Origin of the sequence: Chryseobacterium jejuense, from assembly GCF_017877355.1 — a bacterium.
In the GTDB taxonomy this organism is placed as follows: domain Bacteria; phylum Bacteroidota; class Bacteroidia; order Flavobacteriales; family Weeksellaceae; genus Chryseobacterium; species Chryseobacterium jejuense_A.
In genome coordinates, this window is sequence record NZ_JAGIPR010000017.1 from 1 (window position 1) to 57671 (window position 57671).

General features: G+C 36.3%; 53 protein-coding genes. 31 read left to right on the forward strand and 22 right to left on the reverse strand.

The window, feature by feature from the left end; translation table 11 throughout:
• From J2772_RS24445 to J2772_RS22840, 7 genes are all read right to left on the reverse strand, one after another.
• On the reverse strand, positions 1-167 hold a 167-nt coding region (locus tag J2772_RS24445; protein WP_209921166.1), incomplete at its 3' end, for a helix-turn-helix domain-containing protein.
• Between the two features lie 56 nt (positions 168-223).
• Positions 224-427: a hypothetical protein gene (locus tag J2772_RS22820; protein ID WP_209920983.1), complete on the reverse strand. Its 204-nt coding sequence runs from the start codon at positions 425-427 to the stop codon at positions 224-226.
• Positions 428-557: 130 nt separating this feature from the next.
• Entirely contained in the window at positions 558-1061 is a 504-nt protein-coding gene (locus J2772_RS22825) for a hypothetical protein (RefSeq protein WP_209920986.1), read from the reverse strand.
• A 34-nt stretch (positions 1062-1095) separates the two neighbouring features.
• On the reverse strand, positions 1096-1368 hold the full coding sequence (locus J2772_RS24245) for a helix-turn-helix domain-containing protein (protein ID WP_245365308.1): 273 nt from the start codon (positions 1366-1368) through the stop codon (positions 1096-1098).
• 3 nt (positions 1369-1371) lie between these two features.
• Positions 1372-1887 carry a hypothetical protein gene (locus J2772_RS22830; protein WP_245365309.1) on the reverse strand — a complete coding sequence of 172 codons (516 nt, stop codon included), beginning with the start codon at positions 1885-1887 and terminating at the stop codon, positions 1372-1374.
• Between the two features lie 28 nt (positions 1888-1915).
• Complete coding sequence (locus J2772_RS22835) at positions 1916-2317, reverse strand: GlcG/HbpS family heme-binding protein (RefSeq protein WP_209920989.1); 402 nt, start codon at positions 2315-2317, stop codon at positions 1916-1918.
• An 83-nt stretch (positions 2318-2400) separates the two neighbouring features.
• The gene (locus J2772_RS22840; protein WP_209920993.1) at positions 2401-3192 is read right to left on the reverse strand and encodes an SDR family oxidoreductase; all 792 of its coding nucleotides are present in this window, start codon (positions 3190-3192) and stop codon (positions 2401-2403) included.
• A gap of 917 nt (positions 3193-4109) precedes the next feature.
• Here J2772_RS22840 and J2772_RS22845 point away from each other — a divergent pair.
• Positions 4110-5720, forward strand: coding sequence for a helix-turn-helix transcriptional regulator (locus tag J2772_RS22845; RefSeq protein WP_209920996.1), 1611 nt, complete (start codon positions 4110-4112; stop codon positions 5718-5720).
• Positions 5721-5921: 201 nt separating this feature from the next.
• Here J2772_RS22845 and J2772_RS22850 read toward each other — a convergent pair whose 3' ends face one another.
• The 3 genes from J2772_RS22850 to J2772_RS22860 all read right to left on the reverse strand — a co-directional run bounded on the left by J2772_RS22850 (position 5922) and on the right by J2772_RS22860 (position 12904).
• Positions 5922-6269, reverse strand: coding sequence for a helix-turn-helix domain-containing protein (locus J2772_RS22850; protein ID WP_209920998.1), 348 nt, complete (start codon positions 6267-6269; stop codon positions 5922-5924).
• 350 nt (positions 6270-6619) lie between these two features.
• Positions 6620-7144 carry a hypothetical protein gene (locus J2772_RS22855; protein ID WP_209921001.1) on the reverse strand — a complete coding sequence of 175 codons (525 nt, stop codon included), beginning with the start codon at positions 7142-7144 and terminating at the stop codon, positions 6620-6622.
• A 78-nt stretch (positions 7145-7222) separates the two neighbouring features.
• Positions 7223-12904: a GEVED domain-containing protein gene (locus J2772_RS22860; protein WP_209921004.1), complete on the reverse strand. Its 5682-nt coding sequence runs from the start codon at positions 12902-12904 to the stop codon at positions 7223-7225.
• Positions 12905-13936: 1032 nt separating this feature from the next.
• On the opposite strand from J2772_RS22860, the gene J2772_RS22865 reads away from it, so the two are divergent.
• The 7 genes from J2772_RS22865 to J2772_RS22895 all read left to right on the forward strand — a co-directional run bounded on the left by J2772_RS22865 (position 13937) and on the right by J2772_RS22895 (position 21569).
• Positions 13937-14953 carry a terpene synthase family protein gene (locus J2772_RS22865; RefSeq protein WP_209921007.1) on the forward strand — a complete coding sequence of 339 codons (1017 nt, stop codon included), beginning with the start codon at positions 13937-13939 and terminating at the stop codon, positions 14951-14953.
• Positions 14954-14994: 41 nt separating this feature from the next.
• Positions 14995-15975 carry a terpene synthase family protein gene (locus J2772_RS22870; protein WP_209921010.1) on the forward strand — a complete coding sequence of 327 codons (981 nt, stop codon included), beginning with the start codon at positions 14995-14997 and terminating at the stop codon, positions 15973-15975.
• Between the two features lie 348 nt (positions 15976-16323).
• On the forward strand, positions 16324-17346 hold the full coding sequence (locus J2772_RS22875) for a terpene synthase family protein (protein WP_209921012.1): 1023 nt from the start codon (positions 16324-16326) through the stop codon (positions 17344-17346).
• Between the two features lie 66 nt (positions 17347-17412).
• Positions 17413-18438 carry a terpene synthase family protein gene (locus J2772_RS22880; RefSeq protein ID WP_209921013.1) on the forward strand — a complete coding sequence of 342 codons (1026 nt, stop codon included), beginning with the start codon at positions 17413-17415 and terminating at the stop codon, positions 18436-18438.
• A 240-nt stretch (positions 18439-18678) separates the two neighbouring features.
• Positions 18679-19686: a terpene synthase family protein gene (locus tag J2772_RS22885; RefSeq protein WP_209921015.1), complete on the forward strand. Its 1008-nt coding sequence runs from the start codon at positions 18679-18681 to the stop codon at positions 19684-19686.
• A gap of 160 nt (positions 19687-19846) precedes the next feature.
• Complete coding sequence (locus J2772_RS22890; protein ID WP_209921017.1) at positions 19847-20875, forward strand: terpene synthase family protein; 1029 nt, start codon at positions 19847-19849, stop codon at positions 20873-20875.
• A 148-nt stretch (positions 20876-21023) separates the two neighbouring features.
• Complete coding sequence (locus tag J2772_RS22895; protein ID WP_209921022.1) at positions 21024-21569, forward strand: terpene synthase family protein; 546 nt, start codon at positions 21024-21026, stop codon at positions 21567-21569.
• A 268-nt stretch (positions 21570-21837) separates the two neighbouring features.
• On the opposite strand, the gene J2772_RS22900 is transcribed toward J2772_RS22895, so the two are convergent.
• The 5 genes from J2772_RS22900 to J2772_RS22920 all read right to left on the reverse strand — a co-directional run bounded on the left by J2772_RS22900 (position 21838) and on the right by J2772_RS22920 (position 25419).
• A complete protein-coding gene (locus tag J2772_RS22900; protein WP_209921024.1) occupies positions 21838-22749 on the reverse strand; it encodes a hypothetical protein in 912 nt (303 codons plus the stop codon).
• A gap of 11 nt (positions 22750-22760) precedes the next feature.
• Entirely contained in the window at positions 22761-23609 is an 849-nt protein-coding gene (locus tag J2772_RS22905) for a hypothetical protein (protein WP_209921027.1), read from the reverse strand.
• Between the two features lie 10 nt (positions 23610-23619).
• Positions 23620-24489: a hypothetical protein gene (locus tag J2772_RS22910; protein WP_245365310.1), complete on the reverse strand. Its 870-nt coding sequence runs from the start codon at positions 24487-24489 to the stop codon at positions 23620-23622.
• A 162-nt stretch (positions 24490-24651) separates the two neighbouring features.
• On the reverse strand, positions 24652-24969 hold the full coding sequence (locus J2772_RS22915; RefSeq protein ID WP_209921031.1) for a helix-turn-helix domain-containing protein: 318 nt from the start codon (positions 24967-24969) through the stop codon (positions 24652-24654).
• Between the two features lie 42 nt (positions 24970-25011).
• A complete protein-coding gene (locus tag J2772_RS22920) occupies positions 25012-25419 on the reverse strand; it encodes a transposase (RefSeq protein ID WP_209921034.1) in 408 nt (135 codons plus the stop codon).
• 1466 nt (positions 25420-26885) lie between these two features.
• Between J2772_RS22920 and J2772_RS22925 the strand changes: the two genes are divergently transcribed.
• The 20 genes from J2772_RS22925 (at position 26886) to J2772_RS23020 (ending at position 45242) form a co-directional block, all read left to right on the forward strand.
• Positions 26886-28460 (forward strand): AMP-binding protein, encoded by a 1575-nt coding sequence (locus J2772_RS22925; RefSeq protein WP_209921037.1) that lies wholly within the window; start codon positions 26886-26888, stop codon positions 28458-28460.
• Between the two features lie 22 nt (positions 28461-28482).
• The gene (locus tag J2772_RS22930; protein WP_209921040.1) at positions 28483-29355 is read left to right on the forward strand and encodes a hypothetical protein; all 873 of its coding nucleotides are present in this window, start codon (positions 28483-28485) and stop codon (positions 29353-29355) included.
• Positions 29342-30376: a 3-oxoacyl-ACP synthase III family protein gene (locus tag J2772_RS22935; protein ID WP_209921043.1), complete on the forward strand. Its 1035-nt coding sequence runs from the start codon at positions 29342-29344 to the stop codon at positions 30374-30376. Before J2772_RS22930 ends, J2772_RS22935 begins: the two co-directional genes overlap by 14 nt.
• Positions 30377-30389: 13 nt before the next feature.
• Positions 30390-30635 carry an acyl carrier protein gene (locus J2772_RS22940; RefSeq protein WP_045495542.1) on the forward strand — a complete coding sequence of 82 codons (246 nt, stop codon included), beginning with the start codon at positions 30390-30392 and terminating at the stop codon, positions 30633-30635.
• A 192-nt stretch (positions 30636-30827) separates the two neighbouring features.
• Complete coding sequence (locus J2772_RS22945; RefSeq protein WP_209921044.1) at positions 30828-32321, forward strand: phytoene desaturase family protein; 1494 nt, start codon at positions 30828-30830, stop codon at positions 32319-32321.
• Entirely contained in the window at positions 32318-33343 is a 1026-nt protein-coding gene (locus J2772_RS22950; RefSeq protein ID WP_209921047.1) for a diiron oxygenase, read from the forward strand. Before J2772_RS22945 ends, J2772_RS22950 begins: the two co-directional genes overlap by 4 nt.
• Positions 33343-34335, forward strand: coding sequence for a 3-oxoacyl-ACP synthase III family protein (locus J2772_RS22955; RefSeq protein WP_209921049.1), 993 nt, complete (start codon positions 33343-33345; stop codon positions 34333-34335). Before J2772_RS22950 ends, J2772_RS22955 begins: the two co-directional genes overlap by 1 nt.
• Before the next feature lie 11 nt (positions 34336-34346).
• Positions 34347-35225: an MBL fold metallo-hydrolase gene (locus J2772_RS22960; protein ID WP_209921051.1), complete on the forward strand. Its 879-nt coding sequence runs from the start codon at positions 34347-34349 to the stop codon at positions 35223-35225.
• Complete coding sequence (locus J2772_RS22965; protein ID WP_209921054.1) at positions 35222-36376, forward strand: FAD-dependent monooxygenase; 1155 nt, start codon at positions 35222-35224, stop codon at positions 36374-36376. The genes J2772_RS22960 and J2772_RS22965 overlap by 4 nt, the downstream gene beginning before the upstream one ends.
• 8 nt (positions 36377-36384) lie before the next feature.
• A complete protein-coding gene (fabG, locus tag J2772_RS22970) occupies positions 36385-37140 on the forward strand; it encodes a 3-oxoacyl-ACP reductase FabG (RefSeq protein ID WP_209921057.1) in 756 nt (251 codons plus the stop codon).
• A gap of 14 nt (positions 37141-37154) precedes the next feature.
• The gene (locus tag J2772_RS22975; protein ID WP_209921060.1) at positions 37155-38396 is read left to right on the forward strand and encodes a beta-ketoacyl-[acyl-carrier-protein] synthase family protein; all 1242 of its coding nucleotides are present in this window, start codon (positions 37155-37157) and stop codon (positions 38394-38396) included.
• The gene (locus tag J2772_RS22980) at positions 38383-39429 is read left to right on the forward strand and encodes a beta-ketoacyl synthase N-terminal-like domain-containing protein (RefSeq protein ID WP_209921062.1); all 1047 of its coding nucleotides are present in this window, start codon (positions 38383-38385) and stop codon (positions 39427-39429) included. The genes J2772_RS22975 and J2772_RS22980 overlap by 14 nt, the downstream gene beginning before the upstream one ends.
• A complete protein-coding gene (locus J2772_RS22985) occupies positions 39430-39912 on the forward strand; it encodes a 3-hydroxyacyl-ACP dehydratase FabZ family protein (RefSeq protein WP_209921065.1) in 483 nt (160 codons plus the stop codon).
• Positions 39913-40641, forward strand: coding sequence for a thioesterase II family protein (locus J2772_RS22990; protein WP_209921068.1), 729 nt, complete (start codon positions 39913-39915; stop codon positions 40639-40641). It abuts the gene before it with no gap.
• A 4-nt stretch (positions 40642-40645) separates the two neighbouring features.
• The gene (locus tag J2772_RS22995) at positions 40646-42061 is read left to right on the forward strand and encodes an anthranilate synthase component I family protein (RefSeq protein ID WP_209921072.1); all 1416 of its coding nucleotides are present in this window, start codon (positions 40646-40648) and stop codon (positions 42059-42061) included.
• Positions 42058-42627, forward strand: coding sequence for an anthranilate synthase component II (locus tag J2772_RS23000; protein ID WP_045495521.1), 570 nt, complete (start codon positions 42058-42060; stop codon positions 42625-42627). Before J2772_RS22995 ends, J2772_RS23000 begins: the two co-directional genes overlap by 4 nt.
• A gap of 19 nt (positions 42628-42646) precedes the next feature.
• A complete protein-coding gene (locus J2772_RS24450; protein ID WP_209921076.1) occupies positions 42647-43042 on the forward strand; it encodes a DUF3995 domain-containing protein in 396 nt (131 codons plus the stop codon).
• Positions 43043-43052: 10 nt separating this feature from the next.
• Positions 43053-44282, forward strand: coding sequence for a cytochrome-c peroxidase (locus tag J2772_RS23010; RefSeq protein ID WP_245365312.1), 1230 nt, complete (start codon positions 43053-43055; stop codon positions 44280-44282).
• A 629-nt stretch (positions 44283-44911) separates the two neighbouring features.
• Positions 44912-45106, forward strand: coding sequence for a hypothetical protein (locus tag J2772_RS23015; protein ID WP_209921172.1), 195 nt, complete (start codon positions 44912-44914; stop codon positions 45104-45106).
• 40 nt (positions 45107-45146) lie between these two features.
• The gene (locus J2772_RS23020) at positions 45147-45242 is read left to right on the forward strand and encodes a hypothetical protein (RefSeq protein WP_410494462.1); all 96 of its coding nucleotides are present in this window, start codon (positions 45147-45149) and stop codon (positions 45240-45242) included.
• Positions 45243-46110: 868 nt separating this feature from the next.
• Here the strand turns inward: J2772_RS23020 and J2772_RS23025 are convergent.
• The 5 genes from J2772_RS23025 to J2772_RS23045 all read right to left on the reverse strand — a co-directional run bounded on the left by J2772_RS23025 (position 46111) and on the right by J2772_RS23045 (position 50640).
• The gene (locus J2772_RS23025) at positions 46111-47634 is read right to left on the reverse strand and encodes a recombinase family protein (protein ID WP_209921079.1); all 1524 of its coding nucleotides are present in this window, start codon (positions 47632-47634) and stop codon (positions 46111-46113) included.
• Positions 47603-47794, reverse strand: coding sequence for a hypothetical protein (locus tag J2772_RS23030; RefSeq protein ID WP_209921175.1), 192 nt, complete (start codon positions 47792-47794; stop codon positions 47603-47605). The genes J2772_RS23025 and J2772_RS23030 overlap by 32 nt, the downstream gene beginning before the upstream one ends.
• A gap of 136 nt (positions 47795-47930) precedes the next feature.
• Positions 47931-48248, reverse strand: a complete 318-nt coding sequence (locus J2772_RS23035; protein WP_209921081.1) for a DUF6922 domain-containing protein — start codon at positions 48246-48248, stop codon at positions 47931-47933.
• A 38-nt stretch (positions 48249-48286) separates the two neighbouring features.
• On the reverse strand, positions 48287-48952 hold the full coding sequence (locus J2772_RS23040) for a nucleotidyl transferase AbiEii/AbiGii toxin family protein (protein WP_209921084.1): 666 nt from the start codon (positions 48950-48952) through the stop codon (positions 48287-48289).
• 1007 nt (positions 48953-49959) lie between these two features.
• Complete coding sequence (locus tag J2772_RS23045) at positions 49960-50640, reverse strand: hypothetical protein (protein ID WP_209921087.1); 681 nt, start codon at positions 50638-50640, stop codon at positions 49960-49962.
• A 610-nt stretch (positions 50641-51250) separates the two neighbouring features.
• On the opposite strand from J2772_RS23045, the gene J2772_RS23050 reads away from it, so the two are divergent.
• On the forward strand, positions 51251-52279 hold the full coding sequence (locus J2772_RS23050; protein WP_209921090.1) for a toprim domain-containing protein: 1029 nt from the start codon (positions 51251-51253) through the stop codon (positions 52277-52279).
• Between the two features lie 219 nt (positions 52280-52498).
• Positions 52499-53671 (forward strand): hypothetical protein, encoded by a 1173-nt coding sequence (locus tag J2772_RS23055; RefSeq protein WP_209921093.1) that lies wholly within the window; start codon positions 52499-52501, stop codon positions 53669-53671.
• Positions 53672-54110: 439 nt separating this feature from the next.
• On the opposite strand, the gene J2772_RS23060 is transcribed toward J2772_RS23055, so the two are convergent.
• Together J2772_RS23060 and J2772_RS23065 are read right to left on the reverse strand one after the other, a co-directional pair.
• Complete coding sequence (locus J2772_RS23060) at positions 54111-55205, reverse strand: hypothetical protein (protein WP_209921095.1); 1095 nt, start codon at positions 55203-55205, stop codon at positions 54111-54113.
• Between the two features lies 1 nt (position 55206).
• A complete protein-coding gene (locus tag J2772_RS23065; RefSeq protein WP_209921097.1) occupies positions 55207-56022 on the reverse strand; it encodes an RNA polymerase sigma factor in 816 nt (271 codons plus the stop codon).
• A gap of 858 nt (positions 56023-56880) precedes the next feature.
• Here J2772_RS23065 and J2772_RS23070 point away from each other — a divergent pair.
• Positions 56881-57108: a helix-turn-helix domain-containing protein gene (locus J2772_RS23070; RefSeq protein WP_209921100.1), complete on the forward strand. Its 228-nt coding sequence runs from the start codon at positions 56881-56883 to the stop codon at positions 57106-57108.
• The last annotated feature ends 563 nt before the right edge of the window (positions 57109-57671 follow it).

The following is a 57671-nucleotide window of genomic DNA, read 5'->3' on the forward strand; positions in this document are numbered from 1 at the left end:
TCAACCAATTCATCCTTACTTTTAAAATGTAAATACATTGTTCCTACGGCAACTCCCGACTCTTTTGAAAGTTGTGCCATTGAAGTCTGTTGCAGGCCCTGTTCTGAAAATAACCGTAATGCTGCCTTTACAATCTGAGTTTTTTTATCTACTTTTTCCCCTTGCATAATTTAGCTAACTGAATGTTCATTCATGAACAAATATAACAATCTTGCTTGAATGCTCAAAGATATTTATTTATTTTAAAATTAGGCTGAAAGACTATAGCCTTAATATTATCGGTAGGACTATAGCCTCCGTATAGCAGCAGTTTATTATTTTTCGGAATATTCACACTTATGCCAGCTACCAAAAATGAGCTTTTCGCAACAATATCCTGAGCAGTTAAGTGGGTGCTCATATAAGACATTCCCATAATTAATATCATAAATTTAAGGACCGTCTTGGAATATAGACCGATTTCTGATTGGGAGTTTTTTTATGATATGTGTTTTTTTCGTTAGCAGGTTTAATCTTAACGCTAATAGCTGAGGGAATCATTTTTTTTCATTTGTGTGTTAGTTGTCTAGAGTGGCTTTCTGAAGAAAAGAGTAATAAACCTTTAAACGGGAGTGAAAATGGGTATCAACAACCAACAGACCGAAAAACATCAGGATAAAACCAAGTGACAACCCTTTCAGGTAATCTTTGCCGGATAGAAAATACAATACAACCGAAATGATAACAAAAGAAGCCCAGATACGGGTAAAAACAAGGTAGCTTTTATCGTCTTTTTCTTTGTCGTGAAACTCCTTTTCCAGCGTTTGTTGGGCATTTTTATCATATAATCTTTGGGTCTCCTGAACATTTTTTGCTCTTGTTAACAGCAGGTAACCTCCATAGGCCAGGTTGAGCACCAACAAAAGGCTTAAGGGGATAAGCATTCCTTTTAAAAGGACATTATGACTCCGGATAGAAAGAATAATTACAGGAAATAAAAAAAACATTACAAACCCTATCATTATTTGCCCTTGAGCGATATCCCCTTTTGCCCAGTTATTTGATTGCTGAATAAAATCCATTGTTATTGAAACTTAAAATTTGATTAATTGCCGATTAGACTTCGGAAGTCGTAATACCATATTTCTGTTTAAAAGAATAATAAAAATGGGATAGGTTTTCAAATCCCAGGTTCATGTAAATGTCAACCGGCTTTCTATTTTTATATTTGATAAGATAATACGCTTCTTTAAGCCTTCTGTCGCGAAGCCATTGTGTAGGTTTCACATTGAAAATTTTGCTAAAATCATGTTTAAAACCGGAAAGACTTCGCCCGGTAAGTGTAGCAAAAGATTTCAGAGGTACATTAAACATAAAATGATGATCCATAAACTATTCTAAATCAATTTTATAGGGTTTTAAAAAATCAAAAAGCAGGTTTTTAAAATCCGGATTACTTTGCAGCAAAAGTTCTATTGATTCTCTGATCTTCAGGTCTTCAAGCCAGGCAGGAACAGTTTTTCTTTTGTCAATATAGGGCTTAAGTGAAACAAAATAAGAAGAGAAAAAATCATCCGACTTAAAGAAAAGTTTTCGTTGATCAGTAAATGGCCCGTCTGGCGCAATCACATTTTCTAAAGCATGTTTCTTTAATATTTCACTGTCTAAAGTAATGGAAATAAACTGATATTTTTCTTTTTTGGAGGGATACCTGATCGTTCTGACCAATTGATTCTTCCGGACGAATACCATTGTATTTTCTTTGATGACTGTCGTATCCCGATCATGAAACAGATGGGTCTCTCCTGACACCTGAAAACCTAAAACGTGATCAGAAATAAATTCTTCATCAATTCTCTTTTTCTCAAATGTCCATAAGTATACCAGCTTATCAAATATTATTTCCATAAACTTTCCTTATTTAAATCTCTTCAATCTAAGAAATCACACTTGCCCCTGTACCGGCAATTTCTTTATCCTGATCGGTTGTTCCTCCGGAAGAGGCTATGGCTCCGATGATGTTTCCTTCCTGATTTCTGATCACCACTCCACCAGCAATAGTCAGCAGTCCTTCATTCGAATTCAGCATTCCGTATCCATGCACATCTGCACCGGAAATAATGGTTCCTATAATATCACTGTCTATTCCGAACATTACTGCTGTTCTTGCTTTTTTAATCGCAAAATCTATTACTCCATAAACACTGTCTAAACGGGCAAAAGCCACCAGATGACCTCCTGTATCTACTACAGCAAGGCTGACAGGGATATTTAATGCTTTTGCTTTTTCAATGGAAGCCTGTAAGGCCTTTGTGGCCTCATTATATGTGATATTCATTTTATTTTTTTATTTAATTTTCAGTAAAAAGAAATGCGCAAAAATTACTTTAATAATTGCGCATCTCTGTAGTATTTAATATCTTAACTTTTAGCAACCCAAGCTTCTGCCTGCAATTGTTTTACAAAATCTTCCGTTTCTTTTGGATGTACATTTCTGAAGTTAGGATTATCATCTAATGTTACATCTACAATACAGTCTGCCATTGACTGCGGATCCAGCTGATGAGCTAATGATTCTGCAGTACCATCGAAAACTGAAGGTGGTGTAAAATTAGTTTCAGGGTTGTACCAACGGGAAATAGTATCTACCCCACGGTCGTTAAATCCTGTTCCAAAAACACCCGGATTACAGGTCGCAATTTTAATATTAAACTGAGCCAATTCTGTTCTTAAACCTTCAGCTATAGATCCCATAGCATGCTTTGATGCACAATAAGCAGCTACATAAGGAACAGTCCATAGTTCCCCCATAGAAGTTGTAAATACAATTTTCCCCGGTTTCTTTTGGTCTATCCATTTTTTGATGAATCCCTGCGCCAATTCCAACCCGCCAAAGACGTTTACATCAAACATAGAACGGATTAAATCGATTGGCTGCTCGGCAATAGGCCCGCCTTCCATTATTCCTGCATTGCTGATTAAAATATCGATATCATATTTTCCATGAATATAAGCGATATCACGAGGATTGGTAACATCCAGTTTGTCTACTGTAAGTTCTACTCCCTGTTCTTTTGCTTCTCTTATAAGGTCGCTCATCTGTGGGTAAACCTGTGCAGTAGCAATTACCTTGTGTCCTTTTTTCGCTAAATCAAATGCTGCGATTTTTCCAAATCCGCTTGCTGCACCTGTAATCAAAATTGTCTTACTCATTTTTTGTTTTTTTAAATGTGATTACTATTGTTGTAAAGTTCAAGTATCTTCAATTACTATATATTGGTAGAAAGTCCAATATCGCATTGTTCAAAAGGCCATAACATCAATCTATAGATTGAAACATTCGATCTTTATACTATTTATACTAGAAAATTATTTCTCAATTTTACCAAAGTATTTCTGTCGGATTTGGCGTATTAATCCCAACATTTCCAGATTGAGCCGATGTAGCAACAGATAATGAAACCGCAAAAGCAGACAACCTTTTTTTTCATAATTTATGTTTTTTTATTAAGACATCAGTCTTTATTGGACTATGTGGTTACAATATTATATCTTTATTGGGGTACTAAAAAAAATATACTGTAATAATTTCCGAAATAATTAACTTTTTAAATACTTATTTATAATTTTTTATTCTCAATAGACAATAAAATATAAAATATAAAATACTAATATACAGTTAATTAAATACAGGAAAGATGATAAGAAATACCCTATTTTTAAAGATGATAAAATAAGTTCTACACATTATGGGATAGAATTTAGCATAATAAAAAACAAAGCATTAAATTGTAATTTACAATTTTCCAATGATTCTAGTGAAGACAAAAAATTCCTTCTTTTAAAATGTAACATTTTACAAATAAACAATACTGATAATCAAATTATTAATCATTATTTAAAGTTATCAAATTTGGAAATAATTAATAATAAATATCAGAAAATATGAACTCAAGTTTATAAACATATATATTTGCATCGAAAATAATGAAAAATTTTTGTTATACTTCTAAGTTTCCACTAACAAAAAGGATCAAAGCTAACTAAATAAAATTTTAGGATTTATCTTCCGAAATCTCTCAAAAAGGAATTTTAAAATAATCATCCACTATAATTATAAAAACACAACAATGAAAAAACTATTATTATTTTCATTTTGTCTGATTTTTTTTACCTGCAAACAGCAAACCTCAGAAGCAAAAAAAAAAGAAATCGACAAGATGATCATCCTGGCCACAAAATTGTCTTCACCAGCCAACCCGGCCATGGATTTGGATAAGGGAATAGCTCTTTATACAGAAGCTGAAAAAAGATCAGAAGCCATAGGATATAAAGAGGGATTGATGGCCAGTTGTAAATATCTGATGAAAAAGCTTATTGATGGCAATGGAGATAATGAAAAATCCCTTACCTACGGAGAAAAAACAGAAAAACTGGCTCAGGAACTTAATGATGATGAGGTTCTTGCAGAGGTTCATGAATTTAGAGGTTCAGCTTATCGGAATTTAGGGCTGAATAGCGAAGCTTATAATGAATTTCAAATAGCGCTTTCCTATTACAAAAAAAATCATCAGTATTTCAGATCATCAAATACTTATTTAAAGCTAGCAAGCTATGCCGAGGCTACCAAAGCCCCGCAGGATACACTTCTGTCATATTTCAAGAAGAGCTTATACGAAATAGAACAGCTACCTGATAATGATAAAAATATTCTTAGTATGGATGAAAAATATTATATGCTTTCTTTTATCCATATCCAGATAGGTATGTTTTATACTGGCATTTATAAACCACAGCAGCCTGAATTGGCAGAAAAATACCTTCTGGAAGCTTTACATATTCTGGAAACGAAAAAAATTAAAACAGTACCCAGCAAAATAATTCTCCTAAATGCATTAGGAAGATTTTATGAGTATACACAACAGCCCCAAAAAGCAATCTCCTATTCCACTGAGGTACTGAAGCTGGAAAAGAAAAGTAAGCATGTCAATGAAAGGCTAACTGCCTATATGGTACTGGCCAACTCCTATGATGCCCTTAAGAGTAAAGATTCTACTTTACAATATACCCAGCTGTATTCCGACCTTTCAGACAGTATTTCGGTCACCCAGAAAAAAATAACAGACAACACTCTCAAAGATATCAATACACAAAAGGACATTTCTTACAATAACAGCATTTTCAAAATTCTTACCAGCGCCATACTAGCAATTATTGCAGTCATTTTTATCGGGGGATTATATCTGAGGCAAAAAAACAGAAAGGTCAGGAAGAATTATGAAAAGCTGGTTGAAAAGCTCAATGTAAATACATCTAATACTGAGAACACTAGTAAAGTAGAGAAAAAATCACCTGCATTTACACCTATTTCAGACGAAACTCTTGCTTCTATACTTTCCAAACTGAATAAGTTTGAAAGTTCTGACAAATACCTAAAGAAAAATATAAATCTCAGCTCCCTCGCCCATTCATTGAATACCAATCAGAGATACCTTACCGAAATCATCAAAATTCAAAAAGGGAAATCATTCAGTAATTATATTAACGGATTGAAAATTGAATATATAACCCAAAAACTGTATGATGATCCTCAATACCTGGAATATAAAATAAGCTATCTTGCAGAAGAATGCGGTTTTGCATCCCACCAAGTATTTATAACTGTATTCAAGAAAGAAACCGGGGTCACTCCCTCCTATTTTATAGAAAATCTAAAAAAGAACAAACAAACTCAATTATAAAATTCAGAAAGCCTTCAGAAAGCAATATCCATAAAACTTAAACTCTTATTTACAATGAGTTTTTGACAGTTAAAATAAAAACCAGAACCGAAAATTTCGATTCTGGTTTTATTGATGTTTTTATTTTTTGTAGTTTTTAGGACTTGTTTGTGTTTATGTTGAATGATAAGGAAATGATAGAACGAGTACAGATGAAAAATCTTAAGTCATCTTATCCTTTTGATTCATATTAAACATCTTCTTCCACTTTGTTACCGAATTTCTGCTCAGCATAAAGTAATTTGCCAGTTCTGTATTATTTAGATTATTTTTTATTTGATAATCTAAGATTTCCTGGATTGTAGATGTGTCGTAAGAACGATGCTTTTGATTGAAAGTATTTTTTTCTTTGTTTTCCTTTTCAAATAATAGTTTATTTAATTTTATAATATCGAACGTTGATAACTTTTCTTTTCCTAAAATGTTTTGGCATAATTCTTTTTTGTGAGGAAATTGTTTGGTAATGATATCAGTGAAGATCATTTTGTAATCAGGGCTTGTTTCTTCCATATTGTATCAATTTTATAAATTGTGTTTTTCAAACTAGATTATGGTAATTATTTTTCTTCTAATTCCCAATATTTAGTGATCCATTCATAGAGGGTTATCTTATGAATTCTATATTCCATTATGATCTGTTGCTTCATTTTTCTACTGTTTTTTTTCTAATTCTAATATAAAATCAAAAATTTTTGTGTAAGTTTTTTTCTAAAAACAAATAGAGAAGCTGTATTTTATTTTTTACTTTTTCCAACAATCCTGTTATATTTTTTTCATGGCATAAAACTTCGGCCAAAGCAGAGTTGTAGATAAATATTTCCTATCCAAACTACCTGACCGAAGATGGTATCAATTAAAATCTATGGTTTCCAAAATGTCCATACTTTACCATTATAAACCGCCAATTGTTTTTTAACAGTATCATAAGCCATCATTCCCGCGCTTGGGTTGATAATATTCAGATGAGGGCTGGCAACTTTGGGCAATATCATTGCCTTATCTGTATCACCTAGCACAAGAATTCCCTGCAAAGCATCATCTGCACTTGCTGTGGAATAAATAGTTACTTTAGCCCCTGGCTGTTCTATTTTATCACTTCCCTGGATGCTTAGATCAGCCGTTCCCGTGGGATCCACGCTTAAGTCAAACCAGGTGTTGGTGTCTTTCAGGTATTTAATTTTAAAATCTGAAGCATCATAAATTATTGTCCCGTTTTCTGTAATCCCGCTTTTGGAGGTAACATAAGGAAGAATTATTCCCTTGTTCTCCGTATCACCAAACTCGAGAGAAACAGAACCATTCGTTACATTTGCTTTATCTATGGCAATCTGTGACTGTACAGCTATCGTGGTGAATAAAATGATTGTTGTTATTATTTTTTTCATTGTTTTTTTTTAATCATTAAAATCTATTCCAGAGAACCATCCCATTTCTTGTCCTCTGGAAAAAACATTTATTACTAATTAATCCGGACAGGTCTGTGTACTGATGCAATACCATCCTAATGGCCCTCCGTCTTTTGAGGTATACATTTTCAGACACTTGTTGGTTATATCGTACACCATCATTCCTTCTGCAAAATTAGCGGGAGGTATGCCTGCAGGATTTCCTGAGACATCAAAGACCAGCCTATTGGGAACAAAGCCTTTTGTTTTAGCTTCTAATACAAGCCATGCTCCGTTATGGACTGCCGGCCAGTTATCCGCTTGTGCAGTCGATCTGTCCAGTGAAGTAATACCAATCCTACTGATTAATGTTGCACCGCCTGTCGTAGCACCAGGTTTATAACAAGCCGTATTACAGCCTACTGTAATTGCTACACTAGAGGAATAACCAATAGGACAAGATATTGAATTCTGTAAAACAGCCCGGAACTGCTGGTTATTCACCGGATTAGGATAAGTGATCGTAATTGCAGTACTAGCAATAGCAACCCATGTTATTCCCCCATCTGTACTGGTTTCCCAACGAATTACATTGGCACCATTCCCTTCAAGTTTAATGATAGCATCAGTATTACAAAGGGGTAGCACCTGTTCTGTATAAACAGTACCTTCAGGATATAATGGAGAAGGAGCTATATCATTAATTATTTCATTAATAGCCCATGTCCATAAGTTGGCCCACGCTCTGTCTGTATCATTGTTTATAGTATATCCCGTAGTCATCAGCCCAAGAGGTGCTGGAAAAGAACTATTGGTAAAAAAGTCAGTATCCCCCACGAGAATATCCCTATATTCAGTATTGAATAATACTGTAGCAAAATTGTTGGCATTTTTTGCCAGAGCAATACCAGTACACCCAGGATTAAAATATCCCTGGCTACTTCCCCATTGGCTAATACCGGCTGAATGACCAAACACTCCTGAGAATATATGAGTGCCATATGTAGCATCTGCTGGTAAGGCTGTCGTAGGATCTAAATTACCATTGATAATTGAGTAGCCCATAGCTGTCGAAATAGGAGAGGAAACCATTTGTTCCTGGACCATAAGTACTTTCCCCGGTTGTTTACTCCATTGTAATAAGTAATTGATTTCAGCAGGTGTAAATGCACCATTATTACTGTAGGTACCAATATATATTATATCATAAGCATTTAATGTGGCAACATTTGGAATTGATCCGACAGTGCCATAATCATCCGTAATGTCAATAGAATAAGGAACGATACCATTTGTACCAAAATTGGCTGAATTAAGGAGCTTCGCTCTTGCATTTATCATAATTCCCTGACTATTGCCAGCTAAATTATATCCTTTATCGGCTGTAGGATTTCTTGGATTAAAACCAGAACCATCAATAATGTTAAGAACATTCACAACCTTAGGTGCAATATCAGCTACAGGAAACATATAGTCTTCCACCTCACCTATATTGGGAGTTGTATATACTCCACTATTGGCTCCATCCCCTATAGCACGCTCATCTATACTTGTGGTAGTATTATCTGCTCCCGCATTTGTAGTTAGCCTGATGCGTACACGGAGATTACTGATTCCTGTAGGAATAAGGTTGGTCTGAGTTTCTTTAAACCAAAATGTCAACTTTGACGTTCCTTGTGCAACAGTCTGGTAAGCATTAGTTCCTCCCGTGAAATTGCTATAAGCTGCTTCTTCTGGCTGAAATTTTCCATCATTGTTAAAATCAATCCATGCTATAATTTGCGATGTGACAGGAACAGTTACAGGAATAAAAAAGTTAAATATTTTATTTCTTACAACAGTAGGAAGGGTGCCTGTAATTCCATCTTCATCTGCTCCGTCTCCGTTAAGCCCATTGTTATCTGCCCCTGCAGCCACATTATGTGGAGTATCCTCACTGTCTACAGTACTTCCAATAGTGTATGCTGAATTTGAAACCTGTCTGGCAGGAACAGCTACCCCGGTATTATTTACCTCAAAGGTAGCAGGAACATCCCCATATTCATAGGCATTGTTTATCTGAAACTGGTAATCTTCAACCTCTCCTTCGCCGATACCTTGCCCAAAGCTTCGTGTATCTATCAATGTAGTATTAGCACTGTTGCTATTGGTAAGCGAACTTCCTGAAAGACGTAGTCTCACATAGGTTTTTCCTGCTGAAATTACAGAAGGTGATGCATTCGTGGAATTCCAGGTTAGAGTAAAGTTACTAGTGGTACCCGCAGTTACTGATGCAGAAACTACTGAAGCTTCATTTCCGTTAAATACACCATCTCCGTTAAAATCAATCCATGCATACAGATTCTTCGTCCCGGTAACGGTTGTATTAACGGGTACAGTAAGGGTAAAAAGAGCACCATTTGTAATGGTTTGAGGAGTACTTACTCCATCCTCGTCAGCACCGTCTCCATTGGTTCCGTTATTATCAGCTCCTGAAGCTACTGCATTGCTAGTAAGCTCGTAGTCTATTGTGCTTCCAATGGTAAGTTCTGGTATTAGGCTATTGGTCTGTGATGCAGGAGATCCATTTTCATAGCTTCCCGGTACATCTCCAAAGTCTTTTGTGATGGTCAGCTGATAATCTTCCACTTCTCCTAGAGAGGCAGAAGTATACAGCCCAGTACTCAGTCCATCTGCAATAGCTCTTTCATCAACGACTGTGGAATTGGTTCCTGAAATAAGATCTCCCATCACTACTTCGGTGTTAGGTTGTATTAATCTTAATCTCATGTATACTTTTCCCACACCGGCTGTAATCGTATTCACCTGTGCTGCAGTGAAGCTGATATTTGCAGATACAGCACTATTGGCAACCGGCGCTGTAGCAAACTCATTTGCCTCAAATCTTCCATTGTTATTAAAATCAATCCAGGCATACAATGTAGCCGCAACTCCTGTAGTATTATGAACCCCTATATTATATGTATTTATAGCATTGGTACGGATGTGAAGCTGATCTTGAGAAAGCCCGTCATCAGAAATTCCATCACCATTAGATCCATTATTGTCCGCTGCCGGAGCAACAGAATAAGGACCTTGCTCTACGGTATAAAGCGTGCCTAAAAACAAAGCATCTGTTGCAGAATTTCTTGCTGGTTTAAAATTGGCAGGATTTCCAAAGCCATCTTTATCCATTTCATAACTTTCCGGAGCATCTCCAAAATCTAAATCCCGGATTACTGCAAAGCGGTAATCTTCTATTTCACCTATACCAGGAATTGTATATACCCCTGTATTGGCTCCGTCAGCTATAGACCGCTCATCCATACCTGCCGTAACTGTATTATCAGAACCGGCAGCTTGAGTAAGTCTAATTCTTACGTAAAGCGTATTGATCCCATTCGGGATTAAATTCGTTTGTGATCCTCTAAACCAAAATGTCTTTGTAGAAGAACCTACGGCAACCGTCTGATATCCTGACGCAGCACCCGTAGCTGCTGTATAAGCTGCTTCTCCGATCTGGAATTTTCCATCATTATTAAAATCTACCCACGCTATAATGTTAGATGCAGTAACAACGGTTACCGGAACTGAAAAACTGAAAGGGGCAGCTTTAGTAATAACAGGTAAAGTTCCGGTAATACCATCTTCATCAATTCCATCGCCATTACTTCCATTATTATCACTGTTAGCTGCTACGCTTTGTACAGATTGTTCATCATCCACAATATTTCCTATTCTATATCCAGAATTGGAAATTTGTCTTGCAGGATTAGAAACATTTGAATTATTCAATTCATATAAACTCGGAACATCTCCGAAATCATATAAATCCACAGGCAGCTGATAGTCTTCCACTTCTCCAAAAGCAGTAATAAGAGCATTAGCAGCATTATTACTGGCCGTAGCTCCATTTCCTATACTTCTTTCATCAATGACAGCACTATTACTCCCTGAATTAAAGTCAAGAAGCGACAAATTGGAAAGTCTCAGCCTTGCGTATACTTTGGAAGTTCCTGCTGGAATCAAAGCTGTTTGAGCCGCTGTCCATGTTAGTGTGGCATTTGTAGCACCCGTTACAGCTATGGTAGTAGTGGTAAATTCTCCTATCTGGAATCGTCCGTCTCCGTTTATATCCAACCATCCATATACGTATTTGGTTCCTGTCAGGGTTCCCGGAACATTCACAGGAACAATGATACTGTAAGCCACATTACGGCTTACACTCATTAACGAAGTAATACCATCTTCATCTGCTCCGTCTCCATTGGTTCCATTATTATCAGCTCCTGCAACAACACTGTTTGGAGAAATTTCTGTATCCAGAAGAGTTCCCATAGTAAATCCTGAAAGCGGAGCATGCAATGCCGGCAAAGGATTTCCATCCTTATCATTCTCAAAGGCAGCAGGTACATCTCCGTAGTCGAACGCATTGGTTACTTCTATCTGATAGTCTTCCACTTCTCCTCCGGCTACTATACCGTTGTCCGCTGCATTACCTGTGGAAACAGCACCGTTTCCAATACTTCTCTCATCAATAACAGCACCCCCACTCGCCGCTGTCGTAAAATCCTGTAATACCCTGTCAGAAGTTCGAAGCCTCATATAAAGCTTAGTAGCTCCTGCTGCAATGGTAGAGGTCTGTGCCGGAAGCCAGGTAAGAACCTGGGTACTGCTTCCTGTAGTACTGAAAGCAACTGTTGCAAATTCTCCGGCTTCAAATTTTCCATTGTTGTTGAAATCGATCCAGCCATATAGATATTTTGTTCCGGATGCATTACTAACCGGTACGTTTAAAGTATAAGGTATCCCTTTCCTGATTTGATTGGTTGCAATATTGATCGCATCCTCATCGGCACCATCTCCGTTTGCTCCATTATTATCTGCCCCTGAGGAAACACTGTTAGGAGTCAGCTCAGAATCCGGAAGCACACTTCCTAATGAAAAATTAGGAACAAGGGCATGTGCGGCAGGTGCATAAACTCCGTCCTTGGTGAAATCATAAGAGGAAGGAACATCACCATAATCATAAATAGCTGAAGTAACACTTGCCCATGTTGTACCTACTGTGATCCCATCAACTTCAAGGATCGGAGCATTAGCCGCCGTTCCCTGCATTAACGCAATATATGAAGCTGAGGTCATATCTGCAGCTGTCCCGGTGTGGGAAATATCAGCTGTAGAAGGTTCTGTTCCTGATGCGGGATCTGCATATAGCTTAACGATATCATTGGCTGCTCCTGTTACCTGCTCATACTTTAAAACCACCCTGATATTAGTATTGAAAGGTCTTACAGTTGATTCATAAGCAACAGTTCCGGAGGATCTCATCACTCCAAAACTGAACCCTGTGCCATTTGACCGGATATATAACCGGGCAATATCATTCAGGGAGATCACATAATCTCCGGTAGCCTGTGCGGCAGATACATTCACCACAGCACTGGCATATACCGCCGGTGTTGTGGTATTAAGTGCTACTGCTGTAAAGCTACGGTACACATCCTGCCCGCTGCTTGCCAAAGATACTTTATTCCCAAAATTATTGACAATAGTACCTGTGCTGGGGAGGTTTCCATTGGATACGGCTATCGTAGGTGTTCCTGCCGCAAACTGTAACCAATTGGCATTCGTAAGCAATGTACCGGAAACATAATTGAAACTCTCCGTCAGCAAATTTTGAGACTTTACAGCAGTAAAACTACTGAAAGTCATCAAAATAATCCATGCCGACCGAAAAGTATATTTTCGGACATCATAATAGGTTGGTTTTAATTTCATAGAAAATAAATATTAAATATTTTTTTTTAGTCTGAATTTCAAACAAAGACCACCAAGAAACAACTTGCTAATAATAAGCGTTTTACAAGCTGAAATCTGATTTTGTTATTTTGAAATTTAGATCTGCGTTTTTCAATCATTATATAATCAAATCCGGAAATGTCTGTATATTGAATAGACCTCCATTTTTGAGATATACATTTTGCAGGCACTTGTTCTTTGTAGGCCTGTAGTTGATTTTATAGACTTTTGTATGAATGCTGTCTATCCGGATGTTAGTTGAGAAATTACAATAGGTATATTTTCATTTTCTTTTGTGTTTTTGTATTTTTTAATATGTCTAAAAATTCCAGAAAGATATCTCAGAATTATCAGTAGTAGTGATAGGCGAAAATGTGATCATATCAATATATTCAAAACTACACTTGGATTGTAAAGGGATGATCAGGGATATTCGAAACAATAATTTTTGGCGAAGGTACATTGAGCAATACTAAAATCATAAATCTATACTGAATGATTTCTGAAATAATAACATACTCATTTTATTACAACAGACTGATTATATTTACGAATATGCTATTAATTTCTTTCCCTCTTATTACATCAACTCAGCTTTTATATAATTACTTTTAACACTTGATTGTAATAAATAATGGCCAAGTAAAATTGATTTACAAAATATATTTATTCAAAGATCAGATCTCATTAAAGACAAAAAATATTGGAGGCATTCCAAAATATCATCAACATTTTCCAGATTCTACCCTATTTCCTTTTTCAATTTTATATTATCAGGGTTTTCTTGTGTTAAAATGGCATCATAAAAAGTATTAAATGGATTAATACAATTTAAGATATTCCGAATTTCTTACTCTATTTAATGATTTTTTTGTATTTAAAATTTCCGCATCAATATTGATATTTAAAGAAATATTAATATTAAATTTCAACTTTTTGTGAAATGAAATACAATTATAACACAATATGATTGTATATTAGTATGAAAACAAAACCAATAATCATCACAATATGAATACTGAAAATTTTAGTACCCTTGAACTGCTTCGAAAACAGTTCAGGTATCCGTTCCCTACCTTAAAAAACCCTAATGCCGAGCAATTACAACAGCTCACTGAAAATCAGTGGATCGATGGAGAATATCTCTGGCTGTATGAACAGAACCCCGATCTTCGAAAAAAGTATAAAAAGACCAAAACAGCACATATTGCGGCACAATGGTTTCCAACAGCATCCCCCGAACGATTCAAGCCCGTCTGCAGACTGATGCTCTGGACCCTATACAATGATGATCTGTATGAAGAAAGTGAACCTGAAGATATAGGATATGTACACGCCCAATCTATTGCCATACTGAATGGAGAGATCAATGCCGAGGACTCAGGAATCCCCTTAGGCCCCATGCTGGCTTCATTAAGAGCAGAACTATTGGAGTTTATCCCGCAGGAGTCAGTAGCCCGTTTCACCCAAATGATCAGCAGATATTTTACAGGATTAGAAACGGAATTAAGATACAAGAAAAACAAAGCTTATCCCAGTGTGAGCGAATGCATTGCTTTGCGTGAAAATTCTATCTGTCTTTATCCTTTTCTACAGCTTACGGAATTAGAAACAGGAATCGTACTCCCACAAGAGATCCACGAGCATCCCGTGATCATCCGTTTACAGACACTGGCATGCCACCTTGTTACTTTTTTCAATGAAGTACAATCTGTATTGAAAGATGAAGCAACCGACAGTATTTATTACAATATTGTAAAGGTGATTCAGCATGAACGCCAGATGTCCCTAAAGGAGGCCTGTCTTGAGGATTTGCGTCTTCACAACGAAGACCTGAAAGAATTTGTAGAATTACAAACCTCTCTCCCTGATTTTGGAATATGGCAGGATGCAGTGGTCAACTGGGTTCATTATATGAGCATGGTACTTAGTGGATGGAAAAATGTATCTACAAAGCTGGACCGCTACAATGCCATGGAATTTCCAGAAGCAAGAGAGCTAAAAGAAAAGTTGAACCAGGTTCGATAGCATTTTAAGCAAGAATATTTTTTAATCTAAAATACACAATAATGAAACAATTGGACATACCAGTTTTACAATATTCCTGGGCTTATAAAGTTGCACCTTTTGCAGAATCATTCTATGAAGAACAGAATGACTGGATTGATAGAGACTACCAATTCATGCCTGAAGCAACGAGAATTAAATACAAAAGAAATAATCTGGTACAAGCAGCCTCATATATGTTTCCTGCCACCAAAACAATGGAACAGATGAGACCCATTGCAAGATTTATGGTTTGGCTAACACTGTATGAGGATTATTATGAGCTTTGTCCTGTAAAAGAGTTAGCTTCCGTCAGAGATGACATTATGAATGTAATGCTGGGCGATAATCCCAGACCAGGTGGCATCGGGCTACTGAGACAGGTTGCATTGAGCAGGGATGAGTTCCGTCCTTACGTTAATGATAATTGGTTTCAGCGTTGGGCAGAGTCTTTCCATGACTACACCACTTACGGAATTATGGAGGAAACCCCCTACAAATTAAAACAGGAATTTCCAACATTAAGCCACCTGCTCCTCATGCGAGAGTATTCAATCTCTATGTATCCTTATGCTGATCCGGTTGAACCATCTATGGGCTTTATTGCACCTGATTCTGTTTCAAAACACCCTGTTATTAAACGACTGAAGACACTGATGTCCCGTATTATGGTCATCCAGAATAGCTTTGCATCCATAGAAAAGAAATTGGTAATGAGCCCGGATGTGCTCAATATTATATTTGTGATGAAACATCAATACAAAATTTCATTGGAAGAAGCCTTTATGGAAGCTATGCAGATGCATAATGACTATGTAAGAGAATTTATGGAATTAAAGGTTAATCTCCCTGAATTTGGTCCTCTCCAAAAGGATGTAGAAAACTTTGTACATCATATGACGTTGATGATTTCAGGATTGGGTGCCTGGTATCATTTGGGGAAATCACCTCATTACGAAGTTCCGGGAGCATATCCCAGACCGGAATATGCTCAACAGGGATAACTCCAGAAAAATACATCAACAATACCAGAATACTATACCAGCACTGAATTGAATAAAAACCAGAATCAGGTTTGATAAGATACTCAACAGGAATAAATTTTTAATTATAATAAATATGAAACAATCAGATGTTCCTTTTTTATAATACCCATGGGACTATAAAATTGCTCCTTTTGCAGAATCATTTTATGAGGAGCAGAATGACTGGATTGATAAAGACTACCTGTTTATGTCCGAAATACTATACCAATGCTGAGGTGAAGGATAAACGAGAAAAATATAATAACCTCATTAATATGATCAATAATTAATCAAATAATAAAAATTTAAAACCGAAAGAACTCAATCATGCAAAACATCATTCACATCCCGAAGCCTTCTTATCCCTGGCCTACAGTATACAGTCCGATCAGTGAAACTTTTTATAAAGAAGAAAGCACCTGGTATGACACGGATTATGGTTTCATGACCCCGGAATCTATAAAAAGATACAAAAAACAAAGACTTGTTCAGGTAGGGGCTTTTATGTCCCCTACCACTTCCGACCGGGATATTTTTCGCCCCATTGGCAGATTTGCAGTCTATGTAACTACTTTCGATGATTATGTTGAACTTATGCCGCTGGAAGAGTTAAAAGTTTTCAGAGACCGGATTTTTGAAGTAATGACCAGGGAAGATCCCCACCCTGAAGAAAGGGGGATACTCCGCCAGATGGCAGCAGCAAGAAAGGAATTTATGGACAACGGAATGCCACAGTTCTGGATCGACCGGATTGCCACCAATTTTCATCGTTTCATTACGTATGGTATCATGGAAGAAACTCCTTTTAAATTCAACAAAACCGATCCATCACTTGCCCGCTATCTGATGATCCGTGCCTATTCTATAGGTATGGTAACCTATGGTGACCTGATAGAGCCGGCTACCGGATTTGCACTCCCTGTCGACATTTATAATCATCCGGTTATTCAGCGCCTGGTAATGCTTCTTGCCACTATTATTGCCATTCAGAATGATTACGCGTCGATAAGAAAGGAAATGACTATAGAATCGGAAAGATTCAATATCATATTTATCTTACAAAATGAACAGAACATATCATTTGAAGAAGCCTGCATCGAGGGGCTGAGAATACATGATGAATCTGTAAAGGAAATGGAGTCTTTATCTATATGCCTACCCGATTTCAGCCCTTATCAGAAAGAAGTGGAAAATTATGTCTATCACATGAAGCTGATGGTAACTGGTTGCAATGCCTGGTACTATGAAGGAGGGACACAAAGGTACTTCCCGGATGGCTTTGCAGTAACCCCTGACGGGCAAAACCCAATACCTTTGGATTTTGAGGTAAAACATATCTCCAGAGAATAGAAATGCCATAAAATTTCTTGGAACAAATAATGACAACTAAGTTTTTAATAATGTAATATAATAACTATGAAAGGAGAATTGATACTTCCACAATGCCGTTATCCGTGGCCAACTATTCCCAGCCCAATTGCCAATGCTTTTGATGAAGAAGAAAAAGCATGGTACGATAATGACTATACCTTTATTTCTGAAGAGGGAATAAAAAGATGTAAACCTCAGTTTCTATCGAGAGTCGCTACTTATATGAACCCAACATGCGACAGCATGGAGCGCATGCGTCCCTGTGCCAGATTAATGATCTATATCACAATATTTGATGATTTTTTTGGAATGACCCCTGCAAATGAATTGAAAATAATAGCAGACCGTGTATATGAAGTGATGATGGGTCAAGATCCACATGAAGACGAGATTGGTATTTTGCGCCAGATGGCACAAGCCAGAAAAGAATGGGAAATATTTATGCCTCGTTTTTGGATAGACCGTGTCTCGATTAACTTTTATGAATTTATCATGTATGGTATGATGGAAGAAATCCCCTTCAAACAAGCTGAAAATAGAACCTATCCCTTACTTGCCCACTATCTTAGTTTCCGAAAATATTCTATAGGGATGTGGCCTTATGGAGACCTGATAGATCCTGCAGTTAATTATGCATTACCTGTTCATATTTACAATCATCCTATTATACAGCGTTGCAGAGAACTATTATCTCTGATTATTGTAATCCAGAATGACTTTGCCTCTCTTAAAAAAGAGCTTGAAATAGAAAATGAATCTTTGAATATTATTTTTATTCTAAGACATCAATATAAAATTTCTTATCAGGAAGCCTGTACAGAGGCTATGAAACTACATGACGCATATGCTCAGGAGCTCGATGATTTGCATCAATCCCTTCCTGACTTTGGTTCCTTTCAAGAAGAAGCATACAATCATGTTTACCATATTAAATTGCAAATAAGTGGCTGTGCAGACTGGTATTATAATTCAGGGACCAGCAGATATGAGCATAAGGCATTTATTGTACCTCAATATGGTAGAGAAGGTGATGATATTGTTATTCCACACAGTATTTTTATAAAGGAATAGCAAAAAATGATTTTCTTATACAATCCGTTAAATTGATGGCAGGAAGCTGTGGTTAATTGGGTACATTATTATGTATATGATGCTAAGTGATTGGAAGAATATTTTTACCAAACTTGATCATTATAATACCAAGTTTCCCAACCTTTCAGAATTAAAAGAAACTTTCGGGCACAATCACCCTTGATAACCAAGGAAATACGATTATTAATAATAGAATAACTAAAAATAAAACTAATTAAAATGGAACCTGAAGTTAAACATTTCGAACAACCTTACGCATTAATTTTTGAATATCCATGGCCAGATTTGGTAAATCCTCATTTTGATCAAATGAAGGAAGATTTAGAAAGCTGGTTGGATACTGACTTTACCTTTTTATCTGCGAAAACCCGTGAAAATTATAAACGCATGGGCCTACACGGGGCCACCGCAAGGATGCTTGCTATAGCACCAACTTATGAGCATGCAAGTGCCTGCAATCGCTTCATGATCTGGATTACCACTTTTGATGATTATTGCGGATTATGTACTGTTGAAGAGGTAGATGATATACATAAAAGAATAATTGGTATCCTCAAAGGTAATCAGCCACTGCCTGATGCGCATCCTCATGATAAAATAATGGCACAGATCAGGGATGAATATCTTGCAGTTACATCTCCCGAATGGCTGGAAACATTCACCTTTTTTATGGATCGTTATATAAAATACGGAATGCGTGCTGAAGCCCCTTATAAGACAACAGGAACATTTCCTCCGCGGAACTATTATATGATATTCCGGGAATATAGCATTGCCATGTATGCCTATGAACCCTGGGCTGAACTTGGGCTTGGATTTGTTTTGCCTAAAGAGATTTCTGCTCATCCTGTAATCCAGCGAATTCAGGCATTAACGAGTAGAATAATGAGCTGGCAAAATGATGTGTATTCATTGAAAAAAGAAATTGCTAGAAAAGGAGAGGTGATTAATTTGGTACTTATTATACAGCGTGAAGAAAATATCTCATTGGAGGAGGCGACACAAAAAGTAGTATCCATTCATAATGAAGATGTAGCTGAATTTGTTGCTCTGCATGAAAACCTGCCAGATTTTGGAGATTGGAACGACAAAGTATATCAATATGTACTTTATCAGGGAATGATGATTCAAGGATTGAATACCTGGTACATAAAGGATACTTTGCGTTATCATTCTAGTGATCAATATGCTGAAAAGGAATACACTCGGCTGAACAAATATTCTTAAGGAAGTACTAACAGGCAAGACACAATACCTTTGGATTTTGATGTAAAATTGAGGTAAAACATATTTCCAGGGAATAGAAATGTCATAAAATCTCTTGGAACAAATAATTAAAACACACGATCTACTATAATTTAATTTTTAATAATATAATACGATAACCATGAGAGAAGAATTAATTGTTCCTAAATGCCATTACCCCTGGCCTACAGTGAATAGCCCTATTGCCAATGCTTTTGATGATGAAGAAAAAGACTGGTATGATAATGATTATACTTTTATTTCCGAAGAAGGGATAAGAAGATGTAAACCTCAGTTTCTATCGAGAGTTGCCACCTATATGAATCCTACCTGCGACAGCATAGAACGTATGCGTCCCTGTGCCAGAATGATGATCTATATCACCCTTTTTGATGACTATTTCGGGATGACTCCTGCAAAAGAACTGGAAGTCATTGCAGATCGGGTGTATGAAGTGATGATGGGTGAAGATCCTCGTGAAGATGAAATCGGTATTTTGCGCCAAATGGCAGCGGCAAGAAAGGAATGGCTTGCTAATGGCATGCCACAGTTTTGGATAGAGCGTATTTCCATCAATTTTTATGAATTCATCATGTATGGTATAGCAGAAGAAATACCTTTTAAGCAAGCTGAAAACAGGACATATCCTTTACTTGCCCACTATCTAAGTTTCCGAAGATACTCAATCGGCATGATGCCTTATGGTGACCTGACAGATCCTGCTATTAATTACGCACTACCCGTTCATGTTTATAATCATCCCATTATGCAGCGTTGCAGGGAACTTCTATGTTTGCTTATTGCCGTTCAGAACGACTTTGTCTCTCTGAAAAAAGAAATTGAAATAGATCATGAATGTCTGAATATTATCTTCGTTCTAAGAAATCAGTATAAACTTTCTTACCAGGAAGCCTGTACAGAAGCAATGAGAATACATAACGCCCATGCTCAGGAACTCGATCACCTGCATAATAATCTTCCTGATTTTGGTGAATTTCAAGAGGCGGCATACGATCATGTTTATCATATTAAACTGCATGTTAGCGGCTGTGCCAACTGGTATTATAACTCGGGAACCAGCCGATATGAACATAAAGCATTTATTATCCCGCAATATGGTAAAGAGGGTGATGATCTTATTATTCCACACAGCATTTTTGTAAAGGAATAATAAAACACTTCAACCGGTTATACAATACAGGATACAGGAAGCTGTAGAACCTATTGTGAGCAACGAGGATCTGCAGGCTTTATTCAATATATACACCATGATAACCCGTTTGACAAATTTATTTTAAAAAAATCTATTCATCAAACCTATGAAAACAGAGAGAAAATTAACAATTAACCCCAAGGATTTTTTCCCTCCGGGATACTATCCCTGGGCCGATGGTATTTCAGCCCCTACAGAGCTTATGAAAAAAGCTGCTGATGACTGGTATGATAACGCTTACACTTTTTTGACTGAAGAGGTAAGAGCAAAATACAAACTGCAGATGCTGCATATGGCTGCTGCAAGAATGACTCCTGAAGCATTATCAATTCCCGACGAACATATTATACCCTGCAACCGCTGGATGATATGGATCGCCGTCTTTAATGATACCTATGGACTTTGTCCAATAAAAGAGTTGGAAAAAATAAGAATACAAATGCTTTCTGTACTGCAGGGAAGAAATCCGTCTGCCCATGAGAACGGACTGTTTCATGAGACGGCTATTATGCGGAATGAATTTATGTCTTTTCTTCCTGATGAATGGATACAACGATTCGTAGAGCGTATGAGTACTTACATGAAGTATGGCCTTATGGAGGAATGCCAGTATTCAAGACTCGGGAAAACACCTCCTCCTTACTTATTTTAATTTCATTCGCACAATATCTATTATAGTATGTATATGAGCACGATTCACAGAATAGCTTTATTTAGAAAATTTTGAGAATCAAACAGCTTAAGGCTTTGTATCAGAAATAAAATCCAATACAAGATATTTTAGTAATATTTTTATGTCTGCAATAAATTAAGAATGATGAAAACTAAAAGGTGCCATTTTAGTAATGGTACCTTTATTTTCTAACTTGTAACAAATATCTATCTTTGTTACCATAAGATATATTATATTTTGCTATACTTTATTGCTCAACTATGGTGAGCGCATTATAACCTCCACTTCCTGAAATATCAAACTGGCTTATTGTTCCATCAAACCCTACCGTAATCCAAGTAAAAGGTCTTAATTTATCTCCTTTATTCAGATATACACTTACCGTACATGCCGAACCTACAGGTACAACATTAGGACTGGCACCAGTATCCGAAGCATAGCCGTTATTTGTTTTTACCCTTTGAGTAATTATCCCTGCGGGGCTTCTAACTTCCCAGATAGCCTCCGTCTGGTTATTACCACCCGTATTTACCTGGCTGGGTTGTAATGCAAATGTAAAGGTTGCAAAATACACACCATCACGTGGGGCGATGAACTCACCTGTTGCTGGTGTAAAGTTCGTAGTTGGAACCCCAGAATCAGAGTCCAATACTTCTGTCCAATTAGTCAAATAGGATGAACGTCGTTGAACAATCCCTGATTTAGTTCCTATTTCAGAGGGTGTGGCACTTTCAAATACATAGGTATCCTGTGTTGTTTTCTTAGCCATTACCACAATGCGAGGTTTACCTTTAGGATAAAAACTAACCCAATTGGTACCATCTGAAAATTCTAAATAGCCCTTCACACCAATTGCCGGGCTTGCAACATAACGAAGGGCACCCGCACCTGCCTGACTTGCTGTTTTATCGGTATTTCCTATCGCTATCGAACCATTGGAGCCGCCACGCAGGTCTATAGCTACCTTTGGATTGGCAAGCAACACACCTACCTTTCCTGTTTTATCAATGATTACTTTGCCTGCATCAGTTTTAATTTCGACAGGATTGGTGGGATTTTGTACCCCTAATCCAATTTGGGCATTAGCCTGTGTTACAATGAATAGCAGAGGTATGAAAGCGGTTACTACGCTTTTAATTTTATAGTGTCTTATGATCATTGGTATACTTTTTACAATTCGCTAATGCTTAAATTATTTAATTTACCATCATTTAGAGTATTTCTTGCACTACCTAAAGTATGTTTAATACTAAACTTTACAGTATCATTCTTTTTAAGATTAAAAATGGCATTGCAATTACCACTTATATAATTACTTACCGCACCCGCCTGAAATGCCGGATAAGAATTGACTGTTTTAAATATGGGAATATTATCTGTGCTCTGGCTGCTTTCTATTGCTGTTTCTAAAAATGTATTTTTAGGGATATTGCCATTGGCTAAAGTAATATTGAAAGAAACCAAATAAAACCCATCCCGCGGCGCCTTAAAAATACCATTGACGGGATCAAAATCTCCATCCGGTCCAGTACCTAAATCTACCGTTTCCACCCATCCATCGATATAGGTAACAGCATTGCTCTGTATATTTTTTGCAGAACTTTTATTGGCATTCACAAGCGCCTTAGTCGGCGCTGTCAGTGGCAAGGCAATCCATTGTTCACCATCAGAATATTCTAAAAAACCACCTGTGTTATAGCGTATAGCACCACCTCCAGCTTCGGAAGAAGTTTGTATGTTAGTTCCAACACCGATAAGTCCTTTATTATCTACCGACCTCAGATCTACTTTAGTTATGGGATGTAAAACCCCAATTCCTAATTTACCTTCTGATGTCATAATTACATCATTAGATTGCGTTGCTGCATCTGGTGCTGTACCATTGTCTTTTGCAGCATCTATCTGCAAAGAATGTACCGGGTTCTGAGTAAAAAAACCTACCTGTGCCGTCATTTTACTTGCTGAAAGAATTAAAATACAAGGCAGAAAATTATATACAATATTAAATTTCTTTTTCATAATCAATCTTTTAATGTTCTATAATGGTTAAATTATTAAATCCATCATCAGGATTTGCAGGATCTGAAGAATTACTGGTGACCCTAAGCGAAACAGCACTTGAGGTAAGGTTATGGTATAATCTAGCCACCACTTTTGTACCAGCAGTTAAGGTAAGCGTAACCGTACTTGAACCTCCGGCTTGTGTTGAACGAACAGAATTTGCATCGTCGGGAGCCCCCGTCATCGATTGACCGAAAGTTTTATAAACACTAGCCAGGATTGTATTGCTTACAGGATTATAAAACTGAGACTCAACTCTGGATCCATCATTAATAACAACTCCATTAAAATTAAAGGTTAATAAAAAAGTATAAGTGCCATTACGCGGAGCTGTAAATTCACCTGTAACCGGAATAAAGCTGTTACTCATATCCCGTACCACATTCCAATTGCCAATAGTAGTAGCTATTCCCTGTGGTATTGACTGACTTGTAATTTTACGCACAACTACCACCGCTTTTTGAGGAGCTACATAGGCTTTATTCCATACAGATCCATCCGAAACTTCGATTTTTGCTCCTACAGGTATATCAGCAACATCATATCGCACAGCACCTGCACCCGCTTCGTTCGCTGTCATGGTAGTAGTACCCAGCCCTAAAGCATTTTCAGTACCTACCGACCTCACATCTAACTTTACCTGAGGATTGAGAGTGCCTACTCCAATAAATGCGGTTGTTTTATTAATTACAATATCATTAATAACCTGTGTATCAGTCGGACTACCTGTAGTAACATTATCCTTAGCCCCATCTACATGTAAAATTCCTTGCGGATTTTCGGTTCCTATCCCAATTTGTGCAAAAGTAAAGCTGATATTCCAATAGAGTATTGCCATTAATAACACTTTATACATTATCTTACTTATTTCTCTCATTTTAGTTGTTTTTAGATTATTCTAGAGGGTTTCTTTATGCCATCATTTGTACAATAAAATAGGGGGAAGATCCTATAAAATAGTTGGGTTAAATACAGTATATAAAATCATTGAAACTCCTTATTAAAAATGACTTTTCCATTTTGTCACTGTATTTCTGCTTAATTTAAAGTGTTTGGCAAGTTGAGAATTATTCAATTTATTCTTTTTCTGATATTCTAATATGTGGATAATGGTTGAAAGATCATAGGAACGATGTCTTTGATTAAATCTTGCACTTTCTTCAAAACCTCTGCTAAAAAGTACTTTGTTGATTTCAATAATGTCAAGTGCTGAAAAATCAGATTTAGATAATAATTGTTGAAATCCTTCTTTTCTTTCTGGGTATTTTATAATTAACATATCATTGTAATTTTTTTTATAATCAGGTGTGTTTTTCATATTTTCTTACTTTTCTTTTTTTAAGTTATTATATTTGTTAATCTATTTATACAAAGTACTTTTCGGTATCCTATATTCTTCTATAATTTGTAATTTTGTCTTAATGCCATTTTCTAACTGCTCTAAGATAAAATCTACCATTTCCTTTGTATAAATATTTTTTCTGTAATAGAGTAATGAGGACTTTGTATCTACGGCTTTATTATAGTTTGCACCCTGAGGAGCGTATAAAATCAGATACTGAGAATAAAGCCTAAAAAAATCATACTCAAGCAATGTGCTTAATCTTAAAAGAATATTGGTATCCAAAGACTTTTGGGATTGTATTACTTCCCATTCCTTGTCAGTACATTTTAAAAAATTACAGACACGGACTGAATCAAATGCCTTTTCCTCAACACGTTTGCTTATTAAATCTTCAATATGAATATTTTTAAAATCGAAAATCATGAATGTTGTTTGTATGTTAGAATTTGTGTTTTTTATGAGAATTATAGAATTGGATTTACTATTATATATGTACAGCATATTCTATTGTATACTCAATATAATTATCCATTTTAGAACACATATTTGTCATTGAATCAGGCTTTTTTTTCTGTGTGTTAATTTAAGATTACTGAATGGTCATTTATATTTTTAGAATTTTATGAGGGATATTAACTCATTTCAACGACAATTAATATTCTGATTACAAGGTTACATACTTTAATCAGATATCCAAAGTATTATAAGTAATGTTTTCGGAAATATTAACAAAAAAAGAGGGAGGAAATCACTTTATTATCAGTAAATTCGACAATAAATAAAATTCTTTTAATTCTTCAGTTTTATGGAAACCAAAGGGTTAATAACTTCCGATTTAATGAAAATATTTCAAAAATAACATACCTCCTTATTCCCTAGTTAAAACAAATACAGCACTACATTTATAATTTTATCATATATTATTGATGTGAGTATCCTATATGTAAAACTAACAATGATGACAACAAAAAAAGAAGTTGTTTTTAAAAGAGCTTTCCTTACATTGTTTTTCTGTAAGTAATTCATATCAATAATTATGGTAGAAGCTGCGGTCAATTGTTGACTGACTTTTGTTATCTCTGTATATCAATCTGTTTAAGATATTTTTTCCAAATCATCAGTATAAATTGAATTCGATTGCAATAGTACTAAAGCATAGGTAAGGTAAGCATTAGTTTTAATATTAGTATTTATAGAAAAATAGTTTTTTTGATCATTAAGATACATGAAATATTATCATTATCATGTAGCTAATATTTTCTTTGACAAACCTATACACATAAAAAATCCACTTTCATTTATTAAAAAATGAAAGTTATATATTCAGAAAAAGACACCATAAAAAAGACAGCCTCTTCTCCTATACCTACTTCAATATACTTACAGAAATACACAGTAAGGTATATCCCATTTACAACAATTCAAAACTTTAACACTTATATATTACACAAAGTTAAATATCAACATATTTCAAAAAATAGAATCAATAATACAACATTAATAACATATTATTATTCTCTACATCACTCCTACACCATACTGTCTTATGATTCAAAAATTCTAAAATAAGCACCAAAGAAAAATTACTTTTTTTCAGAAATTATAACACAATACCCATAAAGCTATAGCAGTAAATTTATAATTTCGCAAAGATCTTACCACAGATAATCAACTTTCGATGATGTATTAAAATAAAATTTAATTCCAAATAACAATCCCTCTTTAAAACACAAACAAATGACAAAAATTAACCCACTTATTCTCCAATACTTCCTGGTAGATAAATCAGGAGATATAGTAATCTTTTCTAGATAGAAAAATCAAAATCAGATTAATCATTCACATACTCTGACTTTAAAATTAAGGTCAGGAGTGATAATATATACTCTATGAATACATCAAGGAATATCATTAAAAATTTATTGTTATATAATAATGAAAACCAAATCCTCTATGATCTTAACAGCCTATCGGGAAAAGAAATAGCCGAAAAAATAATAACCGTTGCCACCAGCCTAAGATCTACAGGAAAATTTGGTTGCGGAGATAGGGTGATTCTGATTATGAATGATTCACCGGAATTTATTTATTCATTCTTATCTTTAATATCAATCGGGTGCATTCCCGTTCCCCTTAACCCTTTAATTCAGGATTCGGAATTAGAATATATCTTACTGGACTCTAAAGCAACAGGGGTTATTATAGATAATCACCAATATCTTAGGCTTTATCATACTATACATAGCTCATACCACATTATAAATGATTGCATCATAGTAAATAATCCTTCAGTAAAAGAATATGGTTCAATAAATTATTTACAGAAATTTTTATCTCCTCAAAATTCCCCTGCCGTTTCTTTGGAATTGGAGTTTGAATATGCAGAAAATAATCCGGTTGCTTTCTGGCAATATACTTCCGGAACTACCGGTAATCCAAAGGCAGTACAGCACAGGCATCATACTATGCTTACAAATACAGATCTATTTGCACAAAAGACATTGGAAATTACTAAAGAAGACATCATATTATCCGTTTCCAAGATGTTTTTCGGTTACGGATTAGGAAACAGTCTGTTTTTTCCGTTGCTCACAGGAGCTTCTGTGATAATTGATGAAAAATGGTTCACAGTTGATTATCTGAAAAAAAACATAAGGCTTTATAAACCCACCATTTTATTTGGGACCCCAAAAGTATATGCGGAAATTCTTCATCAGCACGAGAACTTTTCAAAAAATGAGTTCAATAGCATAAGATTATTTATATCCGCAGGATCTTCCCTTCCGGAATCTATCATCAGAGAATGGGAGACTGTATTTGATAAAACGATTATCAACGGAATTGGTTCTACAGAAATAGGACATATTTTCATGTGCAACCACCAATTACAAGAACAAAGTAAAAATTCATCACTAGGTGTTCCCGTTCCCGGCTACCATATAAAAATAAGCAGGATCGACACGCCCGATGAAACAATAGAAAACTATGGAGAGATAGGTGAACTGTGCATTTATCCTCCAAAAAGCACACTCAGTTCATATTGGGAAAAAGAAGAAACCAATAAAATAAAATATAAAGAAGGTTGGTATTTTTCAGGAGACCTGTGTTCTCAAAATGAAGATGGCTCCTACATCTATCACGGCAGAAAAGACGATCTGTTTAAGGTAAATGGACGCTGGGTAAATCCTATTGAAATAGAAAATTATGTATTACAGAACTTCAGGCAGGTAAATGAATGTGCCATCAGCTATTACCTGGATGATGATGATCTTGCCAGGTCAGTATTATATCTGGTGGAAAAAAACGGAATTGCCACTGATGTTCTTTCTGAAGAAATTCAAAAAAAACTGTCAGAAAACTTCCCCTCCTATAAACGTCCTTCCAGAATTTATTTCATAAAAGAATTAACCAGAAATAGCAATGGAAAAGTAATCAGAAAAAGACTGGAAAACAATTTAACATAACACAAATTATTAATATTAAAATATGCAGATAATAGATGCAGTAAGCGAAGTTCCCGGAATGAATATCATTGGTATCCGTGGTAAAATGCAGAATGGCTTTCAATGCCAGATTTACGAAATCGAAAAAGAAAAATCCTTATCCGCCTGGGCTTCAGAATTAAGCAGACAGCTATTGGATAAAAATGCTGTTTCGCAAGATGAGCTGGGCATAATTATCAATGCTTCTATTTCGCTATATGATACTACTGCTCTGAGAAATACCTCAGCTCCCGGCGTAGGGCATGAAGTACAAAAGCATTTGGATGCAAAAAATGCATTCGTTTTCGAAATGTTTCATAATGACTTGGGAAATATGATTAAAATCGCATCTGATTTTTTATCAAACTCTGAGCATAAATATGCATTGATCATTCAATCAAATAAATTCTCGGATTTCCTTAAGGATGATAAAAACGGATTCTGTATTCCTGACGGGGTAAATGCATTGCTCCTTAAATCAAGCAGCAACAAAATAGAATTGGAAAATATCCATATTCTTTCCTCAGAAATATCAAAAGCGGGTTTAAGCTTCAATGCAGGAAATGAAGAAGCCCTGAAAAAAGAGAATATTTTCAGATTGAACTGGAATTACAGTTCATCCTTTGTAAAAGCCATCAACTCTGAATTGAAAAATATATTCTTAAAACTAAAAGAACAACAGACCCCGGTGATCACAGAAAAATGGTTTTCAGAACACCTCTCATCCCATGAAACTGAAAATACACTAGCCATGAATACTATTCCGTGGCATTTACAAGAAAACAAACAACTAAAAAAACACCCCCTCACCATAGTATCATACAATCCGTTTCTTGCCCAATATTCGGTTCTAAAAATTACAAATGATGAAATATAACTCCTCCATAAAAAGTGTAGCCATAGGACTTCCAGAGACATATTACACCAATGATATGCCTCCATTTTCCGAAATTCCCAATCTTCCAAAAAACTGGTGGAGAAATTGGGGAATGGAAGGAAGATATATGGTAAACAAAGAAAAAGGAGAATCCTGCTCTCAACTTGCCAGAAAAGCATCTTTGGGAGCCATAGAAAAAGCAGGTCTTTCTACACAGGACATAGATCTTATCATAGGAACCACATGCACCATTACAGGTTGGTCTGATAAAGAAGACGACAGAATTTTCCCGGGAATTTCAGAATATTTAAAAACAGAACTGAACTGTAAACACTCAGCGATGACTATGGAAGTCAACCAGGCATGCATATCATTCCTGGTAGCCCTGCAAATAGCATCTGATTACATAAAAACAGGAATGTACAAAAACGTTCTAATCTGTTCCGCAGAAACATTTACGCAAATTGCAGACTTCTCCTTACCCTCTTCTACCCTTTTTGGAGATGGTGCGGCAGCAATAGTCATTGGAAGATCAGAAAAAGAAGGAAAATTGGTTTCTTCTCACTATAAAAGCATTCCCACCTATAATGATATTGCAACATTACAATGGAAAACCCCGGCAGATAAGCCCGGGAAAGAATTTATCCGTCCTTACTTTACATTAGGAGAAGATGCCCCCACTCAAATGCAGACATTTGTGCCTCAAAATGTTCCTGAGGTTGTCTTTAAAGCTTTAGAAAAGGCAGACGCATCTCTTGAAGATATACATCATTTTGTCTTTCATCAGCCATCAAAAATGCTTATCAGAATGTGGGCAATGGGAATAGGAATAAAGAAAGAAAAATATACAACCACCGTAGAAAAATACAGTTGCCTGAGCTCTGCCTCAATCCCCATGACCCTCTACTTTGCATTAAAAAACGGGAAAATAAAACCCAATAATACAGTCGTACTTGCCGGAGCAGGAATCGGATGGGGTTTTGGAGCACAGGTATGGAATACAGAAAATATTAACTATTAAAAATTACAATAGAATGGAAAACCAAGAATTATTCAACAAAGTGTATGCTATTTTAGCAGATATTGCAGAATGCGATATTAATATGATTAAACCTGATACAGACCTGTTAAATGAAATAGGAGTTACTTCTCTTATGGGATTGGAAGTTTTGGTTGAGCTGGAAAGAGAATTCGACATCAGCTTAGATGAAGGAATCCTGATCAAAATGAAGACGCCGAAAGATATCGTAGACGTTCTGGAAGAAGAATTGGCCGTTTAAGAATACAAAACATAATCTTTGGGTTTTTACCAGCGTGTCGGGCCCAAAGATTTTAATAGATTTTGACTTTTCACCAATATTAATACAGCCCATTAATGTTGGTTTATAACAGACATCCGTAATTAAAAATACTCACTTAAAAAAAGTGAGGGTTATTTCTTTTGGAAAAAATAAAACAAAATAATCTAAATAATGATTGAAAATTTAGAAGTCGATGAATTAGTAATAGGTGCAGGACTTTGTGGCCTTATGTATGGTATTTCTGCAGTTACCGAAGGAAGCTCGGTTGCCATCAGCGAAGCCCATCATAAAGTAGGAGGTTATGCTACCAATTTTTATCGGAACAAAAGAAAATTTGTTTTTGACTGCAGCCAACATAAAGTAAGCGGACTCAAAGAAAATGTTGGGAACCTATGGAATACCCTTAAAAGACTCGAACTACAGTCATTACTGGACGAATTCGAATTGCATGAAGAAATTGGAACAGTAGTGTATAAAAACCAATTCATCAAACTTCCCTCTGAGCCGGAAGACATAAAAAAAACACTCATTACCCATTTCCCGGATGAATTGGCAGGAATAGAAAAACTATTTCAGGATATAGAATCTCACGGATATCAGCATTATATGTTTTTTAGAAAACTGATGAATGAATATACCATAAACAGAGATATTTTGAGAGAAAGCAGAGGCTTATCAAAAATTACAGCCCGTGATTACTTTCAATCCATTTTCAAAGGACCGGACATTGTAGAAGTACTCAGTCCCATTGCTATTTATTCAGGTTCTATTTCCAATGAAGTCAATGCATTTTATTTTCTTCATTGCCTTTATGCCATGTTCTATGGCGGCCCCGCATTTATGAAAGGAACCGGACAGCGTATTTCGGATCTGCTGTTAAAAGAATTTGTAGACCGCGGCGGAATTCTTCTGAAGAAAAACCAGGTGCACGAGATGGAAGATATGGGCGACCATATGCTGGTAACCACCCGGAAAAATATAGTAAAGACCAAAAGGGTCATCGCGACCTGCCCTCCCGAAGATGTAGTAAGAATGCTGAAAAAAGATGAAAAGTCTCAGGAATTTAAAGAAGTTCTCGAAAACTTTACCGTTGGATGGGGACATTTTTGTGTATTTGCTGTACTTTCTGTTCCACCCGATGAACTGGGAATTAGCTCACCAGAATACCTTTTGGTGTCCGACACAGGTGATGACTTTACAGAAGAAGATTTTGAGAACGACCGGTATTATGACCTTTTTACCCTGAGTGTCAGCAATTATCACCGGGTAGACCCGGAAGGCGGCTATATTCTCCAGTTTATAGTTCTGGATCATGGAGACCGCTGGTTCCACCTGTCCGAAGAAGAATATAATCAGAGAAAAGATAAAATTCAGGAAAAACTGATCAAAAGAGTTCTTAAAACCTTTCCTCAGATAGAAGACAAGCTGATCTATACAGAATCTTCAACTCCGAAGACCAATTACAAATTTACACTGGCTACCAAAGGTTCGGCTTTCGCCTACAAAATGCTTCCAAAAACCAATTTAGGGCTATTGAGCAACTTCCCAAATGACAAAGTAAAACTGGTAAGCACATGGTCCGGAGGTCCCGGCTATGAAACCGCAATGTGTTTCGGATTTACACAAGGAAAACTATTAAATATGGAAAAAACACAAAATATATGAGCAATCTAAAGAAAAAAACACTAAGCCCAAAGTTTACCCTCTTATTAGAAAAACTGAATAAAGCTTCCGAAAAAAAACAGATGAGCCTCCTTCTGGATCATCCTTGGGACGAACCTGTAGAAAGCGCCTGGTTGAAAAAAAGAGAAAATATTGCGATCTACGGAACACCTTATTATGACCTTGCTACAGAAGAAGAAAGAAGACTTTTATCCGTCTATGAAACAGGTTCATGGTGGTACACTTTCATCGTATTCGAAAACCTTGTGTCAGAATACTATATGAAAATCGTCAATCATGGCTCCCTTAAAAAATTTCCCGAAGTCGTAAAATACATACATCATTTCTGCAAAGAAGAAATAGTGCATGCAATGGTCTTCAAAAAGGCAATGGCCCATTTTCAGATTACCCCCTTCCCCAGCCCTTTAAACCTTAGAGAAATATACAGCCACAATGCCTCAATGTCCGAATTTCCCCTAAAGGCCATCTACCTTACCATTCTTATTGAATGGCTGGCAGAAAACAATGCAATGGAAGACTGCAACAGCAAGGAAATTTCCCCCTTATCAAGAGCTGTAGCGGTAGAACATCATAAAGAAGAAGCAAGACATATAGAATGGGGCAAAAATATGATCCGTGAGTTTATAGATATGGTTCCTGAATTTTTGAAAGAAGCACAGGAAAGTACAGCTCCAATGCTCAGAAGCATGCTTGATATGTCGGTCTGTAGTATTGTGGTGTATTCCCGCGTCGGCTTTCAGAATCCTGCATTCAGAGATTATAAAAAACTAATTCCTGCCGTGTTGGAAAGTGAAAACCGTCAGAAAATCAATTCCAGAATTATGGCTCCCTTGATGAGATACTTCCTGGAACTTGGAATCTGCGATCCTAATGATGATGAAAACATGAAAGTATGGAGAGACAACAGATTTGAAAAAGAGGTGGAAGATGCTGTGGAATATTTCAGAAAAAAATCTGCCGCAACAGAGGATATAGATAATGTAATGAACAAAAACTACGACTAATGAATACTGTCATATCCGGATTTGGTCATGCTCTGCCCTCTGTAACCATAGACAACAAAACAATTGTTGAATGGATGAATACCACGGAAGAATTCATAGAAACCCGTACAGGCGTGCTCACCAGACAACATATTTCTGAAAATGAAAGCACAGGCGTATTAATGGTGGAAGCCTGCAAAAAAGCAATTGAAAAAGCCAATCTCTTACCGGAAGATATCGATATGCTGATTGTAAATACATTGAGTCCTGATTACCATGATCCATCTCAGGCCTGCCTGATTCAGCCAATGCTTTCTCTGAAAAATACAATTCCCGTATTTGATATCCGGGCGCAGTGTAGTGGGCTTATTTATGGAATGGACATCGCAAAACAATTTATAGCAACCGGAACTCATCAGAACATATTAGTATGCTGCGGAGAAGCTTTATCAAAAAGAATGGACTATTCTGATGACGGCAGAAACCTCTCCATATTACTTGGTGACGGTGCCGGAGCTGTTGTGCTAAGTGCTTCAGAGGATCAGAACAAAGGAATTCTGGATGCTGCAATACACGCTGATGGAAGTTATTTTGAACTGCTTTGGACAGAAAGTCCCGGTACATCAGGCAAAACCTTCAGCGGAGATGAAAGCAAATGTTCCTATTTCCGGATGAACGGCAAAGCCATGTTTAAACATGCGGTAGAGAAATTCACAGAAGTAACGGTACAGACATTGAAAAAGCACAATCTTTCCATGGAAGATATAGATGTTATTATTCCCCATCAGCCCAATATGAGAATTTTGGATGCAGTGATAAATAATCTGGGAATTCCAAGAAATAAGGTACAGATCAATATACATAAATATGGAAATATTGCTTCCGGTTCTTTGCCCATCACACTGAGTGAATATATGGAGAATACTCCTCCGGAAGAAAGAGAAGGAAAGCTGGGACTTATAGTGGGATATGGCTCCGGAGCAACATGGGGAAGTGTTTTATATAAATTCTAATCCATAATACCATGTGGATCAATAAAACAGGAAATATAAACAACTCTTTAGCCATCTTGGGAACAATCTCCAACCCGGTTTATCTGGTAAAAGAAGATCAGGAATACATACTGGTAGAAGGAGGATTAACCCGGGATGCCAAAACTCTGCTGGCACAATTGAAAGAATATGTTTCTGATCTGTCATTAGTCAGACACTGGTTTATTACACACTCCCATTATGACCATTGCGGAGCTATAGAATCTCTTTATCCTTATCTGAAGCATGTAAAACTATATGCCTCGGAACATGCGGTGAAAAACTTCCGTAATGAAAAATATATAAAAAGGATTCGTCAGCTGAATGCCCTGATCTCAGATAAAGAGATTAAAAAATTTCCGGCGGACTTACAACAGATTCCTTTCATCATTCTGAAAGATAAAGAACAAATAGAAACGGAATCTGGAATCTGGGAAGTAATCTATACTCCGGGCCATAGTCCATGTTCTGTGAGTATTCATTATAAAGAAAAAGACATTTTGTTTGTATCGGATTCTTTAGGGGAAATTATCAATACAAAAAAATGGTTTCCGTTGGCTTTTGATCATGTAAGACAATTTATAGACAGCATCAATAGATTGGGAGATTTGTGTGCCGAGACTGTTGCTTTAGGACACAATGGTATCCTTACAAGTGTGGAGGCCCTATCTGCCCCAGCCTGCAGCCTTCTTGGGTGTAACGAATTGATAGAGTTTGTGGCCCTACGTAAAGATTATTTATCAGAAGAAGAATTGGTGGATCACGTATGCAAAAAATATAAAGTAATGGATCATTCCTTCATTCCGGATAAAGTATACAGAAAAAGTATAGAACTATTAATCTCTCATTTAAAAACAGAATCATTCGTATGAATCAAAATCCAAAATATACAGAATATGACGCTTGCATTGTAGGAGCAGGAATTGCCGGTATTTTCCTGGCCTGGCTGCTTGGTTTACAAGGCAAAAAAATCCTGATTTTAGAAAAAAATGCTAAAGTCAATATGAATGGTGCCGATATTTTGAAGCCTTCGGGAATCAATGTCCTTGAAAAACACGGACTGCTACAGGAACTTATGAATAAGGAATGCAGAGTGAGAGATCAGCTCAGTGTTTTTCATAATGGCATTCAGGTCGATCACATCAATTATAAGGCAGAAAACGAAAGAGGATATTTCATGGTTTGTCCATACAGTGTTTTACTGGAAACGATTTATGATAAAATTCAGGCCATCAAAACCATAGAACTTTTGGTCAATCAATCCGTTTCAAAAATTAATGAAGTGGAAAACGGGGTCTATGTAACCCTTAATTCAGGAGAAGAGATTTTCAGCAATATCCTTATCGGAGCGGACGGAACCAAATCCATTGTAAGAGAATATGCGGGAATAAAAGCCCATTTCGACTATTACGATCATGTGATGTATTTCAACAAATACCCTATTACATCAAGTGTAGAAGAGCTCAACCGATTGTATGTAGACAAAAACGGAGGGCTTGCCTATTTCTATCCGATCAACAATACAGAAGCCCGCTGTGTTTTAGGGTTTAATATGGAAGAAGGGAAAAACCTGAAAGAATCCGGAAACAAAGAAACTTTGATAAACCGACTGAAAACATTTGTTACCCAAAGTGATGACATGTTAAACCAGATCAATTCACTGGACAATTTCCTCACTTTTCCCTTATGCAGAATGCATTCTGAACAATACTTTAAAGGAAGGATACTCCTTTTGGGAAATGCGGCACATTCCATCCATCCCATTACGGGACAGGGAATGAACCTGGCTATTGAAGATACAGCAGAACTGTTCATCTGGCTTTTAAAATATTTTAACGGTAAAATTTCTTTGGAAGAAGCATTGACAGGATATCAGGAGCAGCGTTTTGAACTTAATAGTAAAGTTCTTGCTTATGGTCATCGCCTGGCAGGCAGTTTCGGAAGCGCAGAAGATTTTATGAACAGCCTTAATTCCAAAATACAGACCAGCAGCAGAGACCTTTCCATACTCAATAAGATTTAAAAATAATTATGCAAATAGATTTATCAGACAAACATTTTTTAGTGACAGGAGGCGGAAGAGGAATCGGCAGAGCCATTGTTCAACAGCTGCTTTCATCGGGAGCATCCGTATCATTTACCTATAATCATGGGAAAGAAACAGCAGAAGCTTTTTTGGACAAACTTTCAGCTGAATTTCCGGGTAAGACTATGCTTTATCAGGCTGACATAAAAGATGAAGAACAATCAAAATCTTTAATCACCGAAATTGAAAAATCTGCATTAGGTCCGCTATATGGCTTAGTAAACAATGCTGGAATCACAATGGACGCCCCTTTTTTCAGCATGACCACCGATATGTGGACCAGCGTACTGGAAACCAACCTGAATGGGACCTATTATCTCACAAAAGCAGTGATAAGATCTTTCATCCGAAAGAAAAATTCAAAAATCATCAATATATCGTCTGTTTCAGGAGTAAGAGGAGCAGTAGGACAGGCCAATTATGGAGCAACTAAAGCAGCTGTTATCTCTTTAACCAAAACACTGGCTCTGGAATTTGCAAAATTCAACTTACAGGTAAATGCTGTTGCCCCGGGATTTATTGATACCGAAATGGTAGCCAAAATGAATGAACAGGACAAAAAGAAAATAGATCAGATGATCCCCATGAAAAGGATGGGAAAAACGGAGGAAGTTGCTGAGCTGGTAACCTTTCTGTGCTCGGACAAAAGCTGCTATATCACCGGGCAGACATTCATCATCGATGGAGGATTAACTTTATAAAAAACACAAAACATATGAAAAGAATCGTAATTACAGGGATGGGTGTAGTAAGCCCTTTAGCTTGTGAAAAAGAAGCCTTTTGGGAAAAAATCCTGAATGGAGAATCAGGAGTCGGAGACCTTACAAAACTGGAGCCCTCCAACTATAAAGGAGTTACCCGCGCTGCTGAAGTAGATTTGGAAAAAAATTATAAGAATACTGAATTGCTGGAGCTTTTTAAGCCTTATGGCAAAGCCGTTACTTATGCCGCCGCCGCGATAGACATGGGTCTGAAAGATGCCGGTTTTGAAAAATTCACTAAAAAAAATAATTACGGAGTGATTCTGGGTACTACAAACGGCAACCAGGATATTGTAGAAAGAATTGTAGATCAGTGGAATCTGGAAATTAAACATGAAGACCTTTCCTCTGAAGCTGCAAAAACACTTACTTATTTCAGACCGGTTGAATTAAGTGCCAGTATAGCAAAATATTACAATCTCGGCGGAACAAATATGGTAATTCCTACAGCCTGTGCAGCGGGAAATTATGCTATCGGCACCGCCTATTCTATGATTCGTGAAGGCAGATCTTCCCTGATTATTGCAGGAGGAGCTGACCCTTTTACACGGTCCTGCTACACCGTTTTTTACAGATTGGGAGCCATGTCAAAAGACAACTGCAAACCTTTTGATCAGAACAGGAATGGAATGATTGTAGGAGAAGGAGCTGCTGTTTTAGTATTGGAAGAACTGGAACATGCACTAGCAAGAGGAGCTAAAATATATGGCGAAATCAAAGGATACGGCTTAGCCTGTGATGCTTATGATCCTACAGCTCCTGATCCGGAAGGTTCCGGTGCGACCCTGTCTATGAACAATGCGATAAAATCAAGCAGTATTGATAGAGAGAGCATCACTTATGTAAGCGCCCACGGAACAGGAACAAAAGCCAATGATTCCCATGAGGTAAATGCGATGCGCAATGTTTTCGGAGAAGAAATAGATTCTTTATACGTTAATGGAATCAAATCCATGTTAGGACACTGTATGGGAGCAGCCAGTGCATTGGAAGCAGTAACAGCTACTCTTTCCCTACATCATCAAAAAGTTCCCAGAAACCGCAATACAGAAAAAATTGATGAAGCTTTCAATACTCATTTTCATATCCAGCCATCCTCAGAAATCGAAAATAAAGTAGATCATGTTCTTAGTAATTCTTTCGCTTTTGGCGGAAATATATGCAGCGTAATATTCAGTAAATATGATAGCAAATAACACTTCAAATAACGATATAGTAATTTCCGTAATAGGCTTCAATAGTCCATACGGAACGGAGATTGACAATTATTTTTTCCGAAAAGAATCGGAAACGAAAGCTTTAATCATTGAAGATCATGATCCCCAGAAGTTTTTAAAACCAAAAGGACAGAGATTCCTTAACAAAGCAACATTGTTGTACTGTAATGCAGCATTTCATGCCATACATAACAGGAGTTTAAGTTCGATAATCAATGAAGCTCCTGAAAGAATCGGGCTTTATGACGGCACTGAACTTTCCAACCTTGAAGACTGTTTTATCTTTGATTTAACTGCAAAAAATCAAGGTCCGGACCGTGTAAGCCCAATGAAAGCTCCAAGCACCATTGCCAATGCAGCAGCCAGTCAGATGGCCATTCAGGCAGGAATAAAAGGTCCCAATTTCAGTGTATGTGCAGGGATGGCAGGAAGCCTTCAGGCTTTAGATATTGCTTCCCTCCATCTAAAACAGGGAATCACAGATTACGGAGTTATTGCCTCTACAGAAGTCCGAAATGAATATCAGGAGTCTATCCGCAGGGGAAATGAAACCCTGCACAGACCAGTCTCCACCGAACTTGGAATTGCAATGGTTTTAGAACGTAGGGAAACTTTATCTGAAACAGGCAGAAAACCTTTAGCCACAATAAAAAAGATACATTCTGAAACCCATACAGAGGATCTGCCGACAGAAGCATTTCTGTATCAGAATATTTCAGGTATGGCAGCACTATTCAGTTTTGATACCATTATTTTTTCCGGAGGCACTTCGGTAATTGATGAAACTATTTTTGAAGAAGTGTTAAGAAAAAATGGGCTGAGCACATCTGTCATTTATCCTGAAAACCTTTTTGGAGATAATGACAACGCCGGAGGTATGCTGGGAATAGCCTATGCTGTTTCAGTATTTGAAGGAAAAAGCATTTACAAAACAGATCAGGAAAACATTCTGGTCCTTTCAGCAGACAAGGCAGGAACTGTAATTCTCACCATAATAGAAAAAACAAAATAAATGGAAACATTGTTAGAATCCTATCAGATCACTCAAATTTTAAAATACAGACATCCGTTTCTTCTGATAGATAAAGTGACGGGTTATATTCCCGGAAAAGAACTTACTGCTGTAAAAGCCGTATCTATGGGTGAGCCCTATTTCGCAGGTCATTTTCCAGATTTCCCCATTATGCCCGGAGTTCTTATTACGGAAGCTTTAGCACAGGCTTCATCGCTCATGCTGGCTTTAGATGATCTGGAATGGGAAAAAGGAGGGCCTCTTCCTCCGACAGAAAGACCCATAATAGGGGTTTTAGGAAATGTCCAGATTAATTTTCTAAAGTCGGTATTACCAGGATGCTTGCTGCAGCTGGAGGTAAGTATAGACTGGAGAAAAGGGCCCGCCTGCTCTATTTATGTAAAAGCATCGGCAGAAGGTTCTGTCTGTGCAAAAGGAAAAGTAACCGTAATGTTTATAGATAAAAGTAAATTATCTGTTTAGATGAAATACAAAACACTATTGTTCTGTATTCCTTATGCGGGCGGCTCATCTTCCTCAATGTCTAATGTATCCAATGTACTGAATACGGAAGATGTGGAGGTACATTATGTAGAACTGCCGGGAAGGGGAATGAGAAGTACGGAACCTTTTCATTCAACATTAGAAGAAACTATAGAAGATATTTCGGATAAAATCAGAAGCAGGCTGCTAAGTAAAGATCAACCTTTTATATTGTGGGGACATAGTATGGGAGCTGTTTTAGCCCTTCTTATCTTATTTAATCTACAGGAAGATTATACGCCAAAAGGATTGATCGTTTCAGGGATGCGGGCTCCCCTGTTTCAGTCTGCAGAACTGCCGATGCCGAGAGAAAAGCGGAATGCCCTACTGCTTGATATTCTTCCAACGAAATATGAAAGAAGCAAAAATGCCCCGATTTTTCAGAGAGTACAGCAGAAACGGATAGAGATTATGGAAAAAGATACAGCACTTTTAGAAGAAAATCCTGTTGAAGACTGGCCATCCATTATCATCGAAACTCCTTTGGCAGTAATCATGGCAGAAAATGATGAGCTGTATAATAATAAAGACTGCTATAAAGATTGGAACTGTCATACGTCCAATACTACAAGCTATTTTCCTGTAGAGGGAGGACATTTTTTTATGTTCCAGTATCCGAAGCAGACCTCTGCCCTGCTAAGTAAAATAATAAATGATTTAATACACTAAATCCATGAAAGAAACTAAGATCTTTTCTTCTCATATAAGTTCAGATTACCCCGAAAACTTTGATATGAAGAGTTTTTATAACTCTCTGAGGCAGAAAGCCACAAGTTCTATTTGGTTTGAAGTTTCTGAAGCTGTAAACAATGACAACCACAGGCTGGTTTTTATTGCGGCAGAATCTATTGCCTCATTACAGTCAAATAATGTGAATGAGCTTCAATACAGATCAGGTGAAAAGACAGAAACCATAGAAACTGACGAGCTTAATTTTTGGGATAAAACAGCTGAATGGCAGAAAAAAAACACCCCAGAAAATATTTCTCATCCGTATAATGGTCTTTTAGGTTTCAGCAGCTATGATTCTATACAGCTTATAGAAAATATTTCTCTGAAAAAATATGCAGACGAAAGAGAAAGCAGCCAGTTACCACTCTTTAAATTTTCTTTATACCGATATATTTATGTTTTCAATATCACCCTCTCACAAGTTGTATGCATCAATAACTATTATAATGGGGAAAGTGATGAGATCACGGAAATGAAAGAACAACTGAAAGACACCTTAAATACTGGATTAAAAGGATTTTTAGTATCCGACGCAGAAGAAAAAGACTGCACGGAGGAAGAGTTTTTAGAAAAAGTGAACAAAGCAAAACATCACTGCCAGATAGGGAATGTATTCCAGCTGGTGGTTTCCCGAAGATTTTCCAGAAACTATGCAGGCGATCCGTGGACATTTTTTGTAGAGCTGAAAAACAACAATGCCCAGTATTATTTCTTTCTGGATGAAGAAAACTATGCAATAGCAGGGGCATCACCGGAGACTCATTTCAGTTCTTCAGATGATTTGGCAATAGTAAAACCCATCGCAGGAACCTACAAAAAAACAATGCATGAAGAAAAAGATGCATTACTGGAAAAAGAGCTGCTAGCAGATCCTAAAGAAAATGCAGAACACAATATGCTGATTGATTTGGCAAGGAACGACCTCAGCAGATATGCAAATGATGTACAGATCAGTAAACTGAAGACCATAGAACATTATAATAATGTTATCCATATGGTAAGCCAGGTGCAGGGAAAACTAAATACAGAGCTTAATACGATCCGCCTGGTCAAAGAGTTTCTACCCGCAGGTACATTAAGCGGAGCGCCTAAATACAAGGCGGTACAGCTTATTGATGATATAGAAAGCAGCGGTCGTTCATACTATGGAGGATTACTTGGCTGGATAGGATTTAATAATGATATCAATACCTGTATTCTTATTAGAAGTGCCTTATTCGCAAACGGAGTGATGACTTACCGCGCCGGAGCCGGCGTTGTCATATCGTCTGACCCTCAAAAAGAACTGGAAGAAGTAAACAATAAAATCACCTTAATTCTGAACACGTTAAAAGAATTTACATCATATGCCTTATGAAAAAAATACTGCTTGTAGACAATTATGATTCATTTACCTACAACCTCAAACAGCTCATTTCCGAATGTGGTGACTATAAAATTGACGTTTACAGGAATGATGCCTTCCAGCTGGAACTAGCACAGGATTATAATGCTATTGTCCTCTCTCCCGGTCCCGGAATACCGCAGGATGCCGGGCTATGCATTCCTTTGATTGAGACTTATAAGCATTCAAAAAAAATATTGGGTATCTGTTTAGGGCATCAGGCCATAGGAGTCGCTTTTGGAGCTCACCTTATCAATACTTCTCAAGTTTATCACGGAGTAAGTTCCATAATTTCACTTAACAAAAATGAAAAAATTTATACAGAATTGCCTGATCATATAGAAGTCGCAAGATATCACAGCTGGGTGGTGGAAAACTGTAATCTGCCTCAAAACCTGGTCATAACATCTACTGATGATCAGGACACCATCATGTCTCTGAGGCATGAAAAATATGATATTACTGGACTGCAATATCATCCTGAGAGTTTTCTTACTCCAAAGGGAAAAAATATTATGCAAAACTGGCTTAAATCTTAAAAATAAAGGAAAATATTATATGAATATAACCGGATATATTTTACTGATTATTATTCTGTCAATATCATTTCTGCACATCTATTGGGCATTGGGAGGGACATGGGGTAAGAATTTGGCAGTTCCCACAACAGAAAACGAAATTCCGCTTTTTGAACCGAGTGCTTTCGTTTGTCTTATTACAGGCTTTTGTTTTTTGCTGCCTGCATCAGCAATTGTCTTTCCCAGTAGATTTTCGCTCCCTATTTTATGGATAAACACTTTCCTGTTTTTTATAAGAGCAGTAGGAGATTTTAGATACATCGGTTTTTTTAAGAAAATAAAAAATACTCCATTTTCCCAAAGAGATACGCTTATCTACGCTCCACTATGCGTACTTATAAGCTTTTTAACATTACTACTGATTAACACATTTTAAATACCTTTATATGAGAAACAAAAAATTATTCCTTATGCTCTTCATAATGATGAGCATAGTATCATGTCAAAACGATGCTCTTTATGAACCCATTTCCGAAGCAGATCCTGAAATTTCAGCTTTGTCCAACTATAAAAGATCCTCCAGTGCTTTAACAGCTACTTTTGGAAATAACATTGATCTGAATAATCTGGCAAACTATTCAGATCAGGACATTCCTTCGTATATAATTCAAGACAATGCTCCCTTTCTAAACCCGATAACAGATGCAGGAGCTACCTTGGGAAGGGTTTTATTTTATGATAAGAATCTTTCCTCTAACAATACGGTGTCATGTGCCAGTTGTCATAAACAGGAGCTGGCATTCGGAGACAACAGCATTGCAAGCCAAGGGGTGAACGGACAGACAGGAAGACATTCAATGAGACTGGTCAATACAAGATTTTCCTTTGAATCCCGTTTTTTCTGGGATGAAAGAGCTTCCTCTTTAGAAACCCAAACTACAATGCCGATTAAAGATCATATAGAAATGGGATTTAGCGGCAGTAATGGTGACCTTTCAGTGAATGATCTCATTACCAGACTCAAAGGTCTACCTTACTATCAGGAATTATTTACCAAAGCATATGGAAGTTCTGATATTACTGAACGTAAAATGCAGAATGCGTTGGCTCAGTTTGTAAGAAGTATTACCTCCTTTGATTCTAAATATGATCAGGGCAGAGCCAAGTCTTTTTCAGATTTTTCTTCATTCTCGAATTTTACAGCAGAAGAAAACTTAGGCAAAAAGCTCTTCCTTGAGATCCCTGTGCTGAGTTTACTGGTCGGGGGTGATCGTATAGCTGGTGGGTTTGGATGCGCCGGATGCCATGGAGCTCCTGAATTCAGTATAGCTCCTATTTCCAGTAATAACGGAGTCATCAATATAATCAACAGTAACGGGATTGATATTAACGTTACGAAATCTCCTTCCTTACGGGATCTTGTAAACAGCAATGGGGTATCCAACGGACCGATGATGCATTCGGGGCTTATTACCACTTTAGAGGGTGTTGTAGATCATTATAATAAAGTGCCAAAAAGCAGCAAGAATCCTAAACTGGATATACGATTGGCACTAGCCAATAACCTGAGAGTCACGGAAAAAGAAAAAAAAGCACTTGTAGCATTTCTTAAAACCCTTTCCGGAAAAAATATATATACGGATAAAAAATGGTCAAATCCTTTTATTAATCAATAGTGCATTTCAAATTTATGCTTAATGAAAAGAAGCCGTCTCACAACTGAGACGGTTTTTTCTTGTTAAAAAGTAAATAATTTTGATTACTTCTTTTTCTTTATTCATTTTTTAAGTGTTTTATATGCTTCTTCTTGTTTAGTATTATTTGTCACTTTTTGGATTCTTCCCAATTCATAGGTGCATGTAAAAATTAATTGAAACGGGGTATCTTTAAAATCTATGGTTACGAAAGGAGAACCATCTAGTATTTCCTCTCTATTTTCAATATTTGTATTATTTTCTTTATTGAATTTTTATGTAAACTGTGTAACTGCTAATATAGCATACCTTATTTTTTTTGCTTTCATTTTTTAATATTTTACATTATCGATTAAATTTATTTTAACATTCGAAATTTCTTGCTAAAATCTTGTATTACTTCTTGGCAAAATAGACAATAAGGTAAATTGTGCAAGGCAGCTTCAGGGGACATTATTTATCCTATATGCTCACCTTTAATATAATAGTCAAAAACACCTCTTTTCATTCTATTACTATCGATCGAGAAAGTTACAATATCACTTTGCCTGTTCTATCTAGGAATGCTATGCTTACCTTTGTGGCTTGTCCATCTACATCTTTAGCTAAAATTGATTAAAATTATTAATAAAAAGAGACTATTAGAAAAGATAGATTGGGAATATTATGTTTTTGAAGAAAATAACAGTATTGAATTATTTATTCCTATCCCAAATCCCAGTCCAGGATTTGATATCCTGTATGTTTTGAATGAATTTGAAAAAGAAATGTATTTACATATAGGTATTAAAGTCCTTGAAGGCTGACTCGTATCAAGTATTTATCACCAGACAGCAAATTGCGAATTTGACAGGTTTACGTGTCAAAACTGTTATAAGAGCAATTAAAAAACTGCAAAACCAAGGAATATTCTTGATTATCAATAGCAAAATATTTTATTAATCTATATTATCATATCTACCCCTAATAAAAATTACTTGGTAAAAAATGAACTTTTTAACCCTTTATGATTGATGACGTAAGAAATAACAAGACAAAAAACATTAACAGTATTTGAAGACATGCTAATTAAGATCACAGGAAAGTATTATTTAACTCTACGATTCTTTCCAAATCTTCCACCAAATGTTTCGATATCTCTTCGGTTATGAGTACAAGACCGAAACAGCCAAATAAACATTTACTATTCCAACAGTAATTTCCACAAGCGTTGAAAACTAAATTGCATTAAACAAAAGTCTAATAGAATTTGTTTGATAAATTGGAGGGATATAATTCATTTTTAATTTAAATTAATCGAACCAAATCATCTATAAAAGTGTTTGAAGATACGATCGTCTTGGTCACAAGACCGACATTTTAAGATTTCATTCTTAAATATCATTTTTTAATCTCTTTGTTCTACAAAGTCTACCAGCTTTGGATTAAGTTTAAATGAAATGATCTATTTCTATTCTCAAAAAGGAACAGTCTTCATATTTATGCGTGCTCCGAGTAAGGTGGAGGCTAAATTTTCTTGTACCTGCTTAATTTAAAAATTTAGTTATTTTCTAATTATATTTCCAAATTATTATGGCCTTTCTGGCAACTATGAATATTTTTCAAAAAAAACAAAAGTAAACGGAATAATTGGAGGGTATCTTTGGATAAAAATTCGTTTATGCCTTAATCCTTTTGGGCATTCTATTAGGTATAACTGCCATTTTCTATCTGAGAAACTACCTTCAATATAAAGCCAATGCTGTAGTCTCTTTGTGTTTATCTTTCACTTTTTAATTCTTGATCTTTCATAATAATTTGTTCGAATCCCTCACTCTCCGCTGAGAGGGTCTTTTAATAAAAGATCCTCTTTTTTGTCGTATATAAGAAGTCCTTTATCCCTCATTTTCAGGTGATTATGCGACAATATCTCCATCATGGTAGGTGTTCGAAAGATTTGATTTTCATAATAAAGATTGTTGTCGAACACCAAGCTTACAAATTCCCGTTTTTGAAGCGTTTCCGCTGAATCATATACATAACGTAGATCGGTCAACATATCCAATTTATTTTCCAGTATACCAAATGCAAGACTTCTATTTTCACTCAATCTTTCAATAGCTCCTCTTAAGCTTATAATCTCTGCATTGTAGATAGAATACCAGCGGTCATAGGTATCCTTATTAATCTCATTCTTTATCCATTTCTCTTCAAGCGAATATAGCTTCTCTTCATTCTCCTGTAATTGCTTTTTCTTCTCACTAACCTTTTTCAAGTTGAATTCCAGTTCCCTGTCAATCGACTCCCTGCTTTCCGTTCTGATCTTTCTTACACGGGTAGTGGGAAGGCTCATAAGCTCACAGATTTTCGAAAATTGCTCATGGGCTTTAATAGCGCTTATATTATTATGCTTGCTGTGTTTGCATTTATAGTAATGGTAGTATCTTCCCGACTTACCTCTTGAAGGAGCCCCTGAAAGAGGATTACCACAATGACATTTCAAAATGCCACGCAAAGGAATTTCATCATCAATGACTGTCCTTGTCTTCCCTGGCCGTTTGATCTTTTCCTGTACCATCTGCCATGTAGTCCTGTCAATTATTGGTTCGTGGATACCCGGGAATAGTCCACCCGGTGCTCCTTGATGTGAACTGGCTTTGATGAGTCCAGTATAAGCTGGATTTTTTAAAACACGCTCAATAGCCATATTGCCCTTGATTGTAAACCCAAGTTCTTCGGCCTGTTTTCTTATCAGATAGATAGGTGTATTTCGCAGAAAAGAATCATAGATGAAACGTACTATTTTCGCCTGAGATTCATCAACCACCAGTATGCGTGCCTTTTCTAAGCCTTCCTTCCTATATCCGAATGGTGGATTCTTGTATGTATACCTGCCCTTTACGGTTTTTGCAGTGTATATTCCCCCTCTTACTTTTACACTCCTATTGATATTTTCCTCTTCAGCGAGTAATAGCTGTAAACCTGCCCGAAAATAACTCCCGGGGGTATCATAATCAAAGGTGATATTTTCTGTTACACTGACGATCTGGATACCATATGTTTTTTGTAGCGCCTTTACCATTGTAATTGCTTCATCAGCTATACGGCTGAAACGGTCAAGCTGGTCAACAACAAGGTAGTCCACTTTGTTATGATGCCTAACAATAAATTCTTTAAGTTTGATGAAGTCCGGACGGTCAAAAGTCCGTGCACTTTTCCCTTGATCTACAAAAGAGTCAATCAATTCCACACCATTGAACTTTAACCAATTATCAGTAATCATTTCCTGCCTCTCTATTGAGCAGACACTCTGTCCCTGTTTACTAAACCTTAGGTATCTTATGGCTTTTTTCATAGTATTCTTTTAAAGTTGATGAGACGATGATCTGTATGATAAGTTTTTCCAGTTTGTCCTCTTTCTCTCTCTCCCTATCTTCTTTCAGTTCTTCTATCTTTTTGTCCAATTCATTGTCTGTTGTCCAGTTCTCTTCCTTTTTATCAGCACCGCTTTCCATTTCATCCTATGATTTAGATTTATGATAAAATCTGTCTTTCAGATTTTATCATAAATCTAAAGGAGAAACAAACTTTCGTTACTAAATTGGTATTTAGAGGCACGATTTGTCTTATATATGCCTAATCGTTATAGGATCAAATCCAATGATAAGGTTTATCCTTTCGATTTAAATAACAATACATTTCTTCTTTTTTAAGTTCAGGGAAGAATTTTAAAGCACGATCAATCGCATAATTAGGTAAAAAATAGATTTCGTCCCGAATTGCCTTAATTACTTTTTCATATCCATAAAAACGAACAATCTCATCAATTTCATCCTCGCCTCCACGTTCCATTATCCGACCGATTACAGCTTGATAGGCTTTCTGCCAATCCAGCTTGTCTACGTTAGTATCCCAAAAAAATTTGTGATGAAGATTGGGTTTTAGCGAATTATCAACTGCCTTTTTCATAGAGTAAATTTACTGATTTTCATTGAATTAAACAATAATTACATCCGGAAACCCCTTCCTTTTTGAGGTGGTTTAAATTTCATTTCCGGATTGATTACTGCCTTCTTTAAGCGTTCTGATATCTTTAGCCAATTGTTCTCTTTTCCTTTCATCATTGAAACATCAAATTCTCTTTCTATATTACCGAAATATGATAGTGCATAAGCCGCCAAAAAGTCATGACCATCATACTTTTTTTCATAACTTTCAAGATAATGTTTCAGAGGTTTATCGTCCAGAAGAAAATACATATCTACAAAATCTTTCATTCTTTTTCCACTTTGAAAGATGGCATGAAGTTTCATTGCTCCTATATCATCATTAGAGATCATTCGGACACCTTCTTTTTCTTCTATTGGATTTAATAATGGGTATTTATGGGTGACGACATCAACTTTTACATCATTGATATAGGTAAGTACTGTATTATTATATAGCTGGCTTTGATTTAGATCAGTCCCATAAGTATTATGTAAATAGTTTAGCATTTCTTTTGAGTCGAAATCTTTTGTAGCGAACAAATCTATATCTACTGATTTTCGATGTCCTATTTTAAGGGACAATGCAGTACCTCCGACTAAGATGTAGTCTTTGAGTTTTTCATCTTTCATCAGCTTTTGAAGAAGTTCCCACATTTCATTGCTGACAGTTTCTTTGTATAACATAATGAATCATTTTTCAGCAAATTATTCCTGTAAATGATCCGTTATGTTAAAGTAGTATTTAGTGGCTTCTTTTGGCTTTTATTGTCCTAATTGTATCCTATAGATGAGTTTGACAGTAACCTGCAACCATATAAATAATGACTTATTTTTTATCTATTTAAAATAATAAACAAAGCGACTTCGGAGCGGGTTTAAAATCCCGTCAGGGCAAGTTGTTTTGAGCTGCTCAAAAGATAACTTGCTCCTTTCCGATGAAAGGATGTAATTGGTTTAAGATATAATGAACCTATAATGGGCTGCAATCCATATATATGTTTTTCTCTTTTTCTTTAAGGATATAGGGTTAACGGTAAGCAGTTTTGTTCTTTATAAAGGGAAGTGCAAACATACTGTTGAGCAAAAATTATGGATATGCATAAAGAAAAAGAACAAACTTGCACAAGATCTGATAACTACTGATGCAACATTTTATAATACTTTATCTAGAAATGATCTATTGCAAACTTTGTAGATAAACAGCAGTTAATCTTAAATAGGAAATGAAAAAGCACTGTTTCTTAGCTTCCTTTCTGGACAAAATTCTGAATTTCCTCCCCACGAAAGAAAAGAAAACCTTACCAGATGTTTATTGCCGAATAAACCCTAATAATTAAAGGGGTTTATAAAATGCGAATAACGGGCGTTGTTGTACAGCTGACGATTATTCTATATGATGTGTTGGAGATATATCTACTAAAAGCAAAATCCCCGGACAAGGCCGGAGATAAAAACACAAATGATGAAAAAAAATTATTTCGAATTGCTAATTAAGGGATTTTTTCCTCTTATTAATGTTAATGAATTCATAAAATTCTTAATTCCAAAAGTATAACCAAAATAAAACAACCAGATCTTGGGGAACTCATAATAAAATAGCATTCCGATCATTTTAGAAGATTTCCTGTTTAGCTATGTTTATATTATAATCAACGCTAAAAAGAAAACTTCCATATCAGGTACAATTAGATTTATAATACACTCATCACAGCTACTCCAACTATCGAAAGACATTCAACGATAACGATCAGGGTTTTCAAAGGCTTGTTTGGTCCCAACTTTAAACACAACTTAAATAGTGCCCGAATAACATGATACAATAAAAAGGAGATCAGTCTGGCCACCAGCACAAATACTATCATCATGGTCAAAATTGCTATTCCTCCTAAAATTACGATTGCGTCCTTCCAGGCAATTCCAATCGGAAGTTCAGCAACAAGAAGCTCTGTTCCGAGTATTTTATCCATATTATTATGCAGACCATAAATCATTAGTGCACTGGCAAATGCAATCACAGCTCCTACCTTAAACATATCAATTCTATTGTAGTGCCCAGATATTATAACCAGTATTATCATGGTGAACACCAAAGCTTTTTGGTCGCTTAGTAGATTATGAATAGAATTTTCTCCAAAAATAGCGACACTGATGTAGTGAAGTATTGCAATAAGTATAAATAAAAAGAAAATCCATTTGGTTGTTCGTTGTCTCGTCTCTGAATACGGAGCCTCCACAATAGCCGTGAACTGCGATTTTACCCTAAAATGAAACTGTTCCAGTTTTACAAGAATCTGTTCATTACTTACAGTACTTTCCGCTTTCTGGATCAATAGAATAATAACCGCACATATTGCGATAATAATAGTAACCATTTTTTTTAGTATTTTAATATGTTAATAAATTGTTTCTGACTTTTTATACAGTGCGTGCTAACAGTCTCTAAAATAACCTCAGTAACATTGTAGAGTATAGACGGCATAAAAAATCTGCAAAAATATAAAATTACCTTACAAGCAAAAAGCACTGATTCCATTCCCTATAATCTAGTATTATAGAAACAGTATTTCCCTCACTATCCCTTATGATCGCCTTTCCATAAATTAAAAACGTTTATAAGCTTATTTCGTAGAAAACCATGTCAATCACCTCGCTTTCTTCTATTTAAACACGAAAAACAAACTTGCACATTATTTATGGTGCTTGCTCCTAAATCTTGCTTTATAATTGTCCGCTGTTTTTACCTAATGCTTTTATTGTTAAATGCTTTTATTGTAGCAAAAGCGTAAAGCAAGTAATTTTACCTTCTTTATACTTGCGGATGATAGAAATAGAAACCTTAATCCAAGAGTATATTGTTACAATTTTATCAGCAGCCATTTAAATGCTTCCATTAGGAAACCTGATGCCAAATGGAGCCAATAAACGTCGATAAGAGTGCAGAGAAAGTAGAACGTGGTATTTTCTAAAAATTTATACCACGAAATGAACTGTAAGCAATTTAATTCCATAGGATTGGAAGAAGTCCTCCTTGCTCTCGGACACTTTCCAATCAGACAAAATGATAAAGAAGCTTGGTACCTCAGTCCCTTTACCGCTGAATCCCAAGCCTCTTTCAAAGTTGACAGAAGCCGCAATGTCTGGCACTTGTTTTCCGAAGGTATCGGCGGAACCAATACGGATTTTGTGCAGAAATATCTGGGGACATCTGTTAAGGGCGCTCTGGAATGGGCATCCGCTCAAAATTTTTCTTCTTTTCACCAGCAAGCTGAACGGGTTAGGAAAATACCTGCCGAATATAGGATAGATAAGGTACAGAAACTCTCACATCCCAATCTTTTGCAATACCTTTGGGAAAGAGGATTGTCATCAAAAATATATCGGTATATCAAGGAAATCTGGTTCACAATAAAGGACAAACCCTACTACGCCATTGGATTTGAAAACCGATCTGGTGGATGGGAGCTTCGCAATCCATACTACAAAGGAGCTTTGCTCAATAAAGACATTTCAATAATTCATATCGGTACAGCAGTCCAGAATGCTGGAAATCAAGAGCAATATCCTGAAAGAGTTCTGCCAGTACATTCTGATGGAAATCCTGATGGCAAGATAGTCATTATGGAAGGTTTCATGGATGCGCTCTCCTTTCTGGAACTGAAAGGCAGCTATCAGGGAGACCTGCTTGTCCTCAACTCAACAAGTTTACTTAAAAAGGCAATCGACATCCTGAAAGGATATACTGAAATAAACCTTTTTTTGGATAATGATAAAGCTGGCAAGAAATCAACCAATACAATTCTTAACGTTTACCCCCATGCAAAGGACTTTTCACATATCTATTCAGATTATAAGGACCTGAACCAGTACCTCATGAAAAAAAGACAACGACAGGCTCTATCTACATCAAAAACAGAGGGTATTGCTCAACAGAAAAATGATAGTGCAGAAAAACGGGCGCCGTGCAAGGGCGTAAAAAACAAAGCAACGAAGGGATTGCGCAGAAGAATGTAGGGCTGTGCTTTTTACTAAGCTTCCCGCAGAAGTTAGGAGCTCATTCGCAACTTTGAAGGTCGCTGCCCTCTCAACAAAGTTTCTACTTCGCTCTGCGAGGCTTTCCAAAACAGATCCTGACGGATCTGTTTCTAGGGGCTTTTCAGGAAGCTCGCTTCCTGAAAATTATCCAGCAAGCATACTGCTTGCCGATCAGAATAAAAAAATAGAGGGGGAAATATGAAAACATCCATCAATTTTAAGGCAGTTAAATCAGATTCGGAAGCCCATAATTTCCGTAGGAAAACTTTTGATTATATCCGAAAGGAACTGACTTCCAAAAATAAGTACTGGCAGGTGGACAAAATCACGGACAGGATACAGAAAATAGAAGTCTATTGTAAAGAGAAATCCGGCCGGAAATTACAGTGCAACGCCATGCCCATCCGTGAGGCTGTGGTTGTCATAAAAGAGGACACTACCATGAAAGATTTACATGATTTGTCAAAACGGCTTGAGGAAGAACTGGGGATCAGGATTTTCCAGATCGCCATCCATAAGGATGAAGGTCATTGGGACAAAGATTCCAACGAATGGAAGCCGAACCTACATGCCCATCTTGTCGCTGACTGGCAGGATCTAAAAACTGGAAAAACATTAAAACACCAGTCTTTTCATTATTCTAGGATGCAGGACATTACCGCTGAATGTCTTAGCATGGAAAGAGGTACATCAGGTTCCGTCGGCAGACTGGAAGCCGTGGAGTTCAAGATTAAAAAGAAAGAAGAAGAATTACAGGCGTTGGAACAGAAGTTAGACGGTATGAAAGCTCAGCTGGGTTCAGGAAAGTTTCAGGATCTGATCGTTAAAAACATCAATTTCTTTGGAAAGCAGCAGGTCAGAACAGAAGAGACCATCGCCAATTTTGGAAATGCCTATAGGCTATTTAACATTGAATTACAAAAAAACACAGATGAACTGAACGCTAAAATTAGGCAGATCATTGAGCTACAAAAGGAAATCGCCAGCCTGAAAAATGATAATATGCTTCTTAAGCGCAAAAACACCGTACTCTTAACTGATTCGGATGTTTTTGCTGGTGAAAAGAAAAAATATCTTGATTCTGTCATTAGTACACTTGAAAAAACGATCCAATATGAGCGGATGAAAAATCCGGCCTCTGACAGATCGGATGAGGGTAAACTGAAAGAGGAAATGAACAATATCTGCTGGGAACTTTCCGCTGCCAGTCACATTCCTTTTGCTGCCTTCCAGCAGATCTTTGCGGTAGCTGAACTGGCAACAGCACTGCTTTCACTACTAAGTTTTGGGACCTCCAATAAGCAGGAGCTTGAAGAAATTCCGGTCCAAAAGAAAAAGAAGAAAAAAACGCGTAAGACCAATTTAAGCTAAATTGAAGCATTATTTGATTGCTATGCATTGCTAACTTCACCCCTTCCAATGCGTGGCCAGCTCAATCGAAATCTACACGGTGGTTTGCAAAACTATTCATGGACAATATGTCATGCTCCCGAAAATATCCTGAAGGGCAAAAATCAATGCCCGGATCGTCCTACTATATTCCGAGCTATTCCGCCATTTCCTTAATTGCTGTCGAATATTATTGATTTGACTTCTTCAAACTTAAGTTATATTCTTCCGCTATGTCTGACCAGTCATTAGACTTTAAATTCTACTGTATTTTAGGAGATGTAATTCGTAATATTTATATCTTCTGTTATATATTATAAGTAAAAAAAGAGCCCACGCCGTTGTATATACTACTAAAGTATTTAGTGAGCGCTCATGACCTCACCCTACGGGTGTACAAGCACCCTCGTTATTTTTTTAGTTATCCAATGATTAATTCGATACCAGCTTTTTCTGCTTTATATTTTATTTTGGTCTGCAATTCGTAATAACTCCAGTTGCGAAGTACAAATTCATTATCTTTTGCAATACCAATTTTATCTTCTTGATTTTTAAGAATAAGTGTTCCTGCCTGCTGCCGGATGCAGAAATCGATAAGCTTCCTACTGTACACATGAAGCCGATGATTGACATACCGGCTCTCCAAATTTTCTGTTTTATACAATGCCTTTTGTTTGCGTTTGACTCCTTTTCCAGAGCGCAAATAGGCAATACCAGTTTGAATTCTCTTTTGACTTGCCTGAATGGCGAGCCTTCGATACAAAAACTCTTCTTTTGATCCAATATTTATACGTATATTATTGGCTTTTACCACGATAGAATGTTCCAGAGATAATGAAGCTTCTGCAATGATTTCGGGTTTTAAAGCATGGTCTTCCTTTACAAATTCAAATACTGCAAGCCAATAGATTTTCCTGTCTTTTAGCTGAATCTGTGATGTGCAAAGCTTTATTTCTTCTCTTAAGAGTTGCTCCATGATCAGACGCTTATCAGAGATGTCTCTTCCTAAATACGTTTTAACTGGGAGCGCAAACATGTTGAAGCAAAATGCCTTCTTTTCAGAATCATATCTCATTTTGCTGATGCATTTTACAGGAAGCGGAATTGGAATATCCTTTTTATAATTTCTCAAAGACTTTAGACCTTGCCAATAGTCTGCTTTATTTTTAGAAAAGGTTGATTGAATTGTATTGTTAAGGCTTCCCAGAATATCGGTGGGAATTTCCCCTTTGAATCGGTCAAAAACCATTCTTGCTGTGCTGTTTGTTTTCGAACGGTTAAACATTCCCATTTGATCTTTATTTGCGTCGGCCAGCTTATATTGGATTTCCTCGGTCAGGTAAAAGAAATCCTTGATCATTTCCTGAACATATAAATGGGAAACGATTAAATTAGCCGCTCGGAAACAGCGGTTCTGATAACGGTAGAGTTTTTCCCACATCTCGTTCTTTTCATTGCTTGGTACGTCGATCAGCAGCTGAATTTTTCGGGTAAGTGTAATCGTTGATTTTTCCATTTCAAATAGGGATTTGATAAGTATTTCGAATTTGTAGAAATTGATAAGCATATAGAAATTCTAGGTGAACTTCCTTTTCTGAAAGCTTGAGTTCCTTGGCAATTACTATGAAGGAAGATTTTTGCTCAAACCTTCTTTTTAATATCTCGAGCTGTCGGTTACTAAGTTCGTCTAGCTGCTCTTCATTACCTGAAGCTTTTTTCTGTGATTGTTCGAAAGAACTTCCTTTAATAATTTTCCGAAGATCATCTATCGCTCTGTTTACTTCGTTACTTATGTCTTTTATGCTGCTTCCCATTGCTTCTGCAATTGCTTTGTACTGAAAACCATATTCAAGACAAAGTTCAATCAAGTGTCTTCTTTTGGGACTTAGTACGTTTAAAACGCTGTTAACCTCATTAAAATCTTTTTGATCAGATTCCTGACGGAGAAGATGTTCTTTATCTTGCAGGGGATCATAACCAATGAGATAATCCTGATAATTCTCAAAACGTTCAAGAGAATCAACTAAGCGGATAAATTTATTTTTTGGAGCATTGAAATATGAGATACAATCTCTTTTCAAAACAAAACGTAAAAAGCCAAGAATATGATTAGGAGTTTCAATGGAATCGCGGTGTAACCACAATTTGAGAAAGGTATCCTGCACAAGCGTTTCTACTGCAAAATCATCGTCGAGCATTTGTCTGCCAAGCCAGAATAGAAGTCTTTTATACCGGGAATAAATATGTTCTAAAGAAGTCGGATTACCTTTTTTCAGCAGTTCATATAGCTGATGGTCGGTGGGCATACGAGTCAAAGAGTCTGTTCTTTTCATAAGTAGTGTAATTTTAGATAAACTATTAATGAAACAATTTTAGTAACTAAAGATGCAAGCCAGTTATAAAAGTGATTTATATTCCAAGGCAATTAGGTTTTGCCTTGGAAAAGGCAGGTAAAACGTAAATCATAGCTATTCAATGCTTACAAAAAAAGATCTGGTTGATAAAGTAACTAAGATTTTAAATCATAGGATTACTTCCACAATCGCTAAACTTCCATTGTAATGTTCATAACGAGACAAATAATATCATATACTGAAAAACAGCCCTATACCTTTATTACTTTATCTTTACAACATTAGAATTTGGTAGTTATACAGCAAAATACTACTTTTAACGTGCGAGTTTAAAAAAGCATTGGCTTTTATAGTTGGGTTATTTTGTAATCCATAGGAAAACTTACCTCATTTTAATTTGAGGTACAGGAATGATAATCTGTATTAAAATTAGAGGATTAGCCTGCTGGCGGTTCCTTAATCGGAATCTTAAAAAATTTCGTTCTCATATTAACTTTTTTTAATGGTTGGTATAGAACGATGTTTTCTTATGAAGAAGGTCCTTGTAAAAAGCAAGGAGCGGTCTCACACTTTCAATCCGCTGGGCGACCAAGCCCATCATTAATTTTCACTAATGATTTCCATTGAAAGTTTACGTGAGAACCGCTCACATGCATATGCAAAGTTAATAAACTTTTAAACATGGAGCGATTTCACGATCCTCTCGTCGGTTATGGTCGTTTGCGGAACGAGAAAATATCGTCAATTAATGCCATTTGGCTTAATTATCAAATCGTTAAAGCAAATATAAGAATTATTTTTTAAATGTGGCAATTAAACCACAAAAATTTATTTACAATGGATGATAAATATTTAAAAGCATACAAACATGTAGGTATGAGAATTAAGGAAAAACGCATAGAATTAAAGTTAACTCAAGAGCAATTGTCTAATAGAATACCCAAAATGGATAGATCTAAAATTAGCGATATAGAAAATGGCAAGGAGGATTATCTTTTTTCTACATTATTAAAAGTATGTGATGCTTTAAAAACTACTCTTCCAGATTTGCTAAATGAGAAATAATTAATATATACCGCATATATTAACGTAAATATTTCTAGCTTCTTTGACTTCTTTGTAATAACCAAATATTTTAAGTTATATGCTAAATAATTCACAAACAGTCTGTTAAATTCTTGGTTATTGTTTGGTCTGGACTATTGGACTTTGTGTTTAAATTAGAATGATAACATATCAGCTAGGCTACCTTGCATTTAACTGATACCGCTATAATTCTTTTGTTTTCACATAGACATTTATTTGAATTCATATTTAAATCTAGTTTCTTCGGTTGTCAATAAAATCAGCCCTTAGAAATACTAATATCAGAATTAGTTTCATATAGATCTTAGCAACTTTCTTCCTCTACTCTAAATTTTAAATGCCGTGAATAATATCCTATATTTCGATTTTCAGAAATGTTTGATTTATTTTCAATAATATATTAATAACGTCTATATAATCTTCTTATTGATTATCGCCAACAACAATTCTAATTTCTTTACCTATAAAAGGTTTTAATCCTTTAGTCACAACATATACAACATCATTTAGATGTATTTCAATTACTCTGTATAATATCATAT

Coding starts and splice junctions, on each gene's coding strand:
- J2772_RS22860 (WP_209921004.1), bottom strand. CDS start 12,904: ATGAAATTAAAACCAACCTATTATGATGTCCGAAAATATACTTTTCGG.
- J2772_RS23000 (WP_045495521.1), top strand. CDS start 42,058: ATGAAAAAAATACTGCTTGTAGACAATTATGATTCATTTACCTACAAC.
- J2772_RS22840 (WP_209920993.1), bottom strand. CDS start 3,192: ATGAGTAAGACAATTTTGATTACAGGTGCAGCAAGCGGATTTGGAAAA.
- J2772_RS22975 (WP_209921060.1), top strand. CDS start 37,155: ATGAAAAGAATCGTAATTACAGGGATGGGTGTAGTAAGCCCTTTAGCT.
- J2772_RS22925 (WP_209921037.1), top strand. CDS start 26,886: ATGAATACATCAAGGAATATCATTAAAAATTTATTGTTATATAATAAT.
- J2772_RS24450 (WP_209921076.1), top strand. CDS start 42,647: ATGAATATAACCGGATATATTTTACTGATTATTATTCTGTCAATATCA.
- J2772_RS23060 (WP_209921095.1), bottom strand. CDS start 55,205: ATGGAAAAATCAACGATTACACTTACCCGAAAAATTCAGCTGCTGATC.
- J2772_RS22850 (WP_209920998.1), bottom strand. CDS start 6,269: ATGGAAGAAACAAGCCCTGATTACAAAATGATCTTCACTGATATCATT.
- J2772_RS23030 (WP_209921175.1), bottom strand. CDS start 47,794: ATGGAAAGCGGTGCTGATAAAAAGGAAGAGAACTGGACAACAGACAAT.
- J2772_RS22935 (WP_209921043.1), top strand. CDS start 29,342: ATGATGAAATATAACTCCTCCATAAAAAGTGTAGCCATAGGACTTCCA.
- J2772_RS22985 (WP_209921065.1), top strand. CDS start 39,430: ATGGAAACATTGTTAGAATCCTATCAGATCACTCAAATTTTAAAATAC.
- J2772_RS22865 (WP_209921007.1), top strand. CDS start 13,937: ATGAATACTGAAAATTTTAGTACCCTTGAACTGCTTCGAAAACAGTTC.
- J2772_RS22955 (WP_209921049.1), top strand. CDS start 33,343: ATGAATACTGTCATATCCGGATTTGGTCATGCTCTGCCCTCTGTAACC.
- J2772_RS23035 (WP_209921081.1), bottom strand. CDS start 48,248: ATGAAAAAGGCAGTTGATAATTCGCTAAAACCCAATCTTCATCACAAA.
- J2772_RS23025 (WP_209921079.1), bottom strand. CDS start 47,634: ATGAAAAAAGCCATAAGATACCTAAGGTTTAGTAAACAGGGACAGAGT.
- J2772_RS22920 (WP_209921034.1), bottom strand. CDS start 25,419: ATGATTTTCGATTTTAAAAATATTCATATTGAAGATTTAATAAGCAAA.
- J2772_RS22870 (WP_209921010.1), top strand. CDS start 14,995: ATGAAACAATTGGACATACCAGTTTTACAATATTCCTGGGCTTATAAA.
- J2772_RS22875 (WP_209921012.1), top strand. CDS start 16,324: ATGCAAAACATCATTCACATCCCGAAGCCTTCTTATCCCTGGCCTACA.
- J2772_RS22910 (WP_245365310.1), bottom strand. CDS start 24,489: ATGGCAATACTCTATTGGAATATCAGCTTTACTTTTGCACAAATTGGG.
- J2772_RS23065 (WP_209921097.1), bottom strand. CDS start 56,022: ATGAAAAGAACAGACTCTTTGACTCGTATGCCCACCGACCATCAGCTA.
- J2772_RS22980 (WP_209921062.1), top strand. CDS start 38,383: ATGATAGCAAATAACACTTCAAATAACGATATAGTAATTTCCGTAATA.
- J2772_RS24245 (WP_245365308.1), bottom strand. CDS start 1,368: ATGGATCATCATTTTATGTTTAATGTACCTCTGAAATCTTTTGCTACA.
- J2772_RS22885 (WP_209921015.1), top strand. CDS start 18,679: ATGGAACCTGAAGTTAAACATTTCGAACAACCTTACGCATTAATTTTT.
- J2772_RS22855 (WP_209921001.1), bottom strand. CDS start 7,144: ATGAAAAAAATAATAACAACAATCATTTTATTCACCACGATAGCTGTA.
- J2772_RS22830 (WP_245365309.1), bottom strand. CDS start 1,887: ATGGAAATAATATTTGATAAGCTGGTATACTTATGGACATTTGAGAAA.
- J2772_RS22965 (WP_209921054.1), top strand. CDS start 35,222: ATGAATCAAAATCCAAAATATACAGAATATGACGCTTGCATTGTAGGA.
- J2772_RS22890 (WP_209921017.1), top strand. CDS start 19,847: ATGAGAGAAGAATTAATTGTTCCTAAATGCCATTACCCCTGGCCTACA.
- J2772_RS22880 (WP_209921013.1), top strand. CDS start 17,413: ATGAAAGGAGAATTGATACTTCCACAATGCCGTTATCCGTGGCCAACT.
- J2772_RS22930 (WP_209921040.1), top strand. CDS start 28,483: ATGCAGATAATAGATGCAGTAAGCGAAGTTCCCGGAATGAATATCATT.
- J2772_RS22990 (WP_209921068.1), top strand. CDS start 39,913: ATGAAATACAAAACACTATTGTTCTGTATTCCTTATGCGGGCGGCTCA.
- J2772_RS22895 (WP_209921022.1), top strand. CDS start 21,024: ATGAAAACAGAGAGAAAATTAACAATTAACCCCAAGGATTTTTTCCCT.
- J2772_RS22905 (WP_209921027.1), bottom strand. CDS start 23,609: ATGAAAAAGAAATTTAATATTGTATATAATTTTCTGCCTTGTATTTTA.
- J2772_RS23070 (WP_209921100.1), top strand. CDS start 56,881: ATGGATGATAAATATTTAAAAGCATACAAACATGTAGGTATGAGAATT.
- J2772_RS22825 (WP_209920986.1), bottom strand. CDS start 1,061: ATGGATTTTATTCAGCAATCAAATAACTGGGCAAAAGGGGATATCGCT.
- J2772_RS23010 (WP_245365312.1), top strand. CDS start 43,053: ATGAGAAACAAAAAATTATTCCTTATGCTCTTCATAATGATGAGCATA.
- J2772_RS23045 (WP_209921087.1), bottom strand. CDS start 50,640: ATGGTTACTATTATTATCGCAATATGTGCGGTTATTATTCTATTGATC.
- J2772_RS22945 (WP_209921044.1), top strand. CDS start 30,828: ATGATTGAAAATTTAGAAGTCGATGAATTAGTAATAGGTGCAGGACTT.
- J2772_RS22915 (WP_209921031.1), bottom strand. CDS start 24,969: ATGAAAAACACACCTGATTATAAAAAAAATTACAATGATATGTTAATT.
- J2772_RS22835 (WP_209920989.1), bottom strand. CDS start 2,317: ATGAATATCACATATAATGAGGCCACAAAGGCCTTACAGGCTTCCATT.
- J2772_RS22960 (WP_209921051.1), top strand. CDS start 34,347: ATGTGGATCAATAAAACAGGAAATATAAACAACTCTTTAGCCATCTTG.
- fabG (WP_209921057.1), top strand. CDS start 36,385: ATGCAAATAGATTTATCAGACAAACATTTTTTAGTGACAGGAGGCGGA.
- J2772_RS22820 (WP_209920983.1), bottom strand. CDS start 427: ATGATATTAATTATGGGAATGTCTTATATGAGCACCCACTTAACTGCT.
- J2772_RS23050 (WP_209921090.1), top strand. CDS start 51,251: ATGAACTGTAAGCAATTTAATTCCATAGGATTGGAAGAAGTCCTCCTT.
- J2772_RS23055 (WP_209921093.1), top strand. CDS start 52,499: ATGAAAACATCCATCAATTTTAAGGCAGTTAAATCAGATTCGGAAGCC.
- J2772_RS23040 (WP_209921084.1), bottom strand. CDS start 48,952: ATGTTATACAAAGAAACTGTCAGCAATGAAATGTGGGAACTTCTTCAA.
- J2772_RS22940 (WP_045495542.1), top strand. CDS start 30,390: ATGGAAAACCAAGAATTATTCAACAAAGTGTATGCTATTTTAGCAGAT.
- J2772_RS22900 (WP_209921024.1), bottom strand. CDS start 22,749: ATGATCATAAGACACTATAAAATTAAAAGCGTAGTAACCGCTTTCATA.
- J2772_RS22845 (WP_209920996.1), top strand. CDS start 4,110: ATGAAAAAACTATTATTATTTTCATTTTGTCTGATTTTTTTTACCTGC.
- J2772_RS22950 (WP_209921047.1), top strand. CDS start 32,318: ATGAGCAATCTAAAGAAAAAAACACTAAGCCCAAAGTTTACCCTCTTA.
- J2772_RS22995 (WP_209921072.1), top strand. CDS start 40,646: ATGAAAGAAACTAAGATCTTTTCTTCTCATATAAGTTCAGATTACCCC.